The following is a 56,347-nucleotide window of genomic DNA, read 5'->3' as shown; positions in this document are numbered from 1 at the left end:
CGGCACGATACCGGTCTTCTTGGCCGCGCGGAACACCTGCGTAAAGTGAAGCTCCTGTCTCTTGTCCACCACATAGATCACCTGATCCGGGTGGTAGTCCTGCTCTCTCTGGACCAGAGTGGCAAGATCCGTGGTGCCGTAGAGCGATGCTCCGTCCGATTTCTGGATCATACAGGGCGGGATTTCCTTTGTGTCGCTCTCCTCTTTCACGTCAATGACAAGGGCCCCCTGGTCCACCCGGGCATATCCCTCCTCTTTCAGCTTCTCGATCATATCCGGGATATAGGCCTGAGCGTCAGCCTCCCCCTTCCAGAGATCAAAGTCCACATTCAGGTTGCTGTAGTTCTTTTTCAGATCCGTCACAGAGACCTGCATGATATGTTTCCACACAGCCGTGTATCCCCTGTGTCCGTTCTGAAGAAGATAGGTCGCATGCAATGCTTCTTCCCGGTAATCCTCATGCTCTTTCGCGTAGGCGCTGGCTGTCGGATAAATCTCCTCCAGCTCCCCGATGGTGAAGGGCGCCTCCTCGGGATACTCTCCCTCAAAGGACTCGTCAAAGTATACCAGATCCGGCTGGCGCTTCTTCAGCTCTGTGATGATCAGGCCCATCTGGTAGCCCCAGTCGCCCATGTGGATGTCTCCCAGCACTTTGTGTCCCATAAGACGGCAGATCCTCTTGACGCTCTCTCCTATGATGGCAGAGCGGAGATGTCCTACATGGAGCGGCTTGGCCACGTTGGGTCCGCCGTAATCGATGACAATGGTCTGGGGATTGCTGGTCTCTTCCACGCCCAGTTTTTCGTCCGCTTCCATCTCATTCAGATAGCCTGCTATATATTTATCGTCCAGTTTGATATTGATGAACCCTGGTTTCACCATCTCTGCTGAAAGGATACATCCCCCCCCCTTAATCTGATCCACCACATCCTGGGCGATCATAAAAGGAGCTTTTTTGTATGCTTTGGCGCCGGCCATGGCGCCGTTGCACTGGTATTCACACAGATCCGGCCTGTTGGACAGGGTCACCTTTGCGTAGGAGCGGTCATATCCTGCCGCCTCAAACGCCTCTTCCATTTCTTCCGTGATCAGATCTATCAGTTGTTTCATTCTTTTTCCTCCATTCCTGCAGCCAGGATCCTTCCTCGCACCCTGACATCATCTTATAAGTCTACCATAATCAGGCTTTTCTCTCAATATCCTGTTTTTTATATTCTGCACTTTTTTCTGGTTTTCTTCTTTCCTATATACCGGGCCGCGCAGGCTTGCATTTTGCGCCCAGGTGTGCTACCCTCATTGCCAGGCCCGGACAGTCATCGCAGCAATCCGGGGATCTGACAGAAGACTTTTCAGAAACGAGGGATATTCCATATGAAGATAGGTTCTCATGTGGGGATGAGCGGAAAGGACATGCTCCTTGGCTCCGCGAAGGAGGCCGTCTCCTACAGCGCGGATACATTCATGTTCTACACAGGCGCACCCCAGAATACAAGAAGGAAAGAGATCAGCGAGCTGAACATAGAGCCCGCCTGGGACTACATGAAGGAGCACGGCATAGAGGAGATCATTGTCCATGCTCCCTACATCATCAATCTTGCCAACACAGTGAAGCCGGAGACATACGAGCTGGCAGAGCGGTTCCTGGCCCTGGAGCTGGAGCGCACCGCCGCATGCCGCAGCCAGGTCCTCATCCTGCATCCCGGTTCCCATGTGGGCGCCGGAGTGGACGCAGGCATTGCCCAGATCATCCGCGGGCTGAACCATATCCTGACACCGGACACTCCGGTGTACATTGCCCTGGAGACCATGGCCGGGAAAGGATCCGAGATCGGCCGCAGCTTTGAGGAGCTGGCCCGCATCTACGACGGCGTCACATGCAGCGACAAGCTCCGGGTCTGCTTTGACACCTGCCACACAAGCGACAGCGGCTATGACATCATCCACGATTTTGACGGCGTCATAGAGAAATTTGACCGTCTCATCGGCAAAGACCAGATCGCTGTCTTCCACATCAACGACAGCAAAAATCCGGCAGGAGCCTCAAAGGACAGACACGCCAATATTGGTTTCGGGCAGATCGGTTTTGAAGCCCTGAACTACATTGTGCATCATCCGGATTTCCAGGATGTGCCCAAGATCCTGGAGACGCCCTACGTCCCCTCACCCACACAGGCCAAGAAATCCTTTGCCCCTTATAAATATGAAATCGAAATGCTCAGACAGAAGACCTTTGATCCGGATCTTCTGGAGAAGATCGCCGGCGTTTAGTCCGGCTTTTTTCTTGACATTTTCACTTAAATGTATTATTGTACTACATAGATAATACATTCAATCTTAACATCCCGAAAACTCCACAAGAAAAGTGAGGTGATCACATGCCATGGGACTTAGATAACGACCGCCCCATCTACCTGCAGATCATGGAAAGGATCCAGCAGGACATTATATCGGGCGTCTACAAACCCGGCGACAAGCTTCCTTCTGTGCGGGACCTGGCGGTAGAAGCCGCAGTCAACCCCAACACTATGCAGAAGGCTTTATCCGAACTGGAGCGCAGCGGACTTGTATATGCACAGCGGACCAGCGGACGTTTTATCACGGAGGATGAACAGATGCTCAAAGAGATGAAAAAAGAACAGGCTTCCCGCCATATAGCGGAGTTCTTTGAGAAAATGAGAAGTCTTGGCTTCCGGGACGAAGAGACACTCTCCCTGATCCAGGAAGCAGTAAAGGAGGAACACTGATTATGAAGCCGATATTGGAATGTAAGGGGCTTTCCAAAAAATACAACAACATGTACTACGCCCTCACCAATCTGAATCTGGCGCTGGCCCCCGGCCAGATCGTAGGGCTCCTTGGACCTAACGGAAGCGGGAAGAGTACGCTGATCAAGCTTATCAACGATCTCCTTGTTCCCACAGAAGGCATGGTTCTTGTAGACGGCATGACTCCCGGCGTGGAGACAAAAAAAATCGTCTCCTACCTGCCGGAGCGCAGCTATCTGGATCCTGCCATGAAGATCAAGGACATGATTTCCTACTTTGCGGATTTCTATGAGGACTTTGTTACAGACAGAGCATGCCATATGATGACAGACCTGGAGATCGACGTAAACGCCAGGATGCGCACGCTCTCCAAAGGGACAAAGGAAAAGGTGCAGCTTGCCCTGGTCATGAGCCGGGATGCCCGCCTCTATATCCTTGATGAGCCCATCGGAGGCGTGGACCCCGCTGCCAGGGACTACATCCTTCGGACCATCCTTACCAACTACAACGAGGACGCTACCATCCTTCTGTCCACCCATCTCATCACAGACATCGAGAACATCCTGGACCGGGTGCTTTTCCTGAAGCAGGGGCAGATCGTGCTGAACCAAACGGTGGATGAGATCCGGATGAACCAGGGAAAATCCGTGGACGCTTTATTCAGGGAGGTATTCAGATGCTAGGAAAACTGATCAGATACGATTTAAAATCCACCACAAAATTTCTTGTCATCATCCATATTTTCCTGGTGGCAGCCTCCGTGTTCGGACGCATCTTCCTGACAGGAAGGCTGGATTTTGAGTCAGACGAACTCAACGAGCTTCTTCTGACGCTTGCTTTTGTCGTGTACATTATCATATTTGCCGGCGTGTCTTACGGGACCTACATTGTCATTGCCGTACGGTTTTACAAAAATATGTTCTCGGACGAGGGATATCTTACCAACACCCTTCCTGTAACCAAGGGCATGCACCTTCTTTCCAAGACCATCTCCGGGAGCATCTGGTGCGTCATCGACATGCTGCTCATCTATGTCTGCGCCTACATCCTGCTGGCCATCCCGATCATAACAGACCCGTTAAGCGCACACTGGGATGAGTTCATCCGGCTGCTGGGCTTCCAGGGCCAGGGAGACTTTAACTTCTTCCTGTTTTACATGGCAGTCCTCACCATAGTCAGCGCCGTGGGCAATGTGATCACCATCGAGGCCTCCGTTGTCCTGGGACAGCTCTTTAACGGACACAAGGTACTGGGATCCGTGGTATCCTACTTTGTCATCACCACGGTCATCGCCATCGCCTCCACTGTAATCATGGGTGTGCAGGGCATTTTAAGTGACAGTATCGCCATGAACTCATCCACCACCCCGGAATCCATTGACCTTGCCGGATATATGATGGATATACTGAACATCAGCTTCGGCATTTCCGTTGCCATAGCCGTCATCCTCTATCTTCTTTCCTACTTCATTATGAAGCGGAAGGTCAATCTCTCATAAAATAACAGGCGGCCTTTAAAAGACCGCCTGCACAAGAAACATATAGAGCACCGTACCGGCTCCGATACTGAGAAGATTATTTCTCTTCCATACGTGGAGCCCTGCGGTTACCAGCACCGCCGCTGCTTCCGGTATCCCGTACGGGGCCGAGAGCACCGGCGTTGTTTTTAGGCAGTACACCACCAGCATGCCGATGACAGCCGGCGTCAGCACCCTCCCAAGGTACTGCACCACATCCGGTATCTCCTTCCCTTTCGGAAAAATAAGGAAAGGAACCACTCTGGTGGCAAAAGTGGTCAATGCCACAGCCAGTATGATGAGCAGCGACATTCCAACGCTTAACGGCATACTTTCTCCCCCCCTCTCTCAAGGCGTGTCCGTCCCACAAAAAGCAGGAGGACGATAAGGAGCATGGAAGGCAGCACAAAATTGTCCGCCCCGAAGATCTGCAGGCAGGCAAAAGCCGCTGCCACGCCGATCACCTCCGGCACCCTGTTCTTTTTATCCATCCACTGTTCCACAAAGATCACCACAAAGAGAGCTGTCATGGCAAAATCGATCCCCTCTGAATTAAAGGGGATCAGAGTCCCCGCAAGAGAACCGATGACAGACCCGATGACCCAGTAGGACTGATTCATGATGGAGATAGCAAAAAGAAACTTCTCCTCATCCACATCCTCCGGCACTTTTGTCGTACAGAGCAGGGAATATGTCTCGTCTGTCAGCCCGAAGATCATGTACCATCTTTTTTTCCCCATGGAATGAAACCTGTCCAGAAGGGAAATCCCATAGAAAATATGTCTCACATTCACCATCAGCGTCATAAAAATGACCTGCACAAAAGAAATACCCGGCACGAAAAAGTTCACTGCCAGATATTGCCCTGAGCCTGCATACACCAGAAGGCTCATCAGCATGGCCCACAAAAAATTATACCCTTTCTCTGCGTACATCACACCGAAGGCGATCCCGATAAACAGATACCCTGTCAACACAGGTATTGTATACGGGAACGCCTTCCGAAATGCATGTCTGTATCCTCTCATACTTTGTGCGTCCTTTATCTTTCTGTATTTCTGTATATACCCCACCGGCCAGAGCCTGGCGCTCTACTGCTGCCCGGCTGAGGCTTCTGAGGCTTCCTCCAGATCAGAGAGCGCCTCCGCCAGAATGGCATCCGACGCCACTGCTCCGTCATAAGCTGCCTGTACCTCTGTCATCAGCTGCCCTGCATCCTCCTGGGATGCCAGAAGCTGCGCTGCCTCCCGGGTCTCCTGGTCCGGCATTTCCTCCCCCACACAGAGCTCTCCCGTCTCTTCATCCGGCTCTATATAGAGGATCTCCAGTCCGGGGGCCATGGTGTAGATATCCTTTATCTTCATATCATAGCGAACAAATGCCAGATATGTGTCCTTGTACTTCCCCCGCTTCGTGTAGGTCTTCAAATTTTCATACCCTTCCGCAAACGGGCTCTGCGCAGTTCTCTCTTCATAGTATTTCCGAACTGCCTTTGTGATCCCGGAGTCTGTCTCCTCCCGGAGAGGATTGTCCTTTGCCTCCTGCCATCCTTCGTTCACTGTCTGCACGTCTTCATTCTGGACAGACACGGCCTGGGCCTTGTCATCCTTTGCAGATTTCTCCCCTGCGTAAAGAGTTCCGGCAGCTACAGCGGTCACGGCCAGCAGCACACAGAGCAGCATCGCTGCTGTGGATCTGCTGTTCCCCGCGCCCTGGCTGCCTTCTTTTCTTTTTCTTTTCATGACAACCTCCATTACTGTGTGATCATCAGTTGCCGGCAGACAAGGGGCACTACAAATGATACTAGCAAATATTTAAAAAGTCAAGGCAGGTCCCGGGGACAGTTTTTTCGTTTTCCCCCTTGTATTTTCCCTACAGATATGGTATTATACTTTTTGTCTCTGTAGCTCAGTGGATAGAGCACTGCCCTCCGGAGGCAGGTGCGCCAGTTCGACTCTGGTCAGAGACGTAAAGAGGAACAGCAAGATCAGCTGTTCCTCTTTTTTATTCCTCAGATGTCAGGACCAAAGTCAGCTCTCTGCCCTGTCCATCTCCCACACAGGCAGACGCAGCCTTCCTTCTTTTCTCTTATAATGATAGGGGATATCCGAGAGAACTTCCTCCTCCCTCACCTGGGTCTCATTGATCTCCTTCACGATCATGGCCGTCTCCCTCCAGGAGGGCGCACTGCTGTCCGGCACAATGATCATCTCATGGATGCTGCTGGGGAGCACGTAGAAATCCTCCTTCAGATATTCTCCTATGTTCTTCAGAACATCTCGGTAGAGAACTGCCGCTGCCCCGAAATTCCGGATGCAGTTGGTGAGGATATACATGCTGTACCCCTTCGTTTCATCCAGGTCCGGTGAGATATCCTCCCCCTCCACCCCTGCCAAAAGAGCGTACAGTGTTGTAAACTCCTCCGGCAGGAGTCTTCTTGTGTTGGCGCAGGCCTCCTCATAGATCTCCTCCCTGGTGACCTTCCACCATCCCAGGTGCTCGTTTCTCACAAGCATGGTGGCAATCCGGTCATCCTCCTTCATATCCACCAGCACATAAAAGACAATAGCAAGGTCCAGATAGGGGATGTAGGGCACCTGCGCAAGGAGATCCCTGTTCTTTTCTCTGTTGATCAGCTGATAGATCAGCTTTGCCCGCACATTGGCATACTTTGTCACAAATTCGCCCTCCCAGGAGTGCCCCATGCGGACATGGCTGTACAGGCACATGATCTGATCCGCCAGCTGTTCAAAAGAATACCCGCGCTTATACCTCTCATAGTATTCCTCCAGATAGATGGTGGGGGACACATTGATCCCGGGCTCACTAAATACGATCCCCTTCCTCTTTTTTCCGTTGTTCTTTGTCACCTGCCTGACACCAAGAGACCTGCCCCCGTCCAGGCTGCTTCTCAATTTTGCTTCCATCTGCTCTACAAACTGTTCATACGACATAGTTCTCCTTTCCCTGCATGCTATTTTTGTGAAATGCTGCCTGAAACAGGCTGATCTGAAAACAGATATCCAGAATGGTCTGACCCGGCTTCACCGGAATGAATATTATGGTGACTTATATTATAAAAAAGCCCTGCACAAAATGCAAGGCTTTTTCGTCATTCTTTTACTTTTCAAACTGCAGATTAAACTCTGGACAGGTACTCTCCTGTACGTGTATCGATCTTCAGCACATCGTCCTGATTTACGAACAGAGGAACCATGATCTGAGCCCCTGTCTCCACGATAGCCGGCTTTGTAGCACCTGTAGCTGTATCTCCCTTCACACCCGGCTCTGTCTCTGTCACGCGAAGCTCTACTGTGATAGGCGGTTCAATGGCAAATACATTGCCCTGGTGAGAGATCACTTTTACAGTGTCGTTCTCTTTTACAAACTTGAGGGAGTCACCTACAACATCTGCGTTGACAGCCAGCTGGTCAAATGTCTCCATATCCATGAAGTTGTAGAGGTCTCCGTCTGAGTACAGATACTGCATATCTTTTCTGTCGATATGAGCCGTCTCAAACTTCTCTGTAGGACGGAATGTCTTCTCGACAACGCCGCCGTTGATGATATTTTTTAATTTTGTACGAACAAAAGCTGCTCCTTTTCCAGGTTTTACGTGCTGGAAATCAAGGATCTGATAAATGTTTCCCTCGATCTCCACAGTTAATCCGTTTTTAAAATCTCCTGCTGAAACCATTATAATCCTCCTTAAACTGTACCTTTAGATAGCACATGTCCTTCTTTTTCACTTGTTCCATTTTATAATACTCTGGTGCTTTTTTCAACCTTTTTTTCCATTCAGGCTCTTTCTGTAAAAGTAGAGCACGATTTTCTCCAGATAGCGCTTCAGCACGATCTGGATCTCCTCCCTGGGATGGATGGGTTTTACAAGGATATTGGGGATCCCCGCCCGCTTTGCTCCCCACACATCAGTAAAGAGCTGGTCTCCTATGAACACCGTGTTCTCCCGGTCTGTACCCATGATCTCCATGGCCCGGATGTAGTTTTTCACAGAGGGCTTATGGGCGTTGTAAACATAGTCCACCTGGATGGGCTCGTTGAACATCTTCACCCGCTTCTCCTGGTTGTTGGAGATCAGGCAGCACCTGAACCCGATATCTTTGAGCCTCTGAAACAGGCGGACAGCCCGCTCGTCCGCAGGCGCCCCGTGGGGAACCAGCGTGTTGTCAATGTCAAAGATCAGGCCGCGCACACCCTCTTCATACAGTTTTTCAAAATCGATCACATATGTGGAAGCCACATATCTGTCGGGAAAAAATCGATCAAGCATTATTTCTCTTCCATCTCCGTCAGTTTCTGGATCATCTCCTCGCACACCTGGAGCACAGTCTTTCCGTCTGTGTTTACCACAACGTCAGCCGCCGCCTCATATTTCTCCCGGCGCTGCTCCATCAGCTCAGAGATCCCCTCTACATTCTTCCTGCCGTTGAGGACAGGACGGTTCCTGCTGTCTTTTACTCTCTCATAGATAGTATCCGGACTTGCGGTGAGCAGGACAACCCGGCCGTTCTTTTTCATCTCCTCCACATTTCTCTCGCGCATGGCCACACCGCCGCCGCAGGAGATCACTGTGTTTTTCCGGGACTGCATCTCGATGAGCAGGCTTGTCTCCAGCTCACGGAAATACTCTTCTCCGTATGTAGCGAAAATATCCTGGATGCTCATCTCCTCCCGCTCCTCGATCACCTGGTCCATCTCCACGATGTTCATGGCAAACATGGTGCTCAGGTAATCGGAGATGGTCGTCTTGCCGGCTCCCATAAATCCGATAAGGATGATATTGTAGTCAAACAGTTTCCTTGCCTGGATACGCTTGCTGTTGCGGTTGATCCGCCGGAAGACATCGTAGATCTCTTCTCTGTATTTATTGTCCCCCAGCTTTTCTTTCAGGCGCGCTGCCTGCTTCGCCTCCTGCTGGGGCTGGAGGATCGGCATACCGTACTCTTCCTTGTACGCCATGATCTTCTCAACTATAGCGTTTCTCTCTACCAGTGCATCAATAATCTTATCATCGCACAGCGCAAGCTGCTCGCGATACATCTCCAAGTCGTTCATGGCTTTTCTCTCCTGATCATTTTTAAAAATACATTTTTATATTATAGCAAAATACATGCTGATTTTCAACGAAAACAGGCGAAAAACGCGCTTATTACGTCCAATTTCCATCTTTCTCCAGAAACCATAGACATATTCTATCATCCGGCACAAAAACATGAATTTGTTTTATCTTTAACAATGTTTTATACTGTTGTTATAGCGAAGGTCTGCTTATCTGAAAAACTACATTAACGGAGGTAAATCAAATGAAGAACAACTTCAAACACATCTTCAGCCCCCTCACGATCAACGGTATGACACTCCCGAACCGTGTTGTCATGATGCCCATGGGAAGCGACTTTGCCGGGCATACAGGAGAGCTGAGTGATGAACACATCAAATACTATGAGCTGCGCGCAAGAGGCGGCACAGGTCTCATCATCGTAGAAAATGTATGTGTAAAATATCCGGAGGGTTCCAACGGAACAACCCAGCTGCGCATTGACAAGGACTGCTACATCCCCCGCCTTTTCAATCTGACGGAGGCCTGTCACAAGTACGGTGCCTGCATGGGTGTACAGCTGAACCACGCCGGCGCTTCTGCCATGTCCTCAAGGATCGGCATGCAGCCTGTCTCCGCCTCCAATCTTCCTTCCAAAGAAGGCGGCGAAGAGCCACGCCCGCTGACAAGAGAAGAGCTTGAGAGCATTGCAAAGGACTATGGCGCTGCTGCACGCCGTGCAGTAAACGCAGGCTTTGACATGGTGGAGATCCACGCCGGACACTCCTACCTGATCAGCCAGTTCCTCTCACCTACCATGAACAACCGTACAGACGAGTTCGGCGGCTGTGCCGAGAACCGCGCACGCTTCTGCCGCATGGTCATCGATGAAGTCCGTGCAGCAGTTGGTCCGAGAGTGCCGATCTCCCTCCGTCTGAGCGTGGACGAGCTGGTAGAGGGCGGAAACACAGTAGAGGACTGCCTGGAGTACCTGGAGTTCTTAAATGACGGCGTGGACATGTTCGACACCTCCTCTGCCCTGAACCCTTCCATCCAGTACCAGATCGACGCCAACTATTTAGAGGACGGATGGCGCTCCTACATGGCAAAGGCTGTCCGGGATAAGTTCCACAAGCCTACTATTGCCATTGGAAACATCCGCAATCCTCAGGTGGCAGAGGACATCCTGGCAAGGGGCGACGCAGACCTGATCGGCATGGGCCGCGGACTGATCGCAGATCCTGACTGGTGCAACAAGGCAAGATACGGCAATGTGGAGGACATCCGCAAATGTATCTCCTGCAACATCGGCTGCGTGGGCAACCGTATCGGAGGCAACAAGCCGCTGCGCTGTACCGTAAATCCGGACCTCATTAACGGAGAGGCCTACAAAAAACAGAAAGTGAACAAACCCTGCAATGTCGTTGTTGTGGGCGCCGGCACAGCCGGACTGGAAGCTGCCTGCACAGCTGCTGAAGTGGGCTGCCACGTCACACTTCTGGAAAAGCAGGATCATGTAGGCGGACTTTCCGTGGAGATCTCCAGAATTCCGGCCAAGAAACGTCTGGCAGATTTCCCGACATACCTGAAGCACCGGGCAGAGAGCCTTAAAAACCTGACCATCAAGACAGGTGTGGACGTGACTGTGGATATGATCAAATCCTACAGCCCAGACCTGGTTGTAAACGCCACCGGCTCTGTACCGCTTCTTCCGCCTATCGAGGGACTTCACGAGAACCTGGGCAAAGAGGATACAGGCGTGTACGGTATCAAAGATCTGATGGATGACATCCCGGCCTTTGACAAAGACATGACCGGCAAGAAGGTCATCGTCATCGGCGGCGGCGCGGTAGGTCTTGACGTAGTAGAATTCTTCGCCCCCAGAGGCGCTGAGACAACTATTATCGAAATGATGCCCGTCATCGGCAAGGGTCTGGATGCCTCCACCACTTCCAGCATGAAGGAGTGCATGAAAAAGCACAGCGTGACACAGCTTGTGAACACAGCTCTGCTGAAAGTCAACCCCCACTCCTTCACCGTGAAACGCGATGGCCAGGAGGAGGAGCTGCCATTCGACTACGGCTTTGTATGCCTTGGCATGAAGGCTCACGCGCCCCTCTGGAACGACATTGCGGAAGGCTTCGAGGGTGAAGACACAGAGATCCTCAACATCGGTGACTCCGTGCGGGCACGCCGCATCATAGACGGAACCGACGCAGGCCGCCACATGGTGCTTGCCACATTAGACAGACTGGGATACCTGTAGAGCGCACTCTCCGGGACAGACGTTGCTCATACGAGTTCACGCCTGCCCCAGATTTCACTATATCCATCTCACAAAATGCCACATCGTTACCTCTGGACATTTCCACCGCTTTCTTTTAAAATAGAGAACGAAAACAGACAGAGAAAGGATACACCAATGGCATCAAAAACACTGGAACAGGTCACAAAAGAAATAGAGCAGGTGCTGGCCCTCAACGATTCAGGCCAGACCATAAAGCAGATCAGCCAGGCCCTGGAGCTGGATGAGGACTACATCTACAGCATCCTGATCTGCCGTCAGAGCCACTCTGACGACGCAGCCTCCATCGCCCACATGGTTATGATGGACTAGCGCCGCAGACACCTTTTACGGCATAAAAGAAGAGACAAGGGCACATGTGGGAGGTCAATCCCTCCGCATGTGCCCTTGTCCGTTTTTCTTTTTAGACGTTTATTCTTTTATCTGCGCTTATTATTTATCTTCCAGCACAAGCTTTGCGAACTCACCCACGCTCATGCTGCCGATGTCACCCTCGTCTCTTCTGCGGACGGAGACGCACTCTCCCTCCACTTCCTTCTCGCCGACGATGAGCATGTAGGGAACTTTCTCCATCTGGGCGCTGCGGATCTTGTAGCCCAGCTTCTCACTTCTGTCGTCTGTCTCCACACGGACGCCCGCGGCCTTCAGCGCGTCAGACACCTTCTCTGCATAGTCAGCAAACTTCTCAGAAACCGGAAGGATCTTCACCTGCACAGGTGAGAGCCATACCGGGAATTTTCCGGCATAGTGCTCAATCAGGATACCGATAAACCGCTCAATGGAACCAAATGCCACTCTGTGGATCATGATGGGGCGGTGCTTCTCTCCGTCTGCTCCTGTGTACTCCAGATCAAATCTCTGGGGCATCTGGAAGTCAAGCTGGATGGTTCCGCACTGCCATGTTCTTCCGATGGAGTCCTCCAGATGGAAGTCGATCTTCGGTCCATAGAAAGCGCCGTCTCCCTCGTTCACCACATAGTTCAGTCCAAGGGACTCCAGAGCGCCTCTGAGGGCGTTTGTAGCCATCTCCCACTCCTCGTCCGTACCCATGCTGTCCTCGGGCCTTGTGGAGAGCTCTACGTGGTATTTAAAGCCGAATTTGGAGTACACCTCGTCGATCAGTCTTGCCACACCCTTGATCTCATCCTGGACCTGGTCCTCTGTCATAAAGATGTGGGCATCATCCTGGGTGAAGCAGCGCACACGCATCAGGCCGTGGAGCTGTCCGGATTTCTCGTGGCGGTGCACAAGTCCCAGCTCACCCACCCGCATGGGCAGATCTTTATAGGAGCGGGGCTCTACCTTGTATACCAGCATGCCGCCGGGGCAGTTCATAGGTTTTACTGCGTAGTCTTCATCATCGATGACTGTAGTGTACATATTGTCCTTATAGTGATCCCAGTGTCCGGAGTTTTCCCAGAGATGGCGGCTCAGGATGATAGGCGTGGAGATCTCCACATAGCCCTCTCTTGTGTGCAGCTTTCTCCAGTAGTCAATGAGAAGGTTTTTGAGCACCATTCCCTTCGGAAGGAAGAACGGGAAGCCCGGCCCCTCCTCCATGATGGCAAAAAGTCCAAGCTCTTTGCCCAGCTTTCTGTGATCTCTCTTCTTTGCCTCCTCGATCTTTGCCAGATACTCGTCCAGCTCGGCCGCCTTGGGGAAGGAAGTTCCGTAGATCCTTGTCAGCATCTGGTTGTGCTCATCCCCGTGCCAGTAGGCGCCTGCCACGCTCTGGAGCTTGAAGGCCTTCACAACGCTTGTATTGGACACGTGGGGGCCTGCACACAGGTCCACGAACTCTCCCTGCTTGTAGAGGCTGATCTCTTCACCCTCCAGAAGCTCCTCAATAAGCTCCACCTTGTAGGGCTCTCCTCTGTCCTCCATAAGCTTTAAGGCTTCCTCTCTGCTGACTGCGCTTCTCTCCAGGGGAAGGGCCTCTTTCACGATCTTCTTCATCTCTTTTTCCACGTCTGCCAGATGCTCTGTGGTGAACGGGAAGCTGAATTCAAAGTCATAGTAAAATCCGTCTTTGATAGCCGGTCCGATGGCACATTTTGTGTCCGGCCAGAGACGTTTCACTGCCTGTGCAAGGATGTGGGATGTGGTGTGGCGGAACGCCTCCTGTCCCACTTCGTCTGTGAATGCCAGATCCTGAACAGATCCGTCTTTCATACTTACTTTCATAGTCTTTCTTCTCCTTTCTTCGCTTTCATCCAGACAGCATTCCAGAGGACTTTTCCAGAATCAAAAACACCCCTGCCGGGACTGCTTCTTTCGTCCTCTGCAAGGGTGCATCATTTCTCTGCACGGTTCCACCTTTATTTTTCACTCAAAAGGATTTCCATATAATAAAATCCTGTCCCTTAACGCGGGCTGCGTCACTGCTTACTCGGCCGGTCTGACCCAGATCCCTATCTGTGTCTTCCGCTGTTCTGCAGTGCAGCTCGGGAATGGTTTTCATCGTCCATCTGCTATAAGGGACTTCCAGCATACTGTCCCTCTCTCTGGATAGTTCCGGAGGATTACTCTTTTCCGTCTCTGCCTTTCCTGTCTGAGATTGTTTTCTGCTATCTGCCGGCTGTCCATGCCGTGAACCTGCCAGCTATTTTTTATTATATCCATCTGGCGGAAAAAGTCAATCTTTTTATCCCGGAAAAGACTCTTCCGCCCTAGGTACGGGCAATGGCCTCTCCCACATCCGCCCTGAACTGGTCCCAGGCGTCCTCGTTCTCCACAAAATACTTGGGGCAGTTCTTACCTGTCACATCATAGTGGCGGATCACGTCATTTTCATCCAGCCCGAACTTCAGGCACAGCCAGGCTGTGAGCTGAACCATGGATCGGTAGGTCTCGTCATTGAACTGTCCTGTCTCATCCGGATGACAGCACTCGATGGACACGGTGTCAATGTTTCTGGAATTAGAAGCGTAGGCAACCTCCCAGGTGGGAACGCACTGGACGATCTCCCCCTCCAGTCCCACAATAAAATTGCTGCTGGCCTGGGTCTCATGGCTGTCCTTCAGCCCCTCAAAATAGTTCCGGTTATCCATGGCAGTGGAGCCCGGGTTGGCTGTATAGTGGATTACGATCCCGTTGATCCGCCCGGTGGCGTCTCCCGGCCTGGAGTAGGGATTGACTGTCAAGAGCTCCACGTCTATGTTCGGCTTGGATGCATCCACCTTTTCATTTTCATACTCTATGTATCCGCCGCCCAGCCACTGGGGGCGGACTACCCGGACAACCGCCAGAACGGCAAGCAGGGCTGTCAGAATGATCAGCCCTGCCTTCCAGTATTTTTTCATCTGTCTCTGATGCTGTACTTTTGTCTTTCTCTTCTTTATTCTTCGGGTTCTGCTGCTCATTACACGATCTCCAACTTTTCTACCTGTTCATTCTATCATATTCAGAGAAAGAAAATGTGAAGACTTACTTATGATTTTATAAATTTTATCTGCCGGATATAAATTTATAGCTGGTCGTGGTGTCGTATGTCTCCCCGGCTTTCACCACCGGTCCGGCAAAATTTTCTTTGTGCACAGCGTCCGGGAAATACTGTGTCTCAAAGCAGACACCGCTCCTCTTTCCGTAAGCGCAGCCGCCTTTTCCCACATCTCCCGCAAGGAAATTGCCGCAGTAGAGCTGCATGCCCGGAAGGTCTGTGTTCACTTCCATGGATATGCCGCTCTGTCCGCAGCTCAGGCTGGCCACCTTCCGGAAACCGGTCCCGTTCAGCGCCCAGTTGTGGTCGTAGCCGCCTCCGAACTTCAGAGCCTGGTAATCTTCCTCTATATCCCTGCCAATCTCTTTGCCCTCCCGGAAATCCATGGGAGTTCCCTCCACCGGTGTGATCTCTCCTGTGGGGATGGACTGGGCGTCCGCCTCTGTGTAGGCGTCCGCATCGATCCACACCTCCTGGTCCAGGATGGTGCCGGAGCTCTGTCCTGCAAGATTAAAATAGCTGTGATTGGTCATATTGAGAAGTGTGTCCGCCTTTGGCACAGCGTGATAGTGGATCTTCACCTCATTGTCCTCTGTCAGGGTGTAGGTGACTGTGATATCCACTTCTCCCGGGTATCCCTGATCTCCGTCCGGGCTGTGAAGGCTCAGCACGATGTGATCCTTCCCGTACTCTTCCACCTTCCACATCCGCTTGCTGAAGAAGTCCATGCCGCTGTGGAGATTGTTTCCATTGTCATTTTTGTCCAGCTGGAAGGTCCTGCCATTCAGCTCAAAGGAGGCGCCGCCAATGCGGTTAGCCACTCTTCCCACGATAGCTCCGAAAAATTTGTCTCCGGTTTCATATCCGGCCGCATCGTCATAGCCAAGAACAACGTCGACCAGCTTTCCTTCCCGATCCGGCACAAGCACCTTTACCAGGGTGGCGCCGTAATCTGCAACCGCGATCTGCATGCCGTTTTTGTTTTCCAGTGTGTACAGAGCAGTCTCCCACCCTGCGGATGTCTTCCCAAATGTCTCTGTCATGGTCCTTTCCCCCTATCTGTCAGAAGCCCGCCCAGAGGGCAGGCTTCGTCCTGAAATTTTATAATTATTTTTATTTTATTCGTCCACGCTGTAGTTGGGAGCTTCCTTCGTGATATGGATATCATGGGGATGGCTCTCCTTTAAGGATGCTGCTGAGATCTTGATGAAGCGTGCATTTGTCTTCAGCTCTTCAATGGTAGATGTTCCGCAGTATCCCATACCGGACCGGAGTCCGCCCATGAGCTGGAATACCGTATCTTCCACGGTTCCCTTGTATGCCACACGGCCCTCTACGCCCTCGGGAACAAGCTTCTTGGCGTTCTCCTGGAAGTAGCGGTCCTTGCTTCCGTTCTCCATGGCTGCAATGGATCCCATGCCCCTGTATACTTTGTATTTTCTTCCCTGGAACAGCTCGAAAGTTCCCGGGCTCTCGTCACATCCTGCAAAGATGCTTCCCATCATACATACATTGGCGCCTGCGGCAATGGCCTTTGTCATGTCGCCGGAGTACTTGATACCTCCATCGGCAATGATCGGGATGCCGTACTTGTCCGCCACCTCATAGCAGTCCATAACCGCTGTGATCTGAGGCACACCGATACCGGCCACGATACGTGTGGTACAGATGGATCCAGGTCCGATACCGACTTTGACAGCGTCAGCGCCGGCCTTGATGAGCGCCTCAGCAGCTGCGCCTGTTGCCACGTTACCTGCAATAACCTGCAGATCCGGGAATTTGCTCTTAACCATGTCAATGGTGTGCAGCACGTTTGCAGAGTGTCCATGGGCAGAGTCTAGCACCACAACGTCTACTTTGGCGTTCACAAGCTCCTGGGCTCTCTCGAGGCAGTTAGCTGTAATTCCAAGGGCAGCGCCGCACAGAAGGCGTCCCTGTCCGTCCTTGGCAGACAGCGGATATTTGATCTGCTTCTCTATATCTTTGATGGTGATCAGGCCTTTCAGGTTAAAATCATCATCAACAATGGGTAATTTCTCTTTTCTGGCCTTGGCAAGGATCTTCTTGGCTTCCTCCAGGGTGATCCCCTCTTTTGCAGTGATCAGTCCCTCAGATGTCATAGATTCCTTGATCTTCTTTGTAAAATCTTCCTCAAACTTCAGGTCACGGTTGGTAATGATACCTACCAGCTTTCTGCCCTCGGTGATCGGGACACCGGAAATCCGGAATTTGCCCATCAGCTCATTGGCGTCTGCCAGTGTATTTTCCGGGGAAAGATAGAATGGATCAGTGATAACACCGTTCTCTGAACGCTTTACCTTGTCCACCTCTTCCGCCTGCTGTTCAATAGACATATTTTTATGAATAATACCGATACCGCCCTGGCGAGCCATGGCGATGGCCATGCGGTGCTCTGTGACTGTGTCCATGCCGGCACTCATCATGGGGATATTCAGTTTGATCTTCTTTGTCAGATATGTTGACAGATCTACCTGATTCGGAATCACCTCTGAATATCCAGGCACTAACAGTACATCGTCAAATGTAATTCCCTCTCCGATAATTTTACCCATCGTTTATTCCTCTCTTTCTTTTGTTATGTTTAACTGCTATCATACCCAAAGACAGCCGTCTTTGTCAACAACTTTTCCCGTATTATTCCGATTATTTCCGAACTACTTTTCTCGGAGCCATGAGGAAAAATCCCTCCACCAGATCACTGTTTGGCTCAAAAAGTACCTTGAATGTCTCCCCGGATCTTGTAAATACAAGTACATAGCGATTCGGGGCAGAGGGAATGCCGCTGCTGTAATCATAGATCTTTCCTGCTTTGTAGGACTGCAGCTGGAAGGCTCCCTCCGGAGCAAGCATCTCCACATCTTTCACATTTACAGAGAGCATGTGCTTTCTGCGCTCCTTGTGCATCACCTTGTCGATATCCAGATCCCCATTGATGTAGATGTATTCATACTCCACATCCATCCTTCTGAACAGAAATACGTCGGCCACGATGAACAGTATGGGCACAAGAATTAAAAGGGGCAATAAAAAAGCGATAAAAAAGCTGATTACTGTCAGCACGATCAGCAGAATTTTTATCGCTATATCCTTTCCGTCGGTCTTCTTTTTGATCAATTGTTCTGTATAGAAGTCACCCATCTTTCTTCCTCCAATGTCAGTTTCTCAGGCAGAATATACCTGTGGACATTATAGCACATCCAAATACAAAAAGAAAACTCCCCTAAGGGAGTTTTCTAAATTTTCATATTTCTTTCAAGAGGGGAAGAGATTACATCATTCCCATTCCGCCGCCTGCCGGTGCTGCAGGAGCCTCTTCTTTGATGTTTGCAACAACAGACTCTGTTGTCAGCAGTGTAGATGCCACGCTTGTAGCATTCTGCAGAGCGCTTCTTGTAACCTTTGCAGGATCCAGGATTCCGGCTTTCACCATGTCCACATACTCCTCTTTGTATGCGTCGAATCCCTGGCCAGGCTCGGACTCTCTTACTTTGTTGATGATGACAGCGCCTTCCAGTCCGGCGTTGGCAACGATGTGGAACAGAGGAGCCTCCAGAGCTTTCAGCACTACGTTTGCACCTGTCTTCTCGTCACCTTCCAGCGTGTCAGCAAGTTTTGCCACTTCCTTGGAAGCGTGGATGTATGCGGAACCGCCGCCTGCGATGATACCTTCCTCAACGGCTGCCCTTGTAGCTGCAAGAGCGTCCTCCATGCGGAGTTTTGCCTCTTTCATCTCTGTCTCTGTGGCAGCTCCTACACGGATTACTGCAACGCCGCCTGCCAGTTTGGCAAGTCTCTCCTGTAATTTCTCTCTGTCAAAGTCAGATGTTGTCTCCTCGATCTGTGCTTTAATCTGAGCGATACGTGCCTGGATAGCGTCTTTCTCTCCAAGTCCGTCTACAATGACTGTATTCTCTTTCTGAACTTTTACGGATTTTGCACGTCCAAGCTGATCCAGTGTTGTCTCTTTCAGATCCAGTCCAAGCTCGTCAGAGATCACCTGTCCGCCTGTCAGGATAGCGATGTCTTCCAGCATGGCTTTTCTTCTGTCGCCATATCCGGGAGCTTTGACAGCTACCACGTTGAATGTACCGCGCAGTTTGTTTACGATCAGTGTTGTGAGAGCCTCGCCCTCCACGTCCTCAGCGATGATGAGGAGTCTTGCACCTGCCTGCACAACCTGCTCAAGCAGCGGAAGGATCTCCTGGATGTTGGAAATCTTCTTGTCTGTGATAAGGATGTATGGATCTTCCAGATTAGCCTCCATCTTATCCATGTCTGTGCACATGTAAGCAGATACATATCCACGGTCGAACTGCATACCTTCTACCAGATCCAGCTCTGTCTTCATTGTCTTGGACTCCTCGATAGTGATAACACCGTCGTTGGAAACCTTCTCCATAGCCTCTGCTACCATCTCGCCTACTTCGTCGTCGCTGGCTGAAATAGCTGCTACTCTTGCGATCTGATCTCTGCCTGTTACTTTGCTGCTCATGCCCTGGATGGCCTCTACCGCTTTATCTGTAGCTTTCTTCATACCTTTTCTCAGCACGATGGGGTTGGCTCCTGCTGCCAGGTTCTTCATCCCCTCGTGTACCATTGCCTGCGCAAGTACAGTAGCTGTTGTAGTACCATCACCAGCCACATCATTTGTCTTGGAGGCAACCTCACGGATGAGCTGTGCGCCCATATTCTCAAAAGCGTCCTCCAGCTCGATCTCTTTTGCGATGGTCACACCGTCGTTTGTGATAAGAGGTGCGCCGAACGATTTGTCGAGGACAACATTTCTTCCTTTAGGTCCAAGTGTCACTCTTACTGTATCTGCCAGCTGGTTTACGCCTGACTCCAGCGCTGCCCTGGCGTCTGCTCCGTATTTGATTTCCTTTGCCATGATAATCAATCCTCCTGTTTTTCCGATTTAAGTTTCTGTGCTTATATTCTGTATGATATGCCGCTTTCTACTCGATCACTGCAAGGATATCGCTCTGTCTTACGATGATGTAGCTTTCCTCGTCCAGTTCCACTTCTGTTCCGGCGTATTTGGAGTAGATAACCTGCTGTCCTTCCTTCACGTGCATCTCTACTTCCTTGCCGTCTACCACTCCGCCAGGACCTACTGCGATCACTTCTGCCTGCTGGGGTTTCTCTTTGGACTGTCCCGGCAGAACGATACCGGACTTTGTCGTCTCTTCAGCAACTAACTGTTTTAATACAACTCTGTCTCCCAATGGTACTAATTTCATGAATGGTTCCTCCTTTAAGCTATCAATATATAAAATATATATTTGTCAGCACTCTTAAAAAGAGAGTGCTAATAAACTCTAGTAATAAAATAGCACTCTCTTTTTATTTTGTCAACACACTTTATTTTAGTTTAGATTATTTTTATAAAATCCGTTTTCCACAGAAAAGACGAGCCGGCTCCCTTCTTTGTCGAAATACCGCTCCCTGACGGACCCCTGGCAGCTGACATCTTCCTCGCAGATCCGGCAGTCGTACTCCGCATCCAGGGAAATGCCTGTCAGATCCCCCTCTTCCAGTGTCATATACATATATTCTCTCTCCGGATCATACTCTGTGATCCTGCACCTGTACTCGTTTTCGTCCATCAGCTCTCCCTCCAGATAGACATGGAGCATCTTCAGTATTGCAGTGCTTCCCTCGTACATAACAGCCTCCTTCCGAAAAGAAGGGCATCAGTTTCCCGATACCCTTTCTCTTTCTCGTTTGTTCTGCAGTTTTCTACTTATTTCTCTCAGCTTTGATCTTTTCCAGCTCTGTAAATACGTAGTCATTGACTACTTTAATGTATGTTCCCTTCATACCGGATGATCTGGACTCGATCACGCCGGCACTCTCGAACTTGCGCAGCGCATTTACAATAACAGATCTTGTAATTCCCACGCGGTCAGCGATCTTGCTGGCAACCAGTATGCCCTCCGTGCCTTCCAGTTCATCAAAGATATGGATGATGGCTTCCAGCTCTGAGAATGACAGTGTGCTGATAGCTGACTGGACAATGTGTTCTTTGCGGGTCTCCTCCGCATTTTCTTCATTGACGGACCTGAGCATCTCCAATCCTACGATCATCGTTCCATATTCACTTAAAATGATATCGTCAATCTCATAGTATTCGCCCTGTTTGTAGATAAACAGAGTTCCCAGTCTCTCTCCCGCAATCTCGATGGGGGTGACGATCGCCTGATAGCCCTTGGCTGTCTCCTGGGAAAATCCCAGCGTCTCCAGATTGACATTCTCTTTTGTGGAAAGGATGTTCAGCAGACGCTCATTGAGCATCTCGTCTATGTGGCATCCAACCTCTCCTTTGATCAGTTCCGTGATCACACCTACACCACTGCACCTGCTGACACCAAGCACTTTCCCCTTCTTGCTGATAACTAGGACATTGGAATCCAGGATTTCTGTCAGCACCTCACAGATATCATTAAAGACAACCTTGCTGGAGTTATTGTTGTGCAGTAATTTATTGATTTTTCTTGTTTTATCTAATAATTGTACACTCATACGCAACCTCCATCCTTTGTTGAATATATTATCATACAATTCTGGAAATATCAACAATCCTCTGTTAATTTATGCGCATTTTTTTTGAATAATTTCTATGAATTTTCCTTTTTGTTTTCATTATATCCGCATTCCGCATTCATACAGACGAGTTTGCTGCCTTTTTCCACCATGTATCCGCCACATTTCGGGCATTTCTTTTCCGACGGCTTCTGCCAGGACATAAAATCACATTCCGGATTGTCCTCACATCCATAGTACCTTCTGCCCTTCTTGGTCTTGCGGATCACAATGTCCTTGCCGCACTGCGGACATTTGACGCCGATCTTCTCAAGGTACGGTTTTGTGTTGCGGCACTCCGGGAACCCTGGACAGGCCAGGAACTTGCCGTGGGGGCCGTACTTGACAACCATGTTGCAGCCGCACTCTTCGCAGATCACGTCTGTGACTTCATCCTCGATCTTCACAGTCTCCAGCTCTTTTTCCGCTGTCTTCACCGCCTCGTCAAGATCCGGGTAGAAGTTCTCGATAACAGACTTCCACTCTACTTTCCCCTCTGCCACTTTGTCCAGAAGTCCTTCCATGTTGGCTGTGAAGTTCACATCCACAATGGCCGGGAAAGACTGCTTCATGATATTGTTTACCACTTCTCCAAGCTCTGTCAGATACAGATTTTTGTTCTCCTTTGCCACATATCTTCTGGCAATGATGGTGGAGATGGTCGGAGCGTAGGTACTTGGGCGTCCGATCCCAAGCTCCTCCAGCGTCTTTACCAGCGCCGCTTCTGTGTAGTGTGCCGGCGGCTGTGTGAAATGCTGTTTTGTATCAAACTCCTTCTTGGTGAGGACCGAATTCTCATCCAGCCCTTTCAGGAGTACATTGGCCTCTTCCTTCTCCTCATCGGACTCTGTGTACACGGTGCGGAAGCCCTCAAATACGACCTTAGAGGCTGCCACTGTAAAGCGGTAGTCATCCGCATCTATCTTCACAGACGTTGTCTCGTATTTTGCAGGCTGCATGCGGCTTGCCACAAAACGCTTCCAGATCAGCTGATACAGGCGGAACTGATCCCTTGTCAGAGAGTCCTTCATGGCTGCCGGCGTCCTGGTCACATCTGTGGGGCGGATGGCCTCGTGGGCATCCTGGATCTTCTTATTGTCAGACTGCTTTGCTGTGCTGGTGGCCACAAACTGCTCCCCGTAGCTTTTTCCTATGAACTCGCGGACACTGCTCTCCGCTTCATCGGACACGCGGGTGGAGTCTGTACGCAGGTAGGTGATCAGACCTACCGTGCCGTTACCCTTGATATCAATTCCCTCGTAGAGCTGCTGGGCGATCCGCATGGTCTTCTGGGTGGCAAAGTTCAGGACCTTGGACGCCTCCTGCTGCATGGTACTGGTGGTGAAGGGCACCGGCGCCTTCTTGTACCGCTCGCCCTTTTTCACCTCTTCCACGCTGTAGGACGCACCTTCCAGATCATTCAGGATCTTATCCAGCTCCTCCCTGGAACGGATGGTCATCTTCTCTTTTTCTGTGCCGTAGAATTTGGCCCGGAGGGGTTTCTTCTCCCCTTTTACATTCAGGATAGCCTCCAGGGTCCAGTACTCCTCCGGTATGAACGCGTTGATCTCATCCTCCCGGTCCGCAATGATACGCAGAGCTACAGACTGGACACGTCCGGCACTTAAGCCCCTCTTGACCTTAGCCCACAGAAGAGGGCTGATCTCGTACCCCACGATCCTGTCCAGGGCCCGGCGGGCCTGCTGGGCGTCTACCAGATCCATATCGATCTCGCGGGCGTTCTTGATGGATGCCTTCACCGCATTCTTGGTAATCTCATTAAAGCTGATACGGTAGGTTTTCTTGTCCTCCAGCTTCAGGGCCTTGCACAGATGCCAGGAGATGGCCTCCCCCTCCCGGTCCGGGTCAGTTGCCAGATACACCTTGTCAGCCTTCTTGACTTCCTTCCGAAGGCTTGCAAGGATCTCTCCTTTCCCGCGTATTGTAATATATTTGGGCTCAAAGTCATGCTCTACGTCAATTCCGAGCTGGCTTTTGGGCAGGTCCCGCACATGCCCGTTGGAAGCCATCACTGTATAATTGCTTCCCAGGAATTTTTTGATCGTCTTCACTTTTGCAGGAGACTCCACGATTACAAGATAATGAGCCATTTCTATTTTCTTCCTCCAATACCTCTTGCTGCCTATATCCCTCCGCTCAGCTGGTCCGGATATAGTAGCCTTTTGAAATTTCCTTAATGTATCCCCTGATTTGCAGAGCGACCAGCGTCTCCATGAGGGCTGCCGGCGAAAGTCCTGTCTCTTCCAGCAGCGAACTGGTGTCTCTGGGATACAGACCAAGGCAACTATACACTATATTTTCGGCACTTTCAAGCACTTTTTTATTTTTGTCTGATTTTTCACATTCCCTTTGTCCCTCCCTTTCGCCCGGCAGAAGAGCCGCCAGGGCGGGTTCACTGACCATCTCCTCCAGCAGTTCCTCGGGGCCAAGAAGGATCCCCGCCCCCTGCCGGATCAGCCGGTTGCAGCCTTTGCTAAGAGGACTGTCCACAGGCCCAGGCAGGGCATACACATCCCGCCCCTGCTCCAGGGCCATGTCCGCCGTGATCAGGGAACCGCTGCGCTCCCTGGCCTCCATCACAAGGACAGCGTCCGCAAGCCCGCTGATGATCCTGTTCCTGGCGGGGAAATGCTCCTTCCTGGGGGCTGTTCCCGGGAGCTGCTCAGACAGAATGCCTCCCCTGTTCGTAATATCCGCGTAGAGTCCCCTGTTCTGCGCAGGATAGCACACATCCACTCCGGACCCCAGTACAGCATATGTGTCGCCCCCTCCATTTATGGCTCCTCTTCCTGCCGCGCCATCAATCCCTCTGGCCATGCCGCTTATGATCTGGACGCCCCGGCCTGCCAGATACTCTGCAAAGCGCAGCGCCTGCCTCTCCCCGTAGGCGCTGCACTGCCTGGCCCCCACAATAGCCACGGAGAGTCTGTCATCGTCGGGCAGACGGCCTTTCACAAAGAGAGCGTAGGGATACCCGGCAGACCTTTTCAGGCGCCTTGGATAAGCCGGATCATGACAGGCTACAAGACGGATTCCTCGCTCCAGCAGCCTGTCATATTCTGTCTCCAGATCTCCTTTTTTCTGGAAGTTCCGGATGGTCTCCCTGTCTTTTTCTGTCAGAAAAGCCATCTCCCGGAGCTTTTTTTCTTCTATATAATATACATCTCTGGCGCTCCCCACACTGTTCCTTAGCTGCTCCTTTTTCTTCCCTGCCAGAGGACGGATACAGGAAAGCCAGTATTCATACTTCATTGCACACTCTCCTCCTTTTGCCTTCTCAGTCTCTGTCAGCACAGATCGCCCCAGTATTTCGCATCCGGCAGCCGATAGCCGATAGCCTCCGACAGATGGCAGGACTGGATCTTATCTTTTCCGTCAAGATCCGCAATGGTCCTGGCCACTTTCAGCACTTTGTGGTAGGTCCTGGCAGTGAGGCCCATCTTCTTGAAGGCATGCTCCATGGTGACCTCCTCTTTGTCTCCCAGGGCACAGTATTCCGGTATCTTTTTGGCTGGAAGCGAGGCGTTTGTCTTCCACGGCTCCGCTCTGTACCGCCAAAGCTGCCTCTCTCTCGCCAGGCACACTCTCTGTCGTATTTTTTCCGATGTCTCCTCCCCGGCGCTTCCCTGCAGGTTCCTGTACTCCACAGCAGGGGTGTCCATACAGATATCAATGCGGCTAAGAAAAGGCTGGCTGACTTTGCCCAGATACTGGCTGATGCTGGCAGGCGTACAAGTGCATCTGCCTGCATCCGGATAGTATCCGCAAGGGCACGGGTTCATGGCCGCTGCCAGCATAAAGTCCGCCGGGAACTCGTACACTCCCTGTTTTCTGGTGAGGCGTATTCTCTTCTCCTCCAGAGGCTGGCGCAGCACCTCCAGCACAGGGCGGGAGAATTCTGTCAACTCGTCCAGGAAGAGAACTCCTTTATGAGCCAGGGATATTTCCCCCGGGGCCGGGATCAGCCCGCCGCCTATGAGAGCCGCCTTTGTGACTGTGTGGTGCACCTCCCGGAATGGCCGGTGTCGTATGAGCGGCGTATCCTTTTCCAGCATTCCCTGGACACTGTATATCTTCGTGATCTCCAGCGCCTCCTCCATCTCAAGGGGCGGCAGTATCGTAGGAATCCGTCTGGCGATCATGGATTTCCCGCTGCCCGGCGGGCCCACCATGAGAAAATTGTGGCCGCCTGCCACAGCGATCTCCGCCGCCCTCTTCACCGCACCCTGCCCTCTCACCTCCTGAAAATCTCCCACAAATGCGGGCTCCGCGCCTTTCCCCGTCTGGATGGCAGTCCTCTTTCCTCCAGACGGCCGCGTTTTCCCCTCCAACAGCTCCAGAAGCTGGGCCAAGCTGCCTGCTGCCAGCACAGGGACCCCCTCCACAAGGGCTGCCTCCGCCTCATTGCCCGCCGGCACAATGCACAGCCGGTATCCCTGCTTTCTCGCCTCCCACACAATGGGCAGGACACCCGGCACATCCCGGATGCTGCCGTCCAGCCCCAGCTCTCCCACCGCCAGCACACGCTCCAGCGCCTCCTGCCTGACCAGGTTCTGGGACGCCAGGATAGCCAGGGCAATGGGCAGGTCAAAGGAAGCCCCTCTCTTTCTCACGCTGCCGGGAGACAGGTTGATCACTGTCTTCTTCACCGGGATCTCCAGACCGCTGTTGCGGATCGCCGTGCGCACCCGCTCCCCTGCCTCCTTTACCTCCGAGGACAGATAGCCCACCATGTGGAACATGGGCAGGCCATTGCTCAGGTCCGCCTCCACGCAGATGAATTTCACTTCCATGCCGTGAAGGGCCGCAGAATAGACCATACCAAGACTCATAGGCACTCCTCCTTTGTCTACCGTACTGCATTTTGCTGTTGTCTGTCTGTTTCTTTTTGAAATCGTCCGGGCGATATGCCCTGTCATAAAAGATCATCAGAACAATGAACTGATAATAAAGTGAATCTAAGAAAGTATGTTTAGTATACGCTCATTACGTAGACTTATCAAGCATTTTTTGCTTTTTAAAGGAGATATCAGAAAAAATGTCCATTTTCCCTCTGATATCTCCTTAGATAACACTGTTGTTTAAAGCTGATAATAATCTCCCGCCACGCTCCAGTCCAACAATAATTTTCTTCTTCCTTTTGGAAAAGCACAAAACACCTCTTTTTGACATAGACTGTAATTAACCACGCCAGAGAGGTGCTTCATTTGAAATCCTTTCCCCAACCACTGACAGCGGCCGAAGAGCAATATTACCTGCAGAAATATACGGAAGGTGACCAGGAAGCGAAGCACATTCTGATCGAGCGGAACATGCGTCTTGTGGCACATATTGTCCGAAAATATCAGTCCATGGACGAGGAGACGGAGGATCTTCTCTCTATCGGGACAATCGGCCTCATCAAGGGAGTGGTGACCTTCAACCCTGACAAGGCTGTGCGGCTTGGAACCTACGCCGCAAGATGTATAGAAAACGAAGTTCTCATGTACCTGCGCACCAGGAAGAAGTCTGCCCGGGATGTGTCCCTCTATGAGCCCATCGGTACGGATCGGGAGGGAAATGAAATACAGCTCTTTGACATCATCGAGTCAGACACAGATGATGCTCATGAAAAAGTCGCACTCAGCGATGATGTCCGGCTCCTCTATTCCAGGATAGAAACCGTTCTCTCTCCCCGGGAACGGATTGTTCTGAAAATGCGGTATGGTCTCTACAATGGAGATGAATTTACACAGCGGGAGATTGCCAAGGAACTTGGGATCTCCCGTTCTTATGTCTCAAGGATTGAAAAGAGCGCAATAGAAAAGCTGCGGGACTATTTCTAAACTCCCGCAGCTATTTTGTCTGTTATGCTTCTTCTTTTCTTCTCAAGATGTCATAAAGATCTGCCTCAGCTCCCAAATCCACATAGATGGTCTGTTTTGCGTGGGGCGCGCTCTCCTGCTCCTGTCCGTCCTCATTTACGATCCGGCGCACCGTCACTTCCACATTTCTGCCGTCCGGCTTCATGATCTCGATCTGCTCACCCACAGAAAATTTATTTCTCTGCTCGATCTGGTAAAGCCCGTCTTTCTCGCTGCCAATGATACCCAGATAGGTGTAGTCCTTAGCATAGGTATTATTGTCGTAGATCTGGGCACTCTCATCCGGCTTCCCAAAATAAAATCCCGTTGTGAACTGGCGGTAGGTACAGTTGGATATCTGATCCAGATACCAGGGCATATTTTTCTCGTAGAGGGCCGGATCCTCCAGGTAATCGTCTATGGCCTTCCGGTAGGTCCGGGCCACTGTGGCCACGTAGAGTGCGGTCTTCATCCTTCCCTCAATCTTAAAGCTGTCGATGCCTGCATCGATGAGCTCTGGAATGTGCCGGATCATGCACAGATCCTTGGAGTTGAAGATAAACGTGCCTCTCTCATTTTCATAGACAGGCATGTACTCCCCGGGCCTTGTCTCCTCCACGATGGAATATTTCCAGCGGCAGGGATGAGTGCAGGCACCCTGGTTGGCATCCCTTCCAGTAAAATAATTGCTCAGAAGGCATCTGCCTGAATAGGAGATACACATAGCTCCGTGGATAAAGCTCTCGATTTCCATATCCTCCGGTATGTTCTGTCGGATCTCCTTGATCTCCTTAAGAGAAAGCTCCCGGGCGGACACCACCCGCTTAGCGCCCTGTTTCCACCAGAAATTGTAGGTTCCATAGTTGGTGTTGTTGGCCTGGGTGCTGATGTGTCTCTCGATCTCCGGGCAGACTTCTTTGGCTATCTCAAAGACTGCCGGATCAGCAATGATGAGGGCATCCGGTTTCATTTCCCTAAGTTCCTCAAAATACGCACGCACGCCGGGAAGGTCGTCATTGTGGGCCAGGATATTGGCTGTCACATGCACCCGCACGCCGTGCTCGTGGGCGAACCGGATTCCCTCCGCCATGTCCTCTCTGGAAAAGTTTTTCGCCTTTGCCCGCAGGCCAAAGGCCTCACCGCCTATATACACTGCGTCCGCGCCAAAGATCACTGCTGTCTTCAGCACCTCCAGGCTGCTGGCCGGGATGAGCAGTTCAGGATGTCTGTTCATAATGTTTTTCCTTTCTTTACGCTGACTGCCAGTCCGTCTCCCAGGGGAAGAATGCTGGTCAACAGCCGTTCATCGTGTTTCAGCTGATACAAATACTCCCTCATCCTCTTGTGGATCGTCCTGTTCCGTCTCTCCACAGCAAAGCGGGACTCCATGATATCTCCGTCCTGGAGCACATTATCTGTCACAAGGACGCCCCCCTCTTCCAGAAGGCGGAAGGCTTCGGGCAGATAGTGGATATACTGTGCCTTTGCGGCATCCATAAAAATCAGGTCAAAGGGGCCTTCCAGCCCTCTCATCACTTCCAGGGCATCTCCCTCCAGAAGGGTGATCTCCTCTTCTTTCCCCATCCGCCGGAAATTCTCCCGTGCAATGGGGATCCTCTTTTCATAGTTCTCTATGGTCGTGATCCGGCATCCCTCCGGGGCGTATTCGCTCATAAGCAGGGCAGAAAAGCCCACAGCTGTGCCCAGTTCCAGTATCCTTAGGGGCCTCTTGATCTGCAGCAGCACCTTCAGAAAGCTCTGGGTCTCCTTTCGGATAATGGGCACGTGATCTGCCAGCGCTTTTTCCTCGATCTCCTCCAGCGCCGGGCATTCCGGCGTCTCCAGAGAGTGGATAAAAGTCGTAATTCTCTCGTCATTAATCATATCTGCACACCAGTCTATACACAATTACACACCAGTTACGTTAATTTGGGACGTAATACTTTTAAAAAGTATTACGTCCCTCTTTACACTTTTTTAAATTATCTGTCAACATCCATAATAATCGGCAGGATCATCGGTCTTCTCTTTGTCCTCTTCCAGATGAACTCGTTCATCGTGTCACGGACAACCAGTTTGATCTTGCTCCAGTCCGCGCCTCTCTGGCGGTGGAGGCAGTTGTCCACTGCGTCCACAAGGACTTTCCTTGCGTCCTCCATCAGTCCCTCGGACTCCCGCACGTAGACGAAACCGCGGGATACGATATCCGGGCCGGCCAGGAGCCGGTTGGTTCCCTTCTCCAGGGTCATGACCACAATGAGGATACCGTCCTCCGCCAGGTGCTGGCGGTCACGAAGGACAATATTTCCAACATCGCCGACGCCAAGTCCGTCTACCAGCACTTCTCCGGTGTGCACCTTGTCCACCACCTTGGCCTCCTTGCTGTCAAGCTCCAGCACATCGCCGGACTGCAGCATAAAGACATTCTCTTTTGGAATGCCAAGAGACAGGGCCAGGCCTGCGTTGGCTTTCCTGTGACGGAATTCGCCGTGAATCGGGATCGCGTACTTCGGTTTTACAAGGGAGTAGATCAGCTTCAACTCCTCCTGACAGGCATGTCCGGATACGTGGGCATCCTGGAAGATCACGTTCGCACCCTTCTCGGAAAGCTCATTGATGACCTTGGAGACAGATTTCTCATTTCCCGGAATGGGGTTAGAGCTGAAAATAACCGTGTCTCCGGGCATAATGGTCACTTTCTTGTGAATGTCAGCTGCCATTCTGGACAGGGCTGCCATGGACTCTCCCTGGCTTCCTGTGGTGATGAGCACGGTCTTCTCCGGCGGATAGTTCTTCAGCTGGTCGATCTCGATGAGGGTCTTGTCCGGCACGTTCAGATAGCCAAGCTCCTGGGCTGTGGAGATGATGTTCACCATGCTCCGGCCTTCCACAACTACTTTCCTGTCATACTTGTAAGCAGAATTGATGATCTGCTGCACACGGTCCACATTGGACGCAAAGGTGGCAATGATGATCCTTGTGTTCTTGTACTCTGCAAAGAGGTGGTCAAATGTATGTCCCACCGTTCTCTCTGACTGGGTAAATCCGGGACGCTCTGCGTTTGTACTGTCTGACATAAGAGCAAGCACGCCCTTTTTACCGATCTCACCGAATCTTTGCAGGTCAATGGCATCTCCGAAGACCGGTGTGTAATCCACCTTAAAGTCTCCTGTGTGTACCACGATACCTGCCGGGGAGTAGATGGCAAGGGCTGACGCATCCTGGATACTGTGGTTTGTCTTGATAAACTCGATCCGGAACTGTCCCAGATTGATAGACTGTCCAAATCTTACCACTTTTCTTCTGGTAGACCGCAGCAGATTATGCTCTGTCAGCTTCTTTTCAATAATACCCATTGTCAGCTTTGTAGCGTAAATGGGAAGGTTCATCTCACGCAGCACATAGGAGAGGGCACCTATGTGGTCCTCGTGTCCGTGGGTGATCACAAAACCTTTGACTTTCTGGATATTGTCCTTCAGATAGGTAATATCCGGGATGACCAGGTCAATTCCCAGCATGTCATCCTCAGGGAACGCAAGACCGCAGTCCACCACAATAATACTGTCTCCGTACTCAAAGGCAGTAATGTTCATTCCGATCTTCTCCAGGCCCCCAAGCGGAATGATGCGCAATTTTCCATTGTTTTCTTTCTTCAAGCTTACACCTCCATAGGTTTATTTTTCCGTTATTCTTTTTCTTCACGGCATTTTCTGCACACGCCGTAAAATTTCAGTTCATGATCTGTCACCTGAAAGCCTGTCTCTTTTTCAATGTAGGCTTCCAGATCTTCCAGAAGATCGTCTCTGAACGCAGAGACGTTTCCGCATTCCGTGCATATCAGATGATGATGGTGGTGACGATGTCCCTCCTGTTCATCCAGAAAATCTCCGATCTCATACCGCACACATCCGTCATCCAGCATGATCCGGTCCACAAGCTGCATGTCCAGAAGGAGCTGGACTGTCCGGTAGATGGTCGCCAGACCGATCTCCGGGTAATCTTCCTTGACCAGCTCAAAGATATCCTCCGCGGTCATATGCTCATCTCCGTGCTCTGCAAGCACCTGCAGAACAAGGAGCCTCTGATTGGTCACCTTCAGACCTTTCTCCTTCAGCATCTCTTTGAATTTTTCCTGGCTTATAGACATAGTACATTACCTTTCTATCTCGATATCCTCAAGAAGTTCTTCAAACACTTTCGACACAGCGGAAAGCTCCGTGTCATCCTCTACGATCTCGTAAATGCTGTCTGTATCTTCTGCCTCTGATCCGTCTCTTAAGATGAGACACTCCGCGTCTCCCTCTTCTGAGTCTGTGACCAGAATATAGGACGTTCCATTAAGCTTTGTCTGCTCCAGGACAAAAAATTCTGCCTCTTCCATCCCGTCAGACTGAAATTTAATTTTTTCCATTACAATACACCTCAAAAAATCCAGTATTTAAAGACGGTCCTTACTGATGGCCGCCTCATGGTATTTCGAGTCCAGATATCCCTGCAATATAAAAACAGCCGCAATCTTGTCAATGTATTTCTTGCGGTCTTCCCTTCTTACGTTGCTCTCAATTAAAGTCCGCTCTGCTTCTGCCGTAGTCAGACGCTCGTCCCACATAATGACCTCAAGGCCAGTACGCCGGCGCAGCATCTCACCGAATTCCAAAGATTTTTCCGCCCGATCTCCCACGTCGTTGTTCATATGGCGCGGCAGTCCGAGTACAATGCTCTCGACTTCATACTCCCGGATCAGCTCCTCGATGCGGGCACATGTCTTTCTCAGCTTGTTCTCGTCCTTGCGCCAGATGGTCTCAATTCCCTGGGCTGTAAGACCTAAGGGATCGCTCACAGCCACCCCCACTGTCTTAGAGCCATAGTCCAGTCCCATCACTCTCATAAAAAATTATTCCCATCCGTGATACTTGATATACGCCTTCAGCATCTCTTCTACCAGTTCGTCCCGCTCCACCTTCATGATCAGGCTCCTGGCGCCGTTGTGGCTTGTGATATAGGTAGGATCACCTGACATGATGTAACCGACGATCTGATTGACCGGATTATAGCCTTTCTCACTTAATGCCTTGTACACAATCTCAAGTATATCTTTTGCCTGAATTTGCGGGCCGCTTTCTACCTGGAAAAACTGGGTGTTGGTTAATTCTTTCATATACTCACGTCCTCCAAAAATACTTCATATTTATTCTACTCTATTCCAATCTGAAATTCAATGAATTATTTGTAAACGGTTCTCAATTTCTACATTTATCAACTGATTTGACAAATTCTCTGTCGTTTTTTGTCCGACTTTCACATATTCTTTCGTGTGTCCCACCTGGTAAATACCGTCCTCTCTCTCCACGGCCTCCTCCATCAGGACTTCCACGCAGGTTCCCATGAGCCGCTCCTCATAGGCCTGCTGCTTGCGCCTGCCAAGGGCAATGAGTCTGGCGCTCCTGGCATTTTTGATCTGCTCCGGCACCTGTCCGTCCATGGCGGCAGCCTTCGTCCCCTCCCGCCGGGAGTACTTGAAAATGTGGGTCTCATAGAAGTCCACTTTGTCCACAAAAGCCATGGATTTTTCAAACTCCTCCTCGCTCTCCTGGGGAAATCCCACGATCACATCCGTGGTCAGAGCCGGATGGTCAAAATACTGCCGCAGAAGCTGACATTTTTCATAGTACTCCTGGGTCGTGTACCTCCGGTTCATGCGGCGCAGCGTCTCATCGCAGCCACTCTGCAAAGAGAGATGGAAATGAGGACACATCTTGGGCAGGGAGGCAATCGTCTTCACAAACTCCTCTGTGATGATCCTTGGCTCCAGGGAACCCAGGCGGATCCGGCAGATCCCCTCCACCTCATGGACGGCACAGATCAGCGAGAGCAGGTCCTCCCCCTGATCCAGATCCAGCCCGTAGGAGCTCAAATGAATGCCGGTCAGCACTACTTCCTTGTAGCCGCTTTCTGCCAGCGTCCGCACCTCGGACACCACATCCTCCTTGCGCCTGCTGCGCACCCGCCCCCTTGCGTAGGGAATGATGCAGTAGGAACAGAACTGGTTGCAGCCGTCCTGCACTTTGATGTAAGCCCGGGTATGCTCTCCTGTGCGGGTCAGGCGCATCTCCTCGTACTCCGGGGTATGGCTGATGTCGATGATCTCCTTCCATCCTGCCCCTGCCTGTTCTCCCTCTCTGGCTCTGAAATACTCCTCCAGAATGGAAGCCAGCTCATGCTTTTTGTTGTTTCCGATGACAATATCCACGCAGGCATCCACTTCCCCCTCCTTGGCCTGGACATAGCATCCGGCTGCCACTACCACAGCGTCCGGATTCAGCTTTTTTGCCCGGTGGAGCATCTGGCGGGATTTGCGGTCTGCCATGTTCGTGACTGTGCAGGTGTTGATGACGTAGACATCCGCCTTCTCGTGGAAGGGCACGATCTCGTAGCCACTTTGCTCCAGTATTTCCTGCATGGCTTCCGTCTCATATGCGTTTACCTTGCATCCCAGATTGTGAAGTGCTGCCTTTTTCATTTTCATCCTCTCTTTTCTTCTGTTCTCGTGTAAATTGTTGTATGCTTTAACGAAATTTGTCCCAATTCTTTGGCAAATTGTTCCTTGACTTTTAACCTTTCAGCTCTTAAGATGATTATAGAAACTGATTAAGAAATCAAGGAGGTTATTCCAATGAAAACAGTACAAATTTCTTTAAACTCAATCGACAAAGTAAAATCTTTTGTAAATGATATTACAAAGTTTGATTATGACTTTGATCTTGTATCCGGAAGATACGTAATCGATGCAAAATCTATCATGGGTATCTTCAGCCTGGATCTGTCCAAGCCTATCGACCTGAACATCCACGCTGACGCAGGCATCGATGAAGTGCTTGAGACTCTGAAACCATACCTTGTATAATCGGACAGGTTTACAGCGAACATATTAAATACGCCGAAATGTTCTGACATTCCGGCGTATTTTTTATTTTGTGGAGAACCCCTTCGGACTCCCCCACAAAACAAAAGCGCTCCTATCCCTGCACGTCTATGATCTCCACTGTCTCAATGGCTGTCTGTACCAGCTCATCAATCTTCTCTGCCAGATTTTCCTCTGACCTGTGAATGATGTTGATGTTCGGCTTTGTCACCGGATGTTTTGCCACAAAGATGGTGCAGCAGTCCTCGAAGGGCTGTATGGATGTCTCGTAGGAGCCGATCTTCTCAGACACTTCCACGATCTCCTTCTTGTCAAAACCGATCAGCGGCCGGTACACCGGCAGCGTACACACTTCATTGGTAGCCGCCAGGCTCTGCATGGTCTGGCTTGCCACCTGACCGATGCTCTCGCCTGTGATCAGACCGAGACAGCCATCCTCTTTGGCAAAGTGCTCCGCGATCTTCATCATATATCTTCTCATGATAATGGTCAGCTCATCGTGGGGACACTGGTCATAGATGTAGAGCTGAATGTCTGTAAAATTCACCACGTGGAGACGGATCGGTCCCGCGTAGGCTGCGATGATCCTTGCAAGATCCACCACCTTCTCCTTTGCCCTCTCACTTGTGTAGGGCGGCGCATGGAAATAGGTAGCCTCCAGGGCAACGCCCCTCTTTGCGATCATGTAGCCTGCCACCGGGCTGTCAATACCGCCAGACAGAAGGAGCATGGCCTTTCCGTTGGTTCCCACAGGCATACCTCCCGGGCCCGGAATGATCCTGGAGTATACATAGATGTCCTCCCGGATCTCAATATTCAGCATCACATCCGGATGGTGCACATCCACCCGGATCTCGGGAAACGCATCTAAAATAGCCTCACCGATATCGCAGTTGATCTCCATGGAGTTCTTGGGATAATTCTTCCGGCTTCTCCTTGCCTCCACCTTGAAGGTAATGTTTTTGTCCGGATACAGCTCATCCATGTAGGCAACCACGTCTTTTTTCAGCTGTTCAAATCCCTGGTCCTCCAGCCGCACCACAGGGCAGATGCCCACAATGCCGAAGACCTTCTGGAGACATTCTGTCACCTCGTCATAGTCGTAGATCCCCTCGCAGTCCACATAGATCCTGCCTCTTGTCTTATACACTTTAAAGCTTCCGTCCGCTCCCCGCAGGGCATAGCGGATCTGACGCACCAGGGCGTCCTCGAACATATAGCGGTTCTTTCCCTTGATACCGATCTCACCGTACTTGATCAAAAAAGTGTGAAATGTCATGGTTTTTTCCTCTTTTCTTCCTGTGGCGCAGACAAACGGTCCCGGCCTCGGCGCTGTTACCGTCTTGTGTATCTGCGCAATACTGGTACTAAATTATATAAGGTTTTCAGTGTATAGTCAATCTCTTCTTCTGTTGTAAATTCTGACATGCTGAAACGCAGGGTGGCATCCAGATACTCCTTCTGGGCTCCGATCCCCTTCAGCACGCCGCTGATGGCTGGATGATTGGAGGCGCAGGCTGAGCCGGAGGACACGTAGATCCCCTTCTCCTCCAGCGCGTGCAGCAGGACCTCACTTCTCACCCCAGCGAATCCAACACTGATAATATGCGGCGCGCTGGTCTCATCGTAGAGGCCGTGGATGGTAATATCATCCAGCTTCTGCACGCCTTCGATGAACCGGGCTTTCAGCGCCCGCATGCGGGCCACTTTCTCTTCCAGACCGTCGTAGATTGTTTTTGCCGCCAGGCCAAGGCCTGCAATGCCGGGCACGTTCTCCGTTCCGGAGCGGATATTCTTCTGCTGCTCTCCCCCGAAGACGATGGGCCTTATCTTCACCTGCTCTCCGATATAGAGAGCCCCCGTTCCCTTGGGGCCATGGATCTTGTGTCCGCTTAAGGAGAGCATGTCAACCTTCTCCTTTTTGGGATAAATCCTGTATTTTCCAAATCCCTGTACTGCATCCACATGGAACAGGATATCTTTATTATATGCCTTTACTATATCAGCTGCCTGCTGGACAGGCTGCACAGATCCCACCTCATTGTTCACGTACATGATGGACACAAGGATAGTCTCCGGACAGAGGGCCTCCTTCAGAGCCTCCAGATTCACTCTCCCGTACCGGTCCACCGGCAGGAAGGTGACGCGGAAGTCCTCTTCCTCCTCCAGATAGCGCATGGTGTTCAGGATCGCCGGATGCTCGATGGAGGAGGTGATCAGGTGGTTTCCCCGTCGCCTGTTGGCCCTGGCCGCGCCAATGAGGGCCAGGTTGTCGCTCTCCGTGCCTCCGGATGTGAAGACAATCTCCTTGTCCTTCACTTTCAAGAGTTTTGCCAGTATCTCTTTTGTCTCTTTTATATAATGTTCCGCCTGCACTCCCTTGGCGTGCATGGAGGAGGGGTTGCCGTAGTCCTGGCACATGACTTTGCGCACAAGATCCCCCACACAGTCATACGCCCGGGTGGTGGCAGAATTATCAAGATAAACTTCCATCAAAGATCACTCCTGTACTTTTACTATTAATTTATGCACCGCAAAGCCGCAGGTGCCATCTGTTCTCCAGCCGGCTATGGCTCCAGGTGATAGCCCAGGATAGACAGCACCATAAGGGGCGCTGTCTCCGTGCGCAGGATCCGCCTTCCCAGGGTGATCACCCTGGCTCCGGCCTCCAGCGCCTTCTCTTCCTCTTCCCGCTCAAAGCCGCCCTCAGGCCCGATAAAAATGCCCACAGACTGGCCCGGCTGTATCTCCTCTATGACCTTTCTCGTATAGTCCATGCCCTCTGCCAGCTCGTAGGGAAAGAGGATCACATCCAGGCTGCCTGCCGCCTTAAGAGCCGCGTCGAAGCTGCACACGCTCTTCACCTCCGGGATGATCCCCCGCCCTGCCTGCTTGGCCGCACTCTTGGCGATCTCATTCCACCGCTTCACTTTTTTCTCCGCCTTGGGGCCGTCCAGCTTTACCACAGAGCGCTTTGCCGCCACGGGAACCACCGCGTAGACGCCAAGCTCCACCGCCTTCTGTACCACCAGCTCCATCTTGTCGCTTTTGGGAAGCCCCTGGAACAGCCAGATCTGTGAAGGGAGTTCTGTATCCAGCTCTCTCTCCTCCAGGATCTCAAGCTGCGCCCGGCCCTCCACATAGTCACAGACCTGGCACACATACTTCCGGTTGTCTCCGTCGCTGATCTCCAGCTTCTCCCCTGCCCGCATGCGGAGCACATTTTTCATGTGGTTCACATCAGAACCTTCTATATAAATGTATGGCTTTTCCACCTGATCCGGTGTCACAAAAAAATGCTGCATCTATTTTTTCCTCGCTGTGACAGAGACCCACTCGCCCTGGTGGTGCACTTCCAAAAGTTCCATGCCTGCCGCCTTCACAGCCTCCACCACAGTCTCCTCTTTGTCATCGATGATCCCGCTTGTGATATAAATGCCGCCGCTCTTCAGCTGATCCTGGATCACCGGCGTCAGCGGGACAAGCACCTCCGCCAAAATGTTGGCAGCCACAATATCATACTGACCATACCCCACTTTGTCCTGCACGGCTTTATCGTCAATGATATTTCCGATCATGACTTCATACTGATCCCTGGAAATACCGTTGACAGCCATGTTCTCGTGGGTGGCATCAATGGCGCAAGGATCCAGGTCTGTCCCCACAGAGTAACCGGCGCCGAACTTCAGGGCCAGCATTCCCAGGATACCGCTGCCACAGCCCACATCCAGGATCTTCATACCCGGCTCCACATATTTTTTCAGCTGCCGGATACACAGCTGTGTCGTCTCATGCATACCAGTCCCGAAGGCTGTGCCCGGATCGATGTGGATGATCAGCTTGTCCTCATCCTCCGGCTTTACGTCCTCCCAGGAGGGGATGATCAGCACATCGTCCACCGTAAACTGATGGAAATACTGTTTCCAGTTGTTCACCCAGTCCACATCCTCTGTCTGGGACTCCTCGATGGATGCCTCCCCGATATCTACAAAGGCCGCGATCTCCTCAAGCTCCTGGCGCACCCTGGAGAGCATCTCTTCCTTGTCATCTTCCTCCTCCAGATAGAACGTGATGTAAGCCACACCGTCGTCCGCCTCTGTCTGGGGGAGGATGTCCACAAACATCTGCTCCTTGTCCGACTGGGTAAGAGGGATCTTATCCTCGATCTCCACTCCCTGGATGCCCAGCTCCATGAGAGAGCTGCTGACGATCTCCTCAGCCGCAGTCGTTGTCTTCAAGCGAAATTTATTCCATTTCATACCGTCTCACCACTGTGTCCCGCCTCTTTTTTTGCGGGACATTCCTTTCCACATCAGTTTATCATATGAGCCCCAAATGCTCAACGAGGATTTTCACACCCAGACAGATGAGGATCACACCTCCTGCGATCTGGGCCCCCTTCTGCCAGCGGGAGCCAAATACATTGCCGATCTTCACGCCCGCCACGGAAATGATGAAAGTCGTGACACCGATGAAAGACACCGCAGGCACGATCTCCACCTGCAGGAAAGCAAATGTGATCCCCACCGCCAGAGCATCGATGCTGGTGGCTACCGCCAGAGTCAGCATAGTCTTCACATCCAGGGAATCATTCGCCTCCTGACAGTCCTCCTCACCAAAAGCTTCCCTGATCATGCTGACACCGATCAGTCCCAGCAGGATAAAGGCGATCCAGTGGTCTATAGAGGTGATGACCTCCTTAAACTGGCTCCCCAGCAGATACCCTACAGCCGGCATTCCCGCCTGAAACACGCCAAAATAAAGTCCAACGACCCCCGCCTTGGTCCAAGTACATTTTTTCATGGCGAGGCCCTTACAGACTGACACGGCAAAAGCATCCATAGACAGCCCCACCGCCATCAGAAAAAGTTCGATCAGTCCCATTATTCTTTCTCCTTTTATCTTCTTTTGTTCCGCCGCGGAACACAAAACCCGTCCCCGCAGCGCGTGGTGCAGCAGGAGCAGCACACCGCGCAAAAAAAGACCCACCCGCGGCAGAGATTCCCTCTGCGCGGATAAGTCTCATTATTTCAAGTAATGCCAGATGCCCGGGGCATCAGTATGTTGACAGTACTGCGCTCACGCGCCAACTACTCCCTTATCACTTCTGTTCATTATAAAAAGGAAGGCGGGGCTTGTCAACAATTTTTATCAACTTCCCCTCTTAAGTTTTTTCATGACACACAAAATCATTCTCAGCGCAGACAGTACCTGTGACCTGGGGCACGTATACCCTGTGAACAGCTGCAACCTCTCCACCGGCTCCGGCCTGCTGGTGGTGGCCGCCCGGAGAATGATCGATGCGGGCATGGATGCCCCCTCCATCGCCAGCGCCCTGAAACAGCACACCGGGAAATGCCATGCCAGCTTATTCTCGACACGCTGGCCTTCATGCACGCGGGAGGGCGCTGCTCTTCTGTGGCTGCCCTCGGAGCCAATATCCTGAAACTGAAGCCCTGTATTCTTGTGGACAACAAAGACGGAAGCATGGGAGTTGGCAAAAAGTACCGGGGCACGCTGGACAAGGTGCTTGTCCACTATGTAAAGGACACGCTGGCAAAGTATGATAACATCAATACCTCTCTCCTCTTTATCACGCACTCCGGCATCCCGGAAACATATATTGATCTGGTGAAAGAGGCGGTGGCAGAAGAGATCCACTTTGATGAGATCCACGTTACCAAAGCCAGCTGCACCCTCTCCTCCCACTGCGGGCCTAATACGCTGGGCATTCTTTTTGAGACATTGTAACGCTGTATCCCAGCTCTTCCAGCATCTTCCTGTCACTCTCCACTGTATAGCCCGCCGTGGTCAGCATATCACCTGTAATGGCCGCGTTGGCGCCGGATCGGAAGCATCCCGCCCCTTTGTCCTGCATAAGGCCCCTGCCCCCTGCCAGCCGGATAAAGGCATCCGGAAGGAGAAAGCGGAACACCGCAACTACCCGCTCCAGCTCTTCCTCTGTCACCCGCTGATTCTCTTCAAAGGGCGTGCCAGGGATGGGGCTTAGCAGGTTGACCGGCACGCTTCTGATCCCCAACTTTCTGAGTGTCAGGGCCATATCGATCCTGTCCTCCCACGTCTCTCCCAGCCCGACAATGCCGCCGCTGCACACTTCCAGTCCCGCATCCTGGGCCGCCTTTATGGCGGCTGTCTTTTCTTCAAAACTGTGGGTCGTACAGACCTGGGGAAAATACCGGCAGGACGTCTCCAGATTATTATGTACTCTTGTGGCTCCCGCCGCCTTCAGTTTATCAAACTGCTGCCTGCCAAGAAGGCCAAAAGAGACACAGACCTGCATGCCTGTCTCCCTGCGTATCCTGGCAATCGTCCCGCACATCTCCTCCACTTCCCTGTCAGAGAGGCGTTTTCCAGATGTCACAATGGAATACCGGGGCACACCGCGCCCGGCTTTATCCAGGGCATCCGCCAGGATCTTCTCTGCCTCCAGCAGAGGATATTCCCCTGCCCCTGTGTGATAGAAGGCCGACTGGGCACAGAATTTACAGTTTTCTGAGCATCTGCCGCTTTTTCCATTTATGATGCAGCACATATCGAAAGCTTCTCCCCGAAAATGCCGCCGGATATCATCTGCCGCAGCACGCAGGCTGTCCAAAGGCGCATCTTTCAGCCTGAGAGCCTCACTGGCAGTCACAGGCTCCCCTCGAAATACTTTCCCTTTTAATACATCTATATCGCTCATAGTACAGTCTCCCCTTTCTTTCTATAACAAATATAGCGAAGAGACTTTCAATTGTCAACTTTTCTTATTTTTAAGTTTACATTTTGTTGTTCAGATCATAATAAAAAATATACTGCTGGAGCACTCCCTGAAATCCCTGGTACCTGTCAAATGGAAACCCTTCCGGATACCGGGCATCCAGGACTTTCTTTATGTGTGTATCTACAGGGAACGCCTCCAGATGGTGAAGGGCAAACAGGCAGATGCAGTCCGCCACCTTGCCTCCCACACCGCACAGTTTCATAAGCTCTTTCCTGGCCTCCGGGTAGTCCATATGTTTCACAGCCTCAAGATCCACTTCTTTTTCCAGAACACTGCGAACAACAGAAACAAAATAACGGCTTCTATAGCCAAGACCACAGGCGCGGAATTCTTCTTCCGAGACCCCGGCAAGCTCTTCCGGAGCCGGAAAAGAGAAATAGATCCTCCCCTCTGCGGATCTGCATTCCCGCCCGTATCTTTCTGACAAAGTGCGGATGATCCCCCGGATCCGCCGGATATTATTCTGCTGCGAGATCACAAATGTCAGGATCATTTCCCAGAGATCCTGCTGCAGGATGCGGATCCCGCTTCCATATTCTGCAGCAACCGCAAGATATGTGTCCGCTGGATCTATCTTCTGCAAATAGGCCTCATAGCAGCCATCCAGATCAAAATATCTCCTCCAGAATGTCTGATATTCTTCCTCCCCGCAGTAAAACAGGCAGGTGTCCGGCTCCTCCGTCTGCCGGATCCTGAGGTACCTGTCCCCTGCGATCACCTCATAGACGTTTTCCTCTGTCTGCTCCATGCGAAAGCACTGGCCGGACGCCAGAATCTGCCCCGGGGAAAAATGCTCTTTTGTAACTGTTATCATGGTCTTCCTCTCTTATCGCTCTTTTGTCTTTTTATGATTTTACAGGTAAAGAGTTGCTTTTGCAATCCAAAATCAATGTGCGCAGATGCGCCGTTCGATGGTCTCCGCTCCGCTACGGTCAGCGCCGTTACCCGTCGGATGCCCGCTCGTGCAAGCACGGCGGTCGCCTTCCGGGCGTATCGCACAAAAAAAGCGCCTGAAAACTCAGACGCCTTATCTGTATATCTATCTGTATCTATGTCAAAATGGCTTATGCCGCATTTCTTCCGTGGGCACTTGTGCCGTGGCCGCCGCTTCCCTGTCTTCCAGAGCCGCCTGCTGCCCGCTCATATTCTCTCAGCTTCTGCCTGGCCTCCTGGCTTAAGTTCCTGGGAACCTGGATCTGGACCGTCACATAGTGGTCGCCGTGTACAGCCGGGTCCTTCATAGAGACAATCCCCTTGCCCCGCAGCCGGATTTTTGTGCCGGACTGGGTGCCCTCATGGATCTTGCACATGACATTTCCGTAGAGCGTGTTTACAAGGGCCTCGCCACCGAATACAGCCGTCGTAAAGGGAATCTGCACAGTGGTGTACACATCCATTCCCTTCCGCTCAAAGCCCGGCTTTGTCCCCACCTGTACCTTAAGGAGAAGGTCGCCCGGCTCACCGCCGCCGGTTCCCGGCATCCCCTTGCCCTTCAGGCGGATGCTCTTGCCGCTGTCAATGCCGGCCGGAATGTGGACCTGCAGAGTCTGTGCATTGCCCGACCCGGACGGGTCCTGGAAGGTAATGATCTTATCGCATCCAAAGGCCGCCTCGTCAAAGGACACCTCGGTCTGCGCCCGCAGGTCAGAGCCCTTCTGCCGGAAAGAGCCGCCTCCGAAGCCTCCACGTCCAAAGCCGCCGGTTCCTCCGTAGTAGGACTGGTGAAAGCCGCTCCCGTCTCCTGTGTGGAAGCTACCGGAAAATCCTCCTTTGTTTTTCCCGTGGAAAATATCTCCGAATAGGTCATCAAATATATCGTCCATATTGCCGTTTTCGAAATGGAATTCTCTGTAGCCGCCGTTGCCGGTATTATAGGCGCCTCCGGTGTAGCCGCCTGCCCCCGCTCCGGCTCCGGTCCCGTCAAAGGCCGCATGCCCAAACTGGTCATACAGCTTCTTCTTTTCCGGGTCGCTGAGCACCGTGTAGGCCTCTGTTACCTCTTTAAACTTCTGTTCTGCCTGTGGATTTCCCGCATTTGTATCCGGGTGATATTTCTTTGCAAGCTTCCGGTACGCTTTCTTTATCGCATTTTGATCCGCGTTTCTGTCAACGCCAAGCACTTCATAGTAGTCTCTCTTTGCTTCCATCTCTATCACCTCCCGATCATCCACATCCGTAAGCTGTCAAGATCTATATAAATTTCTATATTTATTTTAATATATTTGTTATATGTTATATCTGAAATCTATATGAACGGCCCTCAAGCCGGAATATTTTCTATACTCCAAATACCATATAAAACCTCCCCGGGACAGGCTGCCCGGGGAGAAATCTCATTATCCTTCGATGGTCACGTAGCGGTTCTCCTCTACCTGCTTCTGGTCCTTCTTCGGGATATCCAGAGTGAGGATACCATTTTCAAACTTCGCGTGGATATCTTCCTGCGTCAGGTTCTTGCCCACATAGAAGCTTCTGCTCACATTTCCTGTGAAGCGCTCCTGCCTGATGTACTTGCCATCCTTCTTCTCGTCATTGTTCACATTCTTAGCCGCGCTGATGGTCAGGTAGCCTTCCTTCAGCTCTGCCTTGATCTCGTCCTTCTTAAATCCCGGCAGGTCAATCTCTACTTCGTAAGCGTCGTCCTTCTCTTTCACGTCTGTCCGCATGATCTGATCTGCTGAGCGTCTTCCGTAATACTTTCTGTCAACATCCGGGAAGGAAAAATCAAACCAGTCATTAAATAAATTTTCTCCAAAAATACTAGGCATCATCATAAGTCATCTCTCCTTTGATCATTCATTTATATTGGCACTCCGTGTAATCGGAGTGTTGGTTTTGAACTGCTGGAAGAGGATTTTTTATTCCCTTTCCTTTGTTCTAAATGTAATATAACACTTATTATCAGCACTGTCAAGAGGTGGGTGCTAATTTTTTAAATAATTTTTTTGGGAAACCTCAAAAAAGCTTGATTTTACGGGCTTTTTCGGGCTTTCCAAATTTTTGATTTTTTCAAAAAATGGCTTACTACACCATTTTTACACCATTTCTACACCAATTTCAGAATCGGGGGCCTCCAAAATCCCCTGTAAATTCAAGGAAATCTGAGTTAATTTACCACACCATCAAAAGCAGAAAAATCCGATTTTTTTCATGTTTTTCACCATCATGCCCCTAAAAACTCCAATGCCGGGGCAGAAATTTCCATCACATAATCTGCACCAAATCCATCTTTGCGATTTCTCTTTCAATCCTGGACCGGTCTGTGATATGGTTATAAACTTCCATCGTGACACTGATATTCGCATGTCCCATCACGTACTGAACGACCTTCATATCCAGATCTGTCTCTGCCATCCGGGTACAGGCTGTATGTCTGAGAATGTGGGCGGAGATATGAGGCAGCTCTTCCGGCTTTCTCCTCTCCCGCTTTGCCCGCTCATTTTCTTCCTCGTTATACGCCTTCACAATATCCCGGAGAATAAAGTTCACGGTAGTCGGCATCATAGGACGTCCGCTCCTGCTCATGAATACGAAATTCGAAAGCCCTTCGATTTTCACATCCCTGGGAATCCCCATCTGAAAATTCAGCCGTCTCTGAGTCTCAAAAGCTTTTGCCACCATCTTACTCATGGGTATCTCCCGGATCTCGGCTTCTGTCTTCGGCATGGTCACATGAAAATCACACCCGTCTCCATAGTTCTTATAGATCAGCTGATGATTCACGTATACGGTCCTGGTCTTCAGATCTACGTCCTTCCAGGTAAGACCGATCAGTTCTCCACAACGGAGCCCGGTTCCGATCATCACTTGCAAAAGAGGCAGATAGATATGGAATACCTCGCTGTTCTTTACATAGTTCAGCAGATTTTTCTGCTGATCAAAGGACAGGGCGGTGCGTTTCTTTTCCGGTTCCCCATAATCTCCCAGCGTTCTCTTGGCCGGATTCTTCCGGATGATATCATCATCTACAGCCACCTCAAAGCTCGGTAAGATCATATTATGGAGAAACTTGATGGTACTGTGGGAATATTTCTGTTTGCTCAACCGGGAATAAAACAGGCGTACATGAGATGGTCTTACCTGTACCACTTTCATCTGTCCCAGTTCATTCCTCACAAGACTGTTCCACATCCTTCTGTAATTGGCCTGTGTACTCTCTGCCAGCTTTCTGGTATCCATGTGGATCTCAAACAGGTCATTGAGAGTCATGTTCTTGCATTGGGTATCGGTCATAATTCCTTCGCTCTGGTCTTTCTCAATCTCTTTTTCTTTTTTCCTGAGTTCAGCCAGATCCGGAGAATAAACGGCCAGGCGTCTGCCAGTCCGTTCATCTTTATACCGGTACATATAGAGTCCATCCTTACGCTGGGATTCCCCTGTCCTCAGATTTCTTCCTCTATTGTCTTTTCTTGCCACAAAACCATTCCTTTCTCTATTTCCACACCTCCCTGTTGTGGGGAATGGTCTTGTCCTGTCTATGAAAAGTATAGCACAAAACCAACCCCACGCACATCCGTGTTCCTCTATTCCGCTATTGCTTCCAGATACTTCTCCACCTTCTGTACGGAGTACAATACCCGGCGGCCGATGGTGATCCGGGCTCCCGCATCTTCCGCAATCTTCCTTGCAGTCATCTGTCCGCAGGAAAGCATAGCGGCCAGACCTTCAATATCCACTGCCAGACGGCAGTTGCTCTCTCTTTCTTTTGTCTGTCTCATTTATCTCATCTCCTCCTTTATTCTTTTCTGCATCCGCCCCAGCTTTTCCTGAGCCGTACGTTTTCGAAAACTCTCACCTTTAAACTGAACCGGCACGCACATCTCCAGCAACCGGTCATAAATCCTGGCATGCGCTGTATCCTGCGGATTCTTTAACTCCTGCAGTGTCAGATTGGTCGTCGCAATCAGAGGTTTCCCGCTCCGATATCTGCCGTCGATCACCGCATAGATCTGTTCCAGTCCGTACTCTGTCCCCCGCTCCATTCCAAAATCATCCAGAATCAGCAGCGGAACTCTGCACAAATTTTTTATATATGTATTCTTCTCTGAAAAATTAGCAGAAAGATCATTCAGCACTTCCGCGAAATTGTTCATACGCACTTCTATCTCCTGTTCCAACAGTGCATTGGCAATACAGCCCGCCAGAAAACTTTTTCCGGTTCCCACTGCTCCCCAGAAGAGGTAGCCTGTATTCTCCGCCTTCATTGTTTCCCAGTCTTTCACATATAGTTTCGCAATCATGGTATTTTCGGAAAGTCCTTTATCATTGTCAAATGTCCATTCCTTCATGGATTCATCCGAAAAACAATGTCCCTTCAATTCTCTGACTACAGCTTCATGGCGCTGCTGTTCCCAGTACTGTTCCTCCTCTTTTCTTTTTTGCCTCCGACACTCACATTCACGCGGATGTTTTTTTATTCCCAAAACTCCGACTTTCTCCTGATCGAAATAAGCCTCCTTCGGTTCATGGCATTGTCCACAATACAGAAGACCGTCTTCTCCGATATAATCCTCTCCGTTTCTTTCTACCTGTTGAATCATGTTCTTTACTGTTTCTTCTACCATCTTGTTCATAGACTGTCCTCCTCACTGCAGGTATAATCCGGAATGTTTTTTACCGGGGCTGACCGTTCTGCCCATCTTCTCAAGGTAACAGCATGATCAGCATATTGCTTTCCACTGGAACGCATATAGCTGGACAGTTCCTCGATCAGCCTGTCTATTTCCCGGATCTCCTGTTTCAATTCTCCATATTCTGTTTCGGAGAGAAACACATTGTGATATTCGCCATAGGCAGAGCGCGCTTCTCTCTCTTTATTTGTTTGACTATATATCAAGTAACTATTATTTAAGTAATTAGGGGATACTTTTCTATCCATCACAGGGACAGGTTTCTTTCCTTCATAAGTATCATTTTCTTTCCCTTTGAGGGACACTTTTCTATCCTTCACAGGGACACTTTTCTTTCCCTCTGCCGGGATTTTGATATACAGCAGATTCGGTTTTGAAAATCCCTGTTTTTTTCTCACCAGAAGTCCGGCTTCTTCCAATTCATTCAATGCCTTTTTTACAGTCATGTGACTCTTTCTAAGATCGTCAGCCAGATAAGCAATGGGATAAACCACAAAAATGTGGCCTTCCTCATCCTTCCACCCTGTCTTCCTGGAAAGACTCGCCCGATCCAGCAACAGAGCATACAGAACCTTGGCTGTCTGAGTCAGATCCATCCCCAGCAGAAACCGTGGGTAAGGAAGATACACCGGAATCTGGGTCTGATTCGTCATGTATATCATCTGATCTTTATTCTTCACATCCATCCTTTTGTTTCTGTCTGATCTTCCGCCGACGGCTTCGCTTGGATTCATAGCAGGGGCAACAGACAATCACAGTCCGGAAACTCTGCTTGCAGTCTCCAACACATTTCCGGCAGGTGTCATTGTGGGCAACCCGCCCTCTTTCATTGAGAAAAAAGGCCAATTCCTGTTTTCTTTTCTTGCTCATTCTCGGCACAGACATTCCTCCTTCCTGCCATCCTGACGGTGCACGGTACAGGACAGCGAAATATGGTCACGTTTCGGTATCATTTTTTGCATTTTTTGACCTTTACGACAGGCTTTTTTGACCTCAAATATATTTGCCTGGGGTTTATCCTATCTGACGGCAGAAAACGCTGTTTGGTCGTGTTTCGGTATCATTTTGGAACAATTTGTCTGGACTACTTTACCTGCGACGATAATCCCGTTCAAAATCCCCTGCCATCTTCAACACTTCTTCCCTGAGTGCAAATAATTCCGCGATACAGTGACGGATTTCATCCTCCATAGCCAGTGAACGTTCCCCGCCCGTATTGAAGTACCGTGCGATCTGATTCAGGTTCACACCGATCTTCCCATACTCACCTACCAACCTTCGGAGTTCTTCCATATCGGCGACCACTTCTACCTGATGTACGATTTCCTTTTCCACCAAAAGTTTCCGCAGGCATTCGGATCTGGACGCACCCAGAATCTCTGCCTTCCTGTCCAGAAGTTCCAGTTCAATATCGGAAAGCCGGACTCCGACAAAATGCGGATGGTTCAGTTCCTGTTCCATTCTTCTTTTTCTCATGACTTCATCTCCTTTCTTCTTTCAGCTACTTCAGTAACACCACAAAGGGGAGAACCGGCAGTCCTGCCGGAATCTACCTTTTGTGCTGCGTCCCACTTTCCAGTGGACGCCAATATCTGCCAAATCGGCAGATCATCGAGGGTATGGGGAATCGAAATCCCAGGCAAGAGCCCTACACAGGAAAACACAATAGTGTATTACGGGGTGGATCTTGCTCTGGGAAAATCCCCATCAAGAGCTCAACCTGTAAGTTAGTGGAGTGCCAGGAATTGCCTAACCGCTTAACACGGGTGGATCTTGCCCTATAATATCTACCCCCTCACTTAACGTAACTGGGAGCGGCTATTATACAGGGGCAAAAAGAAATAATTTTATTTTTATCAACGAGATCCGCTCTTACCTTTTTTATTCTTTAAAGATCCCCTCACTTAACCCAATTGTCAGAGGCAGAAATACAAGGAGATTCGAAAAATCTTTTAATTTTCTGCTTCAAAAAAGATTTCCCCTCACTTATAGAAAGGAAATCCGAGGATTATACAGTGTTTGGAGATAGGATATTTAAAAAAGCAAAAAAACGCACCCAGTTTCAAACTGAATGCGTATCGGTCATATTCAACTTATGATTGAAAATGCATTTTATTATATTGCATCTTCGCCATATTTTTCTCGGATCCTTCGACATAAATCTTCCCAGCCAGCATCTAATTCTTCCGGGGAAGATTCTGGTATATCTATATCTGCATATTTCTCGTTTACTTCATCTTCTATTTTCTGGGCATAAACAGACAGAAAGTCCGGATACTCAAGTAACATCCTATTGAACAAATCATCCGCAGCCGTTCCCAGTTCCATGCAACGATCCAGGATAGAATCATAAATCTCTTGTGTCATGGGAATTTGATAATCTATCGCTGCTAATTGTTCATCTGTGAATTCAAATGTCTCAACAAAAAATTTACAAAGTCTCTTATTTATTTTTTCCTCTTCATGCATAATAGGAGCCTCCCGTTCACATATCTATTATACAGCATTGTGGATATCTCCACAATATTGTTTTCTAACGGTAGCTTCTATAATTGAATTATCTTTAGACGGAAAGGGGTGTTCAATATGATAGATTTTAGTCCTCTGTGGAAAACCATGGAACAAAAAGATATCACTCAGTACCAGCTTTTAAAAAGCGGTATCGATAATAAAACCTTGGATTCGCTGAAAAAAAATAAGAACATCACACTGAACACTCTTGAAAAATTGTGTAGGATTTTGGATTGTAATGATTTAAATCAAATAGTAAACTTCCATGATTGAAGGCGATGATATCGTCAATTCATAATTGATTTGCAATTCTATGATTATCCACTAATTAAAGTTGAAAAATAACTTGGCAGATAAGCTTCTTTTTAATTTTCTTCAAATATATCTGCAACAGTACATAGTTGCTCCCACAATCTATGCAATAATTGGGCATCGGAGAAAGTACTCTTGCAGATGCTATCATGGGGCGAATTTCTTACAATTCATATAAGATTAATATTGAAAGTATCAATCCATCGAAAGACCTTTCTATGAGAGAGGTATATGGTCTGGATCCTGCTCAAGTTGAGTAACTATCAATAGGGGGCTCCGTTAGTCCGGACTGTCGGCTCTTCCGCACCGTAATATTCACAGCATTGAACCCGTATTCAGACAAACAACACCATTGAACGTCTCACCCGTGAGATCACAAACGCCGGACAAACACAATAGGCACTTTTCCTAATGGGTAGAGTGCGCTGATGCTCGTATGTGCCAGACTGCACCATGTAGCAACAACGAACTGGGGAACCAGACGTTACATGAACATGGATCATCTTTTCAAAGCGGAGGATAATCTGCTGTCCGATATCATAGCCGGTTGACTGCCAGCCACCAAACGGCTGGCTTTAATTTTTGCGAAAGAACCTTAACACTATCGAAAAAAACTATTTACCATGTACGTTACATGTACACCCACAACCGAAGAAGGCTGAAAAATATCCCTGTCACTGGTGATTGCTTAATGACTGGGTTATGTAAATATTATTGTATATTTGGGCTGTTCAAAACTAACTCGCAACATGTATTACATGTTTCGAATATTTCAGTTAAGTCCTCAATAAAATTCTTTATAAAATCGTCCAAATAAATTGGATCCATGTCCTTCAAAACCAAAAACAACTTTTCTCTCTCACTATCCTCTTTGTATTCTAAATACTCAAGATGAATAACTGATTGATGAATAATTATATCTCGCAATGCTCGTCCGTGTGTTATCCCACATAGTAATCTATAAGCACTGGTGCGGTCTTCCCCCCATCTTTCAAATGAGTTTTTCAAATCAATAAACCGGTCATCATTATTTTTCAATATTTTTTTACTCAAATTATTAAAACTGTCTTCCCGCTTACCTAATAACAGATCACTATATACAGATGCACTTACGTCAAGAGCATTTCTTGCAAAAATGACAATGCTTTCAACGAAAAATAGAATTTTAGAAGCACCCATGCCATAAAAGGCTGGAATTGTCATGTTTTGCGTTAATTCAAAGTCAGTTTTCGCATGGTGATAACATGCTTCGGCATATTGTATCATCACTAATTTTTGTTGTAATGCAAGTGCTTTGTTATAAAAAAAGTTGTAGCGCTCATCTATCTGATCACTAATTCCCTCAGGATACTTTCTATCGACAAGAAGTGCCAAATCCTTACCTAATGTAATTTTATTAAGTTTTACATTTTCCGTTGTCTTCCAATCATCATAAAACATATCGAAATCAGAGTCAGAAAACCAAGTATCTCTACTCATCTTTAACCTCACCATAATACTTGTAGAATATGCGATATTGCCAATTTATAAATACTATATCATACATGTATGAATCAAATATAAATAATGCCGAATACCATTTACATTTTCCTATGCAACCAGACAACTTTCACCATCTAGTCGGATTTTCTGCTCTGATAGTGGATTCTCAAATTAACCAAAGCATTCAGAAAGCAAACCATAATACCAAATTCTTCTGGATATAGAGGCTTGAAATACTATGAAAAATCTTTCATGACCTCTATCTTCCTTTCATAGTACTAGGTGCCATTAAATTTAAATAAAGCTACTGGATGATTACACTCCGATAGCTTTTCCATCATATACCTTTATCCTAAGCATACGTTTTCACAAAATCATCATATTATATCGTTATCCAGCTCAATATTCTCCATTTTGATGCTCCATATAGTTTCCTCGATTACACGAATGCATTCGTCTATATCTTGGGTTATATCTTTTCCCCAAAAGCGAATAACTGTCCAACCTTGAAACAAAAGTTCCTTATTTACTTCATCATCACGTTCAATATTTCGTGATATTTTTCTTATCCAATAATCAGAATTTTTGCTTTTTTCCAATTTAGGTTTTAGAATCTCCCAATCCTTTCCATGGAAAAACTCTCCATCACAAAACACAGCAATTTTATATTTTGTCAGCACTATGTCTGGCTTTCCAGGCAGATTTTTAGGATTTTTTCTATAACGGTATCCTTTAGCCCACAATGCTTTTCTAAGCATAACTTCAATGGAAGTATCTTTACTACGAATGTGCTGCATATTTTTTCTTCGCTGATCCGCTGTTAAATTATCCATGATTTATCTCCCTTATCTTTGAAAGATCATATCATTATGATATTCAATAAAACGACGATCCGGCAGGAACTTACTTGGCATAATAATTTTTTTATGATCATAGTTCATAAACCATACCCTTGTATATTCATCCATACTCTCGTTTTTTAACTGTGACGATACTATTATTTCATAATTACAATTAAGTGTAATTAGCCCCCTATCGAATGCTTTATCATGTAATGCATTTAGGCAAAGACCATTTTTAGGATTAGTTCGTTCAGTTTTTTCATTACTTTCGCTCCATGGTTTTATATGGCTAGCTATCAACAGCCTGGGATCTTCCAATCCCGTAACACAACATTTATTAGAATAGGCATTTAAAACAGTCATTCTAAAAAAATACTGCCCTACTCGCTGTTTTAATTTTGCATCACGGTATTTTCCCGCTGGAATTAACGCAAGTTCATCTTCCATATGTAATGCTTTCTCAACAGTTGTGCCTCTTTTTTTAGCCAGTATTTCTTGCGCTTCCAATGAAAGCTTTTCCCAATTGTTAATGAATTCTAAACATATTTGTTCATCCAGTTTACTTCCATGAGCCATTCCAGACAAATTTTTCTTTCGTATCTCTGGATCAAAATGAGCAAGATTCGCCATCTTTAAACCAACAGAGCTCGGAGTTCGACCAAGTATCTTTGCAAGTTCAATAATATCTTTATTAGTCTTTGTTATTTTTTTAAAGGGTGTACGACAATACAGATCAAAAGCTAGAATTGTCTCTTCCCTTGACCATTTCATACCTGTCCTATCCACACATATTCCCTCTTAATTATCAGAAATCACTTAAAAGTATTTGTCTATTTACTGTAAAAATCTTTTTTAAGTCCTCATGTGTATATGGATTGTCTCCTGCTCTTTTAACAAGTTCAATTATATTATGCACATTTATACAACTTCCATTGATACCTGTTTCATCCGTAATATCTCGAATTTGAGAATCTATATTTGTCCCAAAACCTCCTGCAATATAAGTAAAAAAAGCAAGTGCCCTGTCCCCCGTATAATAACTACTCAAACCTGAAATATAATTGTGTATCATTCTATTTCGATGGTCATTGCTGATACTATATTTACTATATGCTTTATTATCAATAATACCTACATATCCAGAGCTTTCAGACTCGATCAACACATCAGGAGTTAACCCTATTAGACCAACATGTTCAGCCTTAAACTTAAAAACATCTTCAAATAATTTTACCGTTGCTTTTTCAAATTCTGTAGCCTCTTCTCTCCCTTTAAATGCCATCTCATAATACTTTGTCATAAATGAACCGACCGATCCCTTAGGATACTTTCTTTGAAGTATTTCTAAAACAAAAGGTTCTTTCAAGCCTGTTGATGAAACTATAAAATCAACCACTTCTGCATCTATGGATATAATCGGTTTTATAAGCGATAATGAAATGTATGCTTTCATTACTTGCTGTTCTGCCAACATACTTGATGTAATTGTTTTTGTATTTATGAGATTTCTAGTATCTTTGCTATGTTTAGGATCAATCCCATACTTTCTTTGAAAATACTCATGGTTTTCCGGTCGATCAATAAAAGGAAAATGTTTAGTAACTATATCTTGCACTTCCGTTTTCCGCTCTTGAACCACGTACATCTTTCCATTTTCTCTATATGTTAATTGTGTATAATCCAGCCAATTCATCATTGTATTGGCTACATCGCTTAGGTTTGTGGACTCCGGCTTCACACCATATCGTTCATAAAAATCCGCCGGAAGAGTCTGTATTCCATAATTACGATAAGAAAGTAGCCTTTTAACTATATACTCAAAGCATGTATCGGTTTCATTTTCTGCTTCTACAATTATAATATTTGCTATTTCATCTGTTTTCAAATACTGGATCCTATCATCCATTAACAATTTTAACAAGAAAACAAATGGATGAATTTTAAATCTAGGAGAAACATTCACATTTCTCCCAATAGAAAATGCTGATGGAAATTGATATTTTAATACCTGTCCTTTCAATACATCAACAGGCGAATCTCCATTCATAATTGCTTCTCCAGCCAGCGTCAATTTTATCTGTTTAGTAGATTCTTGCGTAAAAATCAATCCTAAGCTTACTAACCAGGCTTTATATGTTCGGGCCCCACCACCGCCTTGATCTCTTCTCTCTCCCTGACGCTTTAATCCTGCTGATTCGAGGGCTTCTTCCAAGGACAAATGGGACGTTCGTTGTCCATCCCACAGCTGATTTAACGATAATTCAGCAAATGTAGATAAGACTTCTGGAATACTATTTAACTTTCTTTTTGGTCTCGTAACCCACCAGTGATTTAACATATTTTCACCACCTATTCATTAATATTGGGCTGGACCCACGGATACTCAATTCCTGCAAAACTATTTAATATTGCTGTAACAACTATCTCGGAAAGCTTACAAGGAACTGCCATACCTATTTGTTTACGAACACTGCTATAATTTCCTATAAATTCATAATTATCTGGAAACGTCTGTATTCTAGCTCTTTCTCGATTAGTTAGTTCTCTATCTGTCCAATGATACATATATGTTCCTCCTCCACCAGCTGCCGTAACTGTATAAGCAGGCTTATTAGGATCAAGCTTTCTATATATCTGACTAATCTTCGTTTTTGTCTTGATTTTAAGCTCTTCCGGAAATTCCTTCCCCAATCTTTCCTCTGCTTGCCATACATTTTCTCCTGGCAAAATGTATGATAATCGCTTTACTACTTTTTCTGATAGACTTCTGCCTTCTCTATTAGGAGCGTCTTCTGGAATATCTGCCAGAGCAGTTCTCGAGCTAATATCACAAGATGCATACTGCGCTGGATCAGGTACACGAAATTCCACAGGCAGATCTTCCCTAATTCCCACAATTATTACTCTATGTCGTGTTTGTGGAATTCCATATTGTTCTGCTTTGTATAGATTAACATTCAATCTATATCCCGCTTTTTTCATGTCATCCAGAATGATCTGAAAATCTCCAGAACCTGCTGATCGTATACCTGAAACATTTTCAGCCATAAACCACTTAGGTTTATACATATTTAGCACTTCAATTCCATACCAGTATAATTGACCAAAGCGTTCATTTGCTAAGCCTTTATGTTCACCTACATTAGAGAAACTATTGCATGGGAAACCGTAGCAAAACGCGTCAATGTCGCCTAATGCACTAATGTCTAATTCGCGAACATCTCCACAATAGACACTTGCAGGATTGTCTGGACATATATTTTTTCTGTAAGTCTGACATGTATCCATATCATAGTCATTTGCCCATGCATGTTTCACAGAAAGAACACCATTACTGCTTTTTGCTCTAAGCGCCCCGCAGGCCAAACCACCAGGTCCACAAAAGAGTTCCCCTAAACGAAAAACATTATCTTCCTTTTGAGGATAAATAGAAAGCGGCTCAAATGACTCTCGTTTACTAATCTCTTCGCTATCATCAAATTCCAAAATATCATCCGCATGTAATTCCATACCTTTACATATTTTTTCTATTATTTCCATCGTAACATTGTCACCATTATACAACTTAGTAATGGTTGCGTAGCTAATCCCTGTTAATGACTGCAAATCTCTTCTTTTCATATTTCTATCAATCATAATTTTAAATAATTTTTTATAAGATACGGCCATCATGTACGCACTCCTTATTATTTTAATTTTGTTGTATAAGTATATCATAAACCTTTGCGTAGCACACTATTTTTTGCGCTTATGAGATTATTTTTTGCTTATGTTCATTTTCGCATCATATTCAATACAAAATAAAAATCCAGGAATACACCTTACAAACAAGTGAATTCCCAGATTCTTAATTACTTCTGTTCATACTATAACTTAGTCATTTATTATGAATAACTTAATTGATTAAATCTACAATTTAGTAAACAAAACTTCATCTGAAGATAAAAAGTCTACTCTAACCCGATCCCCCACTTTAGCATTACACGATTTATACCATGCAGTAAATGCTTTACAAGCGCCAGGACCTATACCTTCAAATTGCTTTGCATATTGAATTCCATTTTCACACGGTCCATTTCCAGCTGCTTTTATTTGCATTGGTGGTATTCCATTCGCAAAACTAGCCTTAAAAACATCACCGCGTTTTATATTATAGTTTTTTGCATCTTTAGATGGGATTTTAACATAAGATTCTCCTGCAATAGGATCCCTATTAGTTGGATTTCTATATTCTCCCCAATCAAGATGTGATGGTTTTATCACTACTACATAATGATCTCCAGCTTTTGCCATTAATTTTCCCTCCTTTTATT

The 56,347-nt window shown here is 48.7% G+C and carries 60 protein-coding genes, 1 tRNA gene and 2 pseudogenes (1 of these 63 cut by a window edge); 13 read left to right on the top strand and 50 right to left on the bottom strand.

Going from position 1 to position 56,347, the window contains the following annotated elements; genetic code table 11:
- Window positions 1–1,110, bottom strand: the 5' portion of a protein-coding gene (gene argS / locus Q5911_RS08570; RefSeq protein ID WP_076778025.1) for an arginine--tRNA ligase. It extends 657 nt beyond the left edge of the window; 1,110 of the gene's 1,767 nt are visible here — the first part of the coding sequence; its start codon is at window positions 1,108–1,110; the stop codon falls past the left edge of the window.
- A gap of 261 nt (window positions 1,111–1,371) precedes the next feature.
- Between argS and Q5911_RS08565 the strand changes: the two genes are divergently transcribed.
- The 4 genes from Q5911_RS08565 to Q5911_RS08550 all read left to right on the top strand — a co-directional run bounded on the left by Q5911_RS08565 (window position 1,372) and on the right by Q5911_RS08550 (window position 4,263).
- Window positions 1,372–2,268: a deoxyribonuclease IV gene (locus Q5911_RS08565; RefSeq protein ID WP_303182385.1), complete on the top strand. Its 897-nt coding sequence runs from the start codon at window positions 1,372–1,374 to the stop codon at window positions 2,266–2,268.
- A 107-nt stretch (window positions 2,269–2,375) separates the two neighbouring features.
- A complete protein-coding gene (locus Q5911_RS08560; protein ID WP_076778029.1) occupies window positions 2,376–2,744 on the top strand; it encodes a GntR family transcriptional regulator in 369 nt (122 codons plus the stop codon).
- 2 nt (window positions 2,745–2,746) lie between these two features.
- Complete coding sequence (locus Q5911_RS08555; protein WP_076778031.1) at window positions 2,747–3,448, top strand: ABC transporter ATP-binding protein; 702 nt, start codon at window positions 2,747–2,749, stop codon at window positions 3,446–3,448.
- Entirely contained in the window at window positions 3,442–4,263 is an 822-nt protein-coding gene (locus tag Q5911_RS08550) for a hypothetical protein (protein WP_076778033.1), read from the top strand. The genes Q5911_RS08555 and Q5911_RS08550 overlap by 7 nt, the downstream gene beginning before the upstream one ends.
- 15 nt (window positions 4,264–4,278) lie before the next feature.
- Here the strand turns inward: Q5911_RS08550 and Q5911_RS08545 are convergent, their stop codons facing one another.
- The 3 genes from Q5911_RS08545 to Q5911_RS08535 all read right to left on the bottom strand — a co-directional run bounded on the left by Q5911_RS08545 (window position 4,279) and on the right by Q5911_RS08535 (window position 6,023).
- Entirely contained in the window at window positions 4,279–4,611 is a 333-nt protein-coding gene (locus tag Q5911_RS08545; RefSeq protein ID WP_226395567.1) for a branched-chain amino acid transporter permease, read from the bottom strand.
- Window positions 4,602–5,309, bottom strand: a complete 708-nt coding sequence (locus tag Q5911_RS08540) for an AzlC family ABC transporter permease (protein WP_303182384.1) — start codon at window positions 5,307–5,309, stop codon at window positions 4,602–4,604. The genes Q5911_RS08545 and Q5911_RS08540 overlap by 10 nt, the downstream gene beginning before the upstream one ends.
- Before the next feature lie 63 nt (window positions 5,310–5,372).
- A complete protein-coding gene (locus Q5911_RS08535) occupies window positions 5,373–6,023 on the bottom strand; it encodes a hypothetical protein (RefSeq protein ID WP_303182383.1) in 651 nt (216 codons plus the stop codon).
- A gap of 155 nt (window positions 6,024–6,178) precedes the next feature.
- Between Q5911_RS08535 and Q5911_RS08530 the strand changes: the two genes are divergently transcribed.
- Window positions 6,179–6,250: transfer RNA gene (locus Q5911_RS08530), tRNA-Arg, on the top strand.
- A 61-nt stretch (window positions 6,251–6,311) separates the two neighbouring features.
- Here the strand turns inward: Q5911_RS08530 and Q5911_RS08525 are convergent.
- From Q5911_RS08525 to Q5911_RS08510, 4 genes are all read right to left on the bottom strand, one after another.
- Entirely contained in the window at window positions 6,312–7,235 is a 924-nt protein-coding gene (locus tag Q5911_RS08525) for a DUF5688 family protein (protein WP_076778042.1), read from the bottom strand.
- 185 nt (window positions 7,236–7,420) lie between these two features.
- Window positions 7,421–7,978 (bottom strand): elongation factor P, encoded by a 558-nt coding sequence (gene efp / locus Q5911_RS08520; RefSeq protein ID WP_076778044.1) that lies wholly within the window; start codon window positions 7,976–7,978, stop codon window positions 7,421–7,423.
- 84 nt (window positions 7,979–8,062) lie between these two features.
- Window positions 8,063–8,572 (bottom strand): YqeG family HAD IIIA-type phosphatase, encoded by a 510-nt coding sequence (locus Q5911_RS08515; protein WP_076778046.1) that lies wholly within the window; start codon window positions 8,570–8,572, stop codon window positions 8,063–8,065.
- On the bottom strand, window positions 8,572–9,357 hold the full coding sequence (locus Q5911_RS08510) for a shikimate kinase (protein WP_303182382.1): 786 nt from the start codon (window positions 9,355–9,357) through the stop codon (window positions 8,572–8,574). Before Q5911_RS08510 ends, Q5911_RS08515 begins: the two co-directional genes overlap by 1 nt.
- Before the next feature lie 248 nt (window positions 9,358–9,605).
- Here Q5911_RS08510 and Q5911_RS08505 point away from each other — a divergent pair, with 248 nt between their 5' ends.
- A complete protein-coding gene (locus Q5911_RS08505) occupies window positions 9,606–11,606 on the top strand; it encodes an NAD(P)/FAD-dependent oxidoreductase (protein ID WP_303182381.1) in 2,001 nt (666 codons plus the stop codon).
- Window positions 11,607–11,762: 156 nt separating this feature from the next.
- Window positions 11,763–11,957, top strand: a complete 195-nt coding sequence (locus tag Q5911_RS08500) for a hypothetical protein (protein WP_076778052.1) — start codon at window positions 11,763–11,765, stop codon at window positions 11,955–11,957.
- A gap of 120 nt (window positions 11,958–12,077) precedes the next feature.
- Here the strand turns inward: Q5911_RS08500 and thrS are convergent, their stop codons facing one another.
- The 12 genes from thrS to Q5911_RS08440 form a co-directional block, all read right to left on the bottom strand.
- Window positions 12,078–13,829 carry a threonine--tRNA ligase gene (thrS, locus tag Q5911_RS08495; RefSeq protein WP_303182380.1) on the bottom strand — a complete coding sequence of 584 codons (1,752 nt, stop codon included), beginning with the start codon at window positions 13,827–13,829 and terminating at the stop codon, window positions 12,078–12,080.
- Between the two features lie 485 nt (window positions 13,830–14,314).
- Window positions 14,315–15,007 carry a peptidoglycan recognition protein family protein gene (locus tag Q5911_RS08490; protein ID WP_076778056.1) on the bottom strand — a complete coding sequence of 231 codons (693 nt, stop codon included), beginning with the start codon at window positions 15,005–15,007 and terminating at the stop codon, window positions 14,315–14,317.
- A gap of 85 nt (window positions 15,008–15,092) precedes the next feature.
- A complete protein-coding gene (locus Q5911_RS08485) occupies window positions 15,093–16,127 on the bottom strand; it encodes an aldose epimerase family protein (protein WP_076778058.1) in 1,035 nt (344 codons plus the stop codon).
- A 75-nt stretch (window positions 16,128–16,202) separates the two neighbouring features.
- Entirely contained in the window at window positions 16,203–17,657 is a 1,455-nt protein-coding gene (guaB, locus tag Q5911_RS08480) for an IMP dehydrogenase (RefSeq protein ID WP_076778060.1), read from the bottom strand.
- Window positions 17,658–17,748: 91 nt separating this feature from the next.
- Window positions 17,749–18,243, bottom strand: coding sequence for a DUF6106 family protein (locus tag Q5911_RS08475; RefSeq protein ID WP_076778062.1), 495 nt, complete (start codon window positions 18,241–18,243; stop codon window positions 17,749–17,751).
- Window positions 18,244–18,373: 130 nt separating this feature from the next.
- Window positions 18,374–19,993 carry a chaperonin GroEL gene (groL, locus tag Q5911_RS08470; RefSeq protein WP_076778064.1) on the bottom strand — a complete coding sequence of 540 codons (1,620 nt, stop codon included), beginning with the start codon at window positions 19,991–19,993 and terminating at the stop codon, window positions 18,374–18,376.
- A gap of 67 nt (window positions 19,994–20,060) precedes the next feature.
- Window positions 20,061–20,345 carry a co-chaperone GroES gene (locus tag Q5911_RS08465; RefSeq protein ID WP_033125856.1) on the bottom strand — a complete coding sequence of 95 codons (285 nt, stop codon included), beginning with the start codon at window positions 20,343–20,345 and terminating at the stop codon, window positions 20,061–20,063.
- Between the two features lie 126 nt (window positions 20,346–20,471).
- A complete protein-coding gene (locus Q5911_RS08460; protein WP_076778066.1) occupies window positions 20,472–20,771 on the bottom strand; it encodes a hypothetical protein in 300 nt (99 codons plus the stop codon).
- 73 nt (window positions 20,772–20,844) lie between these two features.
- Window positions 20,845–21,627, bottom strand: coding sequence for a GTP-sensing pleiotropic transcriptional regulator CodY (gene codY / locus Q5911_RS08455; RefSeq protein ID WP_076778068.1), 783 nt, complete (start codon window positions 21,625–21,627; stop codon window positions 20,845–20,847).
- Between the two features lie 95 nt (window positions 21,628–21,722).
- Window positions 21,723–23,798, bottom strand: a complete 2,076-nt coding sequence (gene topA, locus Q5911_RS08450) for a type I DNA topoisomerase (RefSeq protein WP_303182379.1) — start codon at window positions 23,796–23,798, stop codon at window positions 21,723–21,725.
- Window positions 23,799–23,844: 46 nt separating this feature from the next.
- Complete coding sequence (dprA, locus tag Q5911_RS08445; RefSeq protein WP_303182378.1) at window positions 23,845–24,960, bottom strand: DNA-processing protein DprA; 1,116 nt, start codon at window positions 24,958–24,960, stop codon at window positions 23,845–23,847.
- A 35-nt stretch (window positions 24,961–24,995) separates the two neighbouring features.
- Complete coding sequence (locus Q5911_RS08440) at window positions 24,996–26,540, bottom strand: YifB family Mg chelatase-like AAA ATPase (RefSeq protein ID WP_303182377.1); 1,545 nt, start codon at window positions 26,538–26,540, stop codon at window positions 24,996–24,998.
- A 375-nt stretch (window positions 26,541–26,915) separates the two neighbouring features.
- On the opposite strand from Q5911_RS08440, the gene sigK reads away from it, so the two are divergent.
- Window positions 26,916–27,533 (top strand): RNA polymerase sporulation sigma factor SigK, encoded by a 618-nt coding sequence (gene sigK, locus Q5911_RS08435; protein WP_226395581.1) that lies wholly within the window; start codon window positions 26,916–26,918, stop codon window positions 27,531–27,533.
- Window positions 27,534–27,555: 22 nt separating this feature from the next.
- Here the strand turns inward: sigK and Q5911_RS08430 are convergent, their stop codons facing one another.
- The 8 genes from Q5911_RS08430 to mtaB form a co-directional block, all read right to left on the bottom strand.
- A complete protein-coding gene (locus tag Q5911_RS08430) occupies window positions 27,556–28,785 on the bottom strand; it encodes a peptidase U32 family protein (protein WP_303182376.1) in 1,230 nt (409 codons plus the stop codon).
- Window positions 28,782–29,435: an O-methyltransferase gene (locus tag Q5911_RS08425; protein WP_303182375.1), complete on the bottom strand. Its 654-nt coding sequence runs from the start codon at window positions 29,433–29,435 to the stop codon at window positions 28,782–28,784. Before Q5911_RS08425 ends, Q5911_RS08430 begins: the two co-directional genes overlap by 4 nt.
- 98 nt (window positions 29,436–29,533) lie before the next feature.
- Window positions 29,534–31,207, bottom strand: a complete 1,674-nt coding sequence (locus Q5911_RS08420; protein WP_076778083.1) for a ribonuclease J — start codon at window positions 31,205–31,207, stop codon at window positions 29,534–29,536.
- A gap of 29 nt (window positions 31,208–31,236) precedes the next feature.
- Window positions 31,237–31,698: a Fur family transcriptional regulator gene (locus tag Q5911_RS08415; protein WP_076778086.1), complete on the bottom strand. Its 462-nt coding sequence runs from the start codon at window positions 31,696–31,698 to the stop codon at window positions 31,237–31,239.
- 6 nt (window positions 31,699–31,704) lie between these two features.
- The gene (locus Q5911_RS08410; RefSeq protein ID WP_303182374.1) at window positions 31,705–31,962 is read right to left on the bottom strand and encodes a DUF1292 domain-containing protein; all 258 of its coding nucleotides are present in this window, start codon (window positions 31,960–31,962) and stop codon (window positions 31,705–31,707) included.
- A 27-nt stretch (window positions 31,963–31,989) separates the two neighbouring features.
- Window positions 31,990–32,439 carry a Holliday junction resolvase RuvX gene (gene ruvX, locus Q5911_RS08405; protein WP_076778090.1) on the bottom strand — a complete coding sequence of 150 codons (450 nt, stop codon included), beginning with the start codon at window positions 32,437–32,439 and terminating at the stop codon, window positions 31,990–31,992.
- Window positions 32,440–32,445: 6 nt separating this feature from the next.
- On the bottom strand, window positions 32,446–32,709 hold the full coding sequence (locus Q5911_RS08400; protein ID WP_033125870.1) for an IreB family regulatory phosphoprotein: 264 nt from the start codon (window positions 32,707–32,709) through the stop codon (window positions 32,446–32,448).
- Between the two features lie 57 nt (window positions 32,710–32,766).
- Window positions 32,767–34,071 (bottom strand): tRNA (N(6)-L-threonylcarbamoyladenosine(37)-C(2))-methylthiotransferase MtaB, encoded by a 1,305-nt coding sequence (gene mtaB / locus Q5911_RS08395; RefSeq protein WP_303182373.1) that lies wholly within the window; start codon window positions 34,069–34,071, stop codon window positions 32,767–32,769.
- A gap of 153 nt (window positions 34,072–34,224) precedes the next feature.
- Between mtaB and Q5911_RS08390 the strand changes: the two genes are divergently transcribed.
- Entirely contained in the window at window positions 34,225–34,455 is a 231-nt protein-coding gene (locus Q5911_RS08390) for an HPr family phosphocarrier protein (protein WP_033125872.1), read from the top strand.
- Window positions 34,456–34,567: 112 nt separating this feature from the next.
- Here Q5911_RS08390 and thiI read toward each other — a convergent pair whose 3' ends face one another.
- The 6 genes from thiI to Q5911_RS08360 all read right to left on the bottom strand — a co-directional run bounded on the left by thiI (window position 34,568) and on the right by Q5911_RS08360 (window position 39,835).
- Window positions 34,568–35,752: a tRNA uracil 4-sulfurtransferase ThiI gene (gene thiI / locus Q5911_RS08385; protein ID WP_076778095.1), complete on the bottom strand. Its 1,185-nt coding sequence runs from the start codon at window positions 35,750–35,752 to the stop codon at window positions 34,568–34,570.
- Window positions 35,753–35,808: 56 nt separating this feature from the next.
- Entirely contained in the window at window positions 35,809–36,966 is a 1,158-nt protein-coding gene (locus Q5911_RS08380; RefSeq protein WP_303182372.1) for a cysteine desulfurase family protein, read from the bottom strand.
- A 74-nt stretch (window positions 36,967–37,040) separates the two neighbouring features.
- On the bottom strand, window positions 37,041–37,778 hold the full coding sequence (locus Q5911_RS08375) for a 16S rRNA (uracil(1498)-N(3))-methyltransferase (RefSeq protein WP_303182371.1): 738 nt from the start codon (window positions 37,776–37,778) through the stop codon (window positions 37,041–37,043).
- The gene (gene prmA / locus Q5911_RS08370; protein ID WP_303182370.1) at window positions 37,779–38,732 is read right to left on the bottom strand and encodes a 50S ribosomal protein L11 methyltransferase; all 954 of its coding nucleotides are present in this window, start codon (window positions 38,730–38,732) and stop codon (window positions 37,779–37,781) included. It abuts the gene before it with no gap.
- Between the two features lie 61 nt (window positions 38,733–38,793).
- Window positions 38,794–39,357, bottom strand: a complete 564-nt coding sequence (locus Q5911_RS08365) for a manganese efflux pump MntP (protein WP_303182369.1) — start codon at window positions 39,355–39,357, stop codon at window positions 38,794–38,796.
- 280 nt (window positions 39,358–39,637) lie between these two features.
- On the bottom strand, window positions 39,638–39,835 hold the full coding sequence (locus Q5911_RS08360) for a hypothetical protein (protein WP_303182368.1): 198 nt from the start codon (window positions 39,833–39,835) through the stop codon (window positions 39,638–39,640).
- Between Q5911_RS08360 and Q5911_RS08355 the strand changes: the two genes are divergently transcribed.
- A complete protein-coding gene (locus tag Q5911_RS08355; RefSeq protein WP_303182367.1) occupies window positions 39,829–40,224 on the top strand; it encodes a DegV family protein in 396 nt (131 codons plus the stop codon). The two genes, Q5911_RS08360 and Q5911_RS08355, sit on opposite strands and share 7 nt — an antisense overlap.
- Here the strand turns inward: Q5911_RS08355 and bioB are convergent.
- The 10 genes from bioB to Q5911_RS08300 form a co-directional block, all read right to left on the bottom strand.
- A complete protein-coding gene (bioB, locus tag Q5911_RS08350; RefSeq protein WP_303182366.1) occupies window positions 40,190–41,176 on the bottom strand; it encodes a biotin synthase BioB in 987 nt (328 codons plus the stop codon). The genes Q5911_RS08355 and bioB overlap by 35 nt on opposite strands.
- Window positions 41,177–41,252: 76 nt before the next feature.
- Window positions 41,253–42,071, bottom strand: a complete 819-nt coding sequence (locus Q5911_RS08345) for a DNA-3-methyladenine glycosylase family protein (RefSeq protein WP_303182364.1) — start codon at window positions 42,069–42,071, stop codon at window positions 41,253–41,255.
- 250 nt (window positions 42,072–42,321) lie between these two features.
- Window positions 42,322–43,404: a DnaJ C-terminal domain-containing protein gene (locus tag Q5911_RS08340; protein WP_303182362.1), complete on the bottom strand. Its 1,083-nt coding sequence runs from the start codon at window positions 43,402–43,404 to the stop codon at window positions 42,322–42,324.
- A 189-nt stretch (window positions 43,405–43,593) separates the two neighbouring features.
- Complete coding sequence (locus Q5911_RS08335; RefSeq protein WP_076778113.1) at window positions 43,594–44,031, bottom strand: Hsp20/alpha crystallin family protein; 438 nt, start codon at window positions 44,029–44,031, stop codon at window positions 43,594–43,596.
- 430 nt (window positions 44,032–44,461) lie between these two features.
- On the bottom strand, window positions 44,462–45,673 hold the full coding sequence (locus Q5911_RS08330; RefSeq protein ID WP_303182361.1) for a site-specific integrase: 1,212 nt from the start codon (window positions 45,671–45,673) through the stop codon (window positions 44,462–44,464).
- Window positions 45,674–45,780: 107 nt separating this feature from the next.
- A complete protein-coding gene (locus Q5911_RS08325) occupies window positions 45,781–45,975 on the bottom strand; it encodes a DUF6462 family protein (protein ID WP_004605493.1) in 195 nt (64 codons plus the stop codon).
- Window positions 45,976–46,830 carry an ATP-binding protein gene (locus Q5911_RS08320; RefSeq protein WP_303182360.1) on the bottom strand — a complete coding sequence of 285 codons (855 nt, stop codon included), beginning with the start codon at window positions 46,828–46,830 and terminating at the stop codon, window positions 45,976–45,978.
- Window positions 46,827–47,483: a replication initiator protein A gene (locus tag Q5911_RS08315; RefSeq protein ID WP_303182399.1), complete on the bottom strand. Its 657-nt coding sequence runs from the start codon at window positions 47,481–47,483 to the stop codon at window positions 46,827–46,829. Before Q5911_RS08315 ends, Q5911_RS08320 begins: the two co-directional genes overlap by 4 nt.
- A 493-nt stretch (window positions 47,484–47,976) precedes the next feature.
- Window positions 47,977–48,363: a plasmid mobilization protein gene (locus tag Q5911_RS08305; RefSeq protein ID WP_303182359.1), complete on the bottom strand. Its 387-nt coding sequence runs from the start codon at window positions 48,361–48,363 to the stop codon at window positions 47,977–47,979.
- Between the two features lie 639 nt (window positions 48,364–49,002).
- Window positions 49,003–49,356: a hypothetical protein gene (locus Q5911_RS08300; RefSeq protein ID WP_303182358.1), complete on the bottom strand. Its 354-nt coding sequence runs from the start codon at window positions 49,354–49,356 to the stop codon at window positions 49,003–49,005.
- A gap of 117 nt (window positions 49,357–49,473) precedes the next feature.
- Between Q5911_RS08300 and Q5911_RS14935 the strand changes: the two genes are divergently transcribed.
- From Q5911_RS14935 to Q5911_RS08290, 3 genes and pseudogenes are all read left to right on the top strand, one after another.
- Window positions 49,474–49,671 (top strand): helix-turn-helix domain-containing protein, encoded by a 198-nt coding sequence (locus tag Q5911_RS14935; RefSeq protein ID WP_303182357.1) that lies wholly within the window; start codon window positions 49,474–49,476, stop codon window positions 49,669–49,671.
- A 152-nt stretch (window positions 49,672–49,823) separates the two neighbouring features.
- Window positions 49,824–49,970, top strand: a pseudogene (locus tag Q5911_RS15020) (AAA family ATPase); the annotation flags it as partial.
- Window positions 49,971–50,037: 67 nt separating this feature from the next.
- Window positions 50,038–50,261: pseudogene (locus tag Q5911_RS08290) on the top strand (transposase); the annotation flags it as partial.
- Between the two features lie 160 nt (window positions 50,262–50,421).
- On the opposite strand, the gene Q5911_RS08285 reads toward Q5911_RS08290, so the two are convergent.
- The 6 genes from Q5911_RS08285 to Q5911_RS08260 form a co-directional block, all read right to left on the bottom strand.
- Window positions 50,422–51,189: a hypothetical protein gene (locus Q5911_RS08285; RefSeq protein ID WP_303182356.1), complete on the bottom strand. Its 768-nt coding sequence runs from the start codon at window positions 51,187–51,189 to the stop codon at window positions 50,422–50,424.
- A gap of 380 nt (window positions 51,190–51,569) precedes the next feature.
- Window positions 51,570–52,025 (bottom strand): very short patch repair endonuclease, encoded by a 456-nt coding sequence (locus Q5911_RS08280; RefSeq protein WP_303182355.1) that lies wholly within the window; start codon window positions 52,023–52,025, stop codon window positions 51,570–51,572.
- 12 nt (window positions 52,026–52,037) lie between these two features.
- Window positions 52,038–52,820 carry an HNH endonuclease gene (locus Q5911_RS08275; RefSeq protein ID WP_303182354.1) on the bottom strand — a complete coding sequence of 261 codons (783 nt, stop codon included), beginning with the start codon at window positions 52,818–52,820 and terminating at the stop codon, window positions 52,038–52,040.
- Window positions 52,821–52,839: 19 nt separating this feature from the next.
- Window positions 52,840–54,372 carry a restriction endonuclease FokI C-terminal domain-containing protein gene (locus tag Q5911_RS08270; RefSeq protein WP_303182353.1) on the bottom strand — a complete coding sequence of 511 codons (1,533 nt, stop codon included), beginning with the start codon at window positions 54,370–54,372 and terminating at the stop codon, window positions 52,840–52,842.
- 11 nt (window positions 54,373–54,383) lie between these two features.
- Window positions 54,384–55,706 carry a DNA (cytosine-5-)-methyltransferase gene (dcm, locus tag Q5911_RS08265; RefSeq protein WP_303182352.1) on the bottom strand — a complete coding sequence of 441 codons (1,323 nt, stop codon included), beginning with the start codon at window positions 55,704–55,706 and terminating at the stop codon, window positions 54,384–54,386.
- A gap of 237 nt (window positions 55,707–55,943) precedes the next feature.
- Complete coding sequence (locus Q5911_RS08260; protein WP_303182351.1) at window positions 55,944–56,327, bottom strand: hypothetical protein; 384 nt, start codon at window positions 56,325–56,327, stop codon at window positions 55,944–55,946.
- Window positions 56,328–56,347: the final 20 nt, after the last annotated feature.

The organism is Lachnoclostridium phocaeense, assembly GCF_959599685.1.
In the GTDB taxonomy this organism is placed as follows: Bacteria; Bacillota; Clostridia; order Lachnospirales; family Lachnospiraceae; genus Claveliimonas; species Claveliimonas monacensis.
The sequence above is the reverse complement of the archived record's forward strand: the minus strand, read 5'-3'. Positions and strand labels throughout refer to the sequence as shown.

Bases quoted from the DNA above. Each gene is read 5' to 3' on its own strand.
- Q5911_RS08315 (WP_303182399.1), bottom strand. From the start codon at position 47,483: ATGGATCTGACTCAGACAGCCAAGGTTCTGTATGCTCTGTTGCTGGAT.
- Q5911_RS08540 (WP_303182384.1), bottom strand. From the start codon at position 5,309: ATGAGAGGATACAGACATGCATTTCGGAAGGCGTTCCCGTATACAATA.
- Q5911_RS08500 (WP_076778052.1), top strand. From the start codon at position 11,763: ATGGCATCAAAAACACTGGAACAGGTCACAAAAGAAATAGAGCAGGTG.
- Q5911_RS08410 (WP_303182374.1), bottom strand. From the start codon at position 31,962: ATGGAAAAAATTAAATTTCAGTCTGACGGGATGGAAGAGGCAGAATTT.
- prmA (WP_303182370.1), bottom strand. From the start codon at position 38,732: ATGAAATGGAATAAATTTCGCTTGAAGACAACGACTGCGGCTGAGGAG.
- Q5911_RS08335 (WP_076778113.1), bottom strand. From the start codon at position 44,031: ATGATGATGCCTAGTATTTTTGGAGAAAATTTATTTAATGACTGGTTT.
- Q5911_RS08300 (WP_303182358.1), bottom strand. From the start codon at position 49,356: ATGCATGAAGAGGAAAAAATAAATAAGAGACTTTGTAAATTTTTTGTT.
- Q5911_RS08425 (WP_303182375.1), bottom strand. From the start codon at position 29,435: ATGATTAATGACGAGAGAATTACGACTTTTATCCACTCTCTGGAGACG.
- Q5911_RS08360 (WP_303182368.1), bottom strand. From the start codon at position 39,835: ATGGCATTTCCCGGTGTGCTGTTTCAGGGCGCTGGCGATGGAGGGGGC.
- guaB (WP_076778060.1), bottom strand. From the start codon at position 17,657: ATGGGTAAAATTATCGGAGAGGGAATTACATTTGACGATGTACTGTTA.
- Q5911_RS08475 (WP_076778062.1), bottom strand. From the start codon at position 18,243: ATGGGTGACTTCTATACAGAACAATTGATCAAAAAGAAGACCGACGGA.
- Q5911_RS08515 (WP_076778046.1), bottom strand. From the start codon at position 8,572: ATGCTTGATCGATTTTTTCCCGACAGATATGTGGCTTCCACATATGTG.
- Q5911_RS08325 (WP_004605493.1), bottom strand. From the start codon at position 45,975: ATGAGACAGACAAAAGAAAGAGAGAGCAACTGCCGTCTGGCAGTGGAT.
- Q5911_RS08365 (WP_303182369.1), bottom strand. From the start codon at position 39,357: ATGGGACTGATCGAACTTTTTCTGATGGCGGTGGGGCTGTCTATGGAT.
- Q5911_RS08400 (WP_033125870.1), bottom strand. From the start codon at position 32,709: ATGAAAGAATTAACCAACACCCAGTTTTTCCAGGTAGAAAGCGGCCCG.
- Q5911_RS08320 (WP_303182360.1), bottom strand. From the start codon at position 46,830: ATGAACAAGATGGTAGAAGAAACAGTAAAGAACATGATTCAACAGGTA.
- Q5911_RS08285 (WP_303182356.1), bottom strand. From the start codon at position 51,189: ATGAGTAGAGATACTTGGTTTTCTGACTCTGATTTCGATATGTTTTAT.
- Q5911_RS08535 (WP_303182383.1), bottom strand. From the start codon at position 6,023: ATGAAAAGAAAAAGAAAAGAAGGCAGCCAGGGCGCGGGGAACAGCAGA.
- Q5911_RS08430 (WP_303182376.1), bottom strand. From the start codon at position 28,785: ATGAACAGACATCCTGAACTGCTCATCCCGGCCAGCAGCCTGGAGGTG.
- Q5911_RS08560 (WP_076778029.1), top strand. From the start codon at position 2,376: ATGCCATGGGACTTAGATAACGACCGCCCCATCTACCTGCAGATCATG.
- mtaB (WP_303182373.1), bottom strand. From the start codon at position 34,071: ATGAAAAAGGCAGCACTTCACAATCTGGGATGCAAGGTAAACGCATAT.
- Q5911_RS08260 (WP_303182351.1), bottom strand. From the start codon at position 56,327: ATGGCAAAAGCTGGAGATCATTATGTAGTAGTGATAAAACCATCACAT.
- Q5911_RS08440 (WP_303182377.1), bottom strand. From the start codon at position 26,540: ATGAGTCTTGGTATGGTCTATTCTGCGGCCCTTCACGGCATGGAAGTG.
- thrS (WP_303182380.1), bottom strand. From the start codon at position 13,829: ATGAAAGTAAGTATGAAAGACGGATCTGTTCAGGATCTGGCATTCACA.
- Q5911_RS08415 (WP_076778086.1), bottom strand. From the start codon at position 31,698: ATGTCTATAAGCCAGGAAAAATTCAAAGAGATGCTGAAGGAGAAAGGT.
- topA (WP_303182379.1), bottom strand. From the start codon at position 23,798: ATGGCTCATTATCTTGTAATCGTGGAGTCTCCTGCAAAAGTGAAGACG.
- Q5911_RS08545 (WP_226395567.1), bottom strand. From the start codon at position 4,611: ATGCCGTTAAGCGTTGGAATGTCGCTGCTCATCATACTGGCTGTGGCA.
- Q5911_RS08525 (WP_076778042.1), bottom strand. From the start codon at position 7,235: ATGTCGTATGAACAGTTTGTAGAGCAGATGGAAGCAAAATTGAGAAGC.
- Q5911_RS08490 (WP_076778056.1), bottom strand. From the start codon at position 15,007: ATGAGCAGCAGAACCCGAAGAATAAAGAAGAGAAAGACAAAAGTACAG.
- Q5911_RS08375 (WP_303182371.1), bottom strand. From the start codon at position 37,778: ATGCAGCATTTTTTTGTGACACCGGATCAGGTGGAAAAGCCATACATT.
- ruvX (WP_076778090.1), bottom strand. From the start codon at position 32,439: ATGAGAGTGATGGGACTGGACTATGGCTCTAAGACAGTGGGGGTGGCT.
- efp (WP_076778044.1), bottom strand. From the start codon at position 7,978: ATGGTTTCAGCAGGAGATTTTAAAAACGGATTAACTGTGGAGATCGAG.
- Q5911_RS08505 (WP_303182381.1), top strand. From the start codon at position 9,606: ATGAAGAACAACTTCAAACACATCTTCAGCCCCCTCACGATCAACGGT.
- dprA (WP_303182378.1), bottom strand. From the start codon at position 24,960: ATGAAGTATGAATACTGGCTTTCCTGTATCCGTCCTCTGGCAGGGAAG.
- Q5911_RS08340 (WP_303182362.1), bottom strand. From the start codon at position 43,404: ATGGAAGCAAAGAGAGACTACTATGAAGTGCTTGGCGTTGACAGAAAC.
- Q5911_RS08465 (WP_033125856.1), bottom strand. From the start codon at position 20,345: ATGAAATTAGTACCATTGGGAGACAGAGTTGTATTAAAACAGTTAGTT.
- Q5911_RS08390 (WP_033125872.1), top strand. From the start codon at position 34,225: ATGAAAACAGTACAAATTTCTTTAAACTCAATCGACAAAGTAAAATCT.
- bioB (WP_303182366.1), bottom strand. From the start codon at position 41,176: ATGAGCGATATAGATGTATTAAAAGGGAAAGTATTTCGAGGGGAGCCT.
- Q5911_RS08305 (WP_303182359.1), bottom strand. From the start codon at position 48,363: ATGAGAAAAAGAAGAATGGAACAGGAACTGAACCATCCGCATTTTGTC.
- Q5911_RS08485 (WP_076778058.1), bottom strand. From the start codon at position 16,127: ATGACAGAGACATTTGGGAAGACATCCGCAGGGTGGGAGACTGCTCTG.
- Q5911_RS14935 (WP_303182357.1), top strand. From the start codon at position 49,474: ATGATAGATTTTAGTCCTCTGTGGAAAACCATGGAACAAAAAGATATC.
- groL (WP_076778064.1), bottom strand. From the start codon at position 19,993: ATGGCAAAGGAAATCAAATACGGAGCAGACGCCAGGGCAGCGCTGGAG.
- Q5911_RS08565 (WP_303182385.1), top strand. From the start codon at position 1,372: ATGAAGATAGGTTCTCATGTGGGGATGAGCGGAAAGGACATGCTCCTT.
- Q5911_RS08460 (WP_076778066.1), bottom strand. From the start codon at position 20,771: ATGTACGAGGGAAGCACTGCAATACTGAAGATGCTCCATGTCTATCTG.
- Q5911_RS08280 (WP_303182355.1), bottom strand. From the start codon at position 52,025: ATGGATAATTTAACAGCGGATCAGCGAAGAAAAAATATGCAGCACATT.
- codY (WP_076778068.1), bottom strand. From the start codon at position 21,627: ATGAGTGTACAATTATTAGATAAAACAAGAAAAATCAATAAATTACTG.
- Q5911_RS08345 (WP_303182364.1), bottom strand. From the start codon at position 42,071: ATGATAACAGTTACAAAAGAGCATTTTTCCCCGGGGCAGATTCTGGCG.
- Q5911_RS08555 (WP_076778031.1), top strand. From the start codon at position 2,747: ATGAAGCCGATATTGGAATGTAAGGGGCTTTCCAAAAAATACAACAAC.
- Q5911_RS08510 (WP_303182382.1), bottom strand. From the start codon at position 9,357: ATGAACGACTTGGAGATGTATCGCGAGCAGCTTGCGCTGTGCGATGAT.
- Q5911_RS08270 (WP_303182353.1), bottom strand. From the start codon at position 54,372: ATGTTAAATCACTGGTGGGTTACGAGACCAAAAAGAAAGTTAAATAGT.
- thiI (WP_076778095.1), bottom strand. From the start codon at position 35,752: ATGACATTTCACACTTTTTTGATCAAGTACGGTGAGATCGGTATCAAG.
- dcm (WP_303182352.1), bottom strand. From the start codon at position 55,706: ATGATGGCCGTATCTTATAAAAAATTATTTAAAATTATGATTGATAGA.
- Q5911_RS08355 (WP_303182367.1), top strand. From the start codon at position 39,829: ATGCCATGCCAGCTTATTCTCGACACGCTGGCCTTCATGCACGCGGGA.
- Q5911_RS08550 (WP_076778033.1), top strand. From the start codon at position 3,442: ATGCTAGGAAAACTGATCAGATACGATTTAAAATCCACCACAAAATTT.
- Q5911_RS08380 (WP_303182372.1), bottom strand. From the start codon at position 36,966: ATGGAAGTTTATCTTGATAATTCTGCCACCACCCGGGCGTATGACTGT.